This is a genomic window from Clostridium sp. AWRP (assembly GCF_004006395.2).
Taxonomy (GTDB): Bacteria; Bacillota; Clostridia; order Clostridiales; family Clostridiaceae; genus Clostridium_B.
The window spans coordinates 2,306,857-2,364,527 of sequence record NZ_CP029758.2 but is presented as its reverse complement, the minus strand read 5'-3'; the positions used below and the strand labels follow the sequence as shown (position 1 = coordinate 2,364,527).

Below are 57,671 nucleotides of genomic sequence, written 5' to 3'. Positions count from 1 at the left end.
TAATCCTTAATGACAACGTCATTGAGGATTATTTATATTGTATATAATTGATTTTTCTATTTTAGAAGAAAAGTTTTCATTAATTGTGAGCTGTGAATTGTGAATTAAAGAGTATATAGGTAGGTGTTAATTATGGTAGAAAGATTACAAAAATATATGGCTTACTGTGGTATAGCTTCAAGGAGAAAATGTGAAAGCATAATATTGCAGGGAAGAGTTAAAGTAAATGGAGTAACTATTAAAAACTTAGGAACAAAAATTGATGATAAAATAGACAAAATTACTGTAGATGATGTAGAAATTCAAAAAGAAAGCAAAAAAGTATATATACTATTGAATAAACCTACAGGATATGTTTCTACAGTTAAGGATGACCGGGGAAGGAATACTATTTTAGATATTGTGAAAGTAAAAGAACGAATATATCCAATAGGTAGGTTGGATTATAACACTTCTGGTATCATTATACTTACTAACGATGGAGAAGTGTACAATAAAGTAGCCCATCCTAAAATGGAGAAAAATAAAGTCTATGTTGCAGTTATAAAGGGAATCCCTTCAAAGGAAGATATAGAAAAATTTAAAAATGGAGTAAATATAGATGGTTATATAACAGCCAAAGCAGATTTTAATATACTTAATGTAAATAAGAGCAAGAATAATTCCAAAGTTAGAATAAAGATACATGAGGGGAAAAATAGGCAGATAAGAAAGATGTGTGATGCTATTGGACATCCGGTAATATCTTTGACTAGAATTTCTATAGGTAATATAGATGTAGGAAATTTGGAAGAAGGAAAATGGAGATATTTGAATGAGGATGAAATAAAATATATAAAAAATTAAATTTGCGTATTGCTTTATTCTTAATAAAAGTATCAATTATCAAGTAATATACAAAAAATTAAGGGAAAAATTAGATAAACAAATGAATAATCTATTGAAAATTTGGTCAATAGATGTTAAACTGAAGTAAATATTGCAAAAATTATAGTAATGAAAGAAAGGAATGAAGCAAATGGAGAATGTTGACAATCACGACCTAATAAGAACAATTCAAGTTAAATTTCCAAGATTGAGCAAAGGCCAAAAATTAATAGCTGAATATATATTAAAACATTATGATAAAGCTGCTTTTATGACAGCTGCTAAATTAGGTGTGAGTGTAGGTGTAAGTGAATCAACAGTAGTTAGGTTTGCAAATGAACTTGGATTTTCAGGATATCCTAAATTGCAGAAATCTCTTCAAGAACTAATAAAAAATAAATTAACTACAGTACAAAGGATTGAATTATCAAATGATTTTGTAAGTCAGGAAAGTCCCTTAAAAAGTGTTTTAAAATCAGATATGGAAAACATAAGAGCTACACTAGAAAAGATAAATCATAAAACTTTTGACGATGTAATTGAAAGCATATTCAAAGCTAAAAAAATATATATAATAGGTCTTAGAAGTTCCACTGCAATTGCAGATTTTTTAGGATTTTATTTAAATTTGATATTGGATAACGTAAAAGTTGTTGGATATGGAATAAGTGATATTTTTGAACAGATGATAAATTTAACTGGAGATGATTTAGTAATAGGTATAGGATTTCCAAGATATGCAGTAAGAACTATTGAGTCCTTAACATTTGCTAAAAGTAGGAATGCAAAAGTAGTTGCTATTACAGATAGTCTTCTATCACCACTTGCAGCAAGAGCAGATTATACATTAATAGCACAAAGTAATATGGCTTCTTTTGTAGATTCATTAGTGGCACCTTTAAGTGTAATCAATGCTTTAATAGTAGCTGTAGGTATGCAGGAAAAGGATAAAATATCTTCCACTTTTTCAGATTTAGAAGATATTTGGAAAGAGTATCAAGTATATTCTTTTAGAGAACAAAATTAAAGATGAATTTTCTACAAGGGACGAATTTATTTTGAATTTGTCCATTTTAGATTAGGCATTTGAAAGAAAATAAGGTGTGTGGATTAATGTCAAAAGTAATAGTAATTGGTGGTGGCCCTTCTGGTATGATGGCAGCCATAAATGCAGCAAAAAATAACGATGTCATTTTAGTTGAAAAAAACAACAAGTTAGGTAAAAAAATGTTTATATCGGGGAAAGGAAGGTGTAATATAACCAATTCAAAAGATATAAGTGAATTTTTTGATTACATTCCTCGAAATCCAAATTTTTTATACAGCTCTCTTTATTCGTTTACAAACAATGATACTATAAATTTTTTCAATAATTTAAAAGTTAAATTGAAAGTTGAAAGAGGAGATAGGGTTTTTCCTGAATCTGATAAATCTTCAGACTTAATTAGTGCTATGGAAAAAGAATTACTTAGAAAAAGGGTTGTTATAAAATTAAACTCCAAGGTTACAAAATTTATCTGTAGAGAAAATAGTATAGAATCAATTCAGCTTCAAGATAATTCCATAATGAAGGGCGATTATTTTATATTGTGCACAGGAGGAATGTCTTATCCCCAAACTGGTTCTACCGGAGATGGTTACAAAATGGCAAAAGATGTAGGTCATACTATAACACCTATAAATCCTGCTTTAGTTCCAATAGAAATAAGTGATGATTGGATCAAATCTCTTCAGGGACTTTCGTTAAAGAATGTAGAACTAAGTATAATAGATTCTAAAAAAAATACGTTATATAAGGAATTTGGAGAAATGTTGTTTACCCATTTTGGTATTTCTGGACCTATAGTATTAAGTGGAAGTAGGGTTATAGAAAGCAAACATAATTTAAAGGCAGTTATAAATCTAAAACCTGCTCTTAATTTTGAAGAATTAGATAAAAGAATACAAAATGACTTTTTTAAGTATTCAAATAAAAGTTTTAAAAATTCCCTGGATGACCTTCTTCCTAAAAAATTAATAGATGTAATTGTAAGTTTAAGTAATATAGATCCAAATAAAAAAGTTAATTCTATAACAAAACTTGAAAGACATACATTAGTAAATTTGTTTCAAAATTTATCAATGAATATAAAAGAACTTCGTCCTATAGCTGAAGCTATAGTAACTTCTGGAGGTATAACTGTTAAAGAAATAGATCCATCTAATATGAAATCTAAAATAATTTCAAACTTATATTTTGGAGGAGAATTAATAGATGTAGATGCTTATACTGGAGGATTTAATATGCAAATTGCTTTATCTACCGGTTTTTTAGCAGGAAATGATATTGCTAATATTAAAGAAAATAACTAATTTTATATAATATCATAAAATAAAGGATTTTATAGTTTTATATAGAATTATAATAGAATGTGGATATGTAAATTTTTATCCCTATATGTACTATTTTAAGAAAGGCGGAATAACATTTTGAAAATATCTGTAGCAATAGACGGACCTGCAGCTGCCGGTAAAAGCACCATAGCAAATATAGTAGCCAAAAAATTTAATTTTATGTACATAAATACTGGAGCTATGTATAGAGCAGTTACTCTTATGTGTATAAGACAAAATATAAGCTGCACAGATGTAAATAAAGTATGTGAAATCACAAAATCACTTAAAATGCATTTTGAAGGAGAGAAGTTAATTGTAAATGGAGAAGACTTAACTGAAAGTATAAAGCATCCTACAATAAGCAATACTGTATCCAATTATGCTGCAATTTCTGATGTTCGAAAATTACTTGTAAAGTTGCAACAGCAAATGGCAGGAGAATATAATGTAATTATGGATGGAAGAGATATTGGCAGTGTTGTTTTAAAAAATGCACCTTTAAAATTTTTTCTAACTGCTAGTCCAGAGGAAAGAGCTAAAAGAAGATATAACGAACTGAGTCAAAAAAATATATCTGTAAACTATGACGAAATACTAAATGACATAATTAAAAGAGATCATATAGATTCACATAGATCCTCTTCACCTTTTGTAAAGGCTGAAGATGCTGTAGAGATAGATTCATCTTTTCTCTCTCTTTCTGAAGTTGTACAAATAATTTCATCCTATATAAAAAAGTATATTGAAGAACATAGATAATATAATTAAGGTGATAAAATTGAACATTATTTTAGCAGACAAATCAGGATTTTGTTTTGGAGTAAAAAGAGCTGTAGAAGAATCCTTAAAGACTCAAAAAAAATTTAATAAAAAAATATATACTTTAGGTCCTTTGATTCATAATAGTGATGTAGTAAATAAATTAAAGGAAAAAGGTATATATCCTATAGAAATAGATAATATAGATAATCTAAGGGAAGATGATGTGGTTATAATACGTTCTCATGGTGTTCCCGAAAAAATATTTTTTACTTTAAAAAATAAAAAAATAAACATAGTAAATGCAACTTGCCCATATGTTTTAAATATACAAAGAAAAGTACAAGAATATTATAAATTAGGGTATTCTATATTAATAGTAGGAGATAAAAATCATCCTGAAGTAATTGGAATAAATGGATGGTGCGAAAATAAGGCTTTAATATCTAAAGATGGTATCAATTTAGAAAAATTACCATCAAAACTGTGTATAGTTTCTCAAACTACAGAAAAACAATCTAACTGGGAGAAAGTGCTTAGTATAGTGGCTAAAAAGTGCAAAGAATTTATTGCTTTTAATACTATATGCAGTGCTACAGAATTTCGTCAGAAGGCAGCAGCAGATATTTCTAAAGAAGTAGATATGATGGTAGTAATAGGTGGTAAAAATAGTTCTAATACCACTAAACTTTATGAAATATGTAAAGATAACTGCAATAATACTATTTATGTTGAAAATTCAGGAGAAATACCTGATGATATAAGTAATTGTAATAAAATTAAAACTATAGGTGTTACAGCAGGAGCTTCAACACCAGATTGGATAATAAAGGAGGCAATTTTAAAAATGAGTGATGACAAAAATTTAGAATTAAATGAGCAACTATCTTATATGGACAAAAATGATACCCAAATAATATTAGGTGAAAAAATTAAGGGTACAGTAATATCTGTAAATGAAAAAGAGGTTTTTTTAAATATAGGATATAAATCAGAAGGTGTACTTCCAAAACGTGAAATAACAAAAAATGAAAGTGACAACTTAGAAGAATTAATTCATTGTGGAGATGAATTATATGTGAAAGTAATAAGAAGACAAAATGAAGATGGGTATGTGGTATTATCTAAAATAGAATTAGAAAGAGAAAATGCTTATAAAGAATTAAAAGAAGCTAATGGAAATAGTCAGGTATTAAAGGTTATTGTAAAGGAAGCTGTAAATGGAGGTCTTGTTGCCAATTACAAAGGTGCTAGGGTCTTTATACCTGCTTCTCATGTAGAATTATACCATGTAGATGATCTTTCTCAATATGTAGATAAAGAGCTTGATGTAACTATAATTGAATTTAAGGAAGAAAAGAAAGGTACAAGAATAGTAGCTTCAAGAAGAGACCTTTTGAGAATGGAAAGAGAAAAAATGGAAGAACAGACTTGGAATGTGCTTGAAAAAGATACTGTAGTAGATGGTGAAGTCAGAAGATTGACTGATTTTGGCGCATTTGTTGATGTACAAGGAGTTGACGGACTTCTACATGTATCTGAACTTTCCTGGGGAAGAGTTGGAAAACCAAGTGATGTTTTAAAAATCGGGGATAAGATTAAGGTTTATATATTAGACATTGATAAAGAAAAGAAAAAATTATCTTTATCTTTAAAAAAGCTCATGGAAGACCCATGGATCAACGTAGACATAAAATATCCTGTTGGCAATGTAGTTCTTGGTAAAGTAGTTAGATTTGCAAATTTTGGTGCATTTGTTGAATTAGAGCCAGGTGTAGATGCATTAGTTCATATATCACAAATAAGCCATAAGAGAATAGATAAACCAGAAGATGTACTTAAAATAGGTCAGGAAATAAAGGCTAAGATCCTTGAAGTAAATAAAGACAGTGAAAAAATAGCGTTAAGTATAAAAGAAGTAGATGAAATCTAAGTTAAATATTTTTAATTTACTACCCTGAAGTAAGGATTAGAAAATAGAAACTTTGTGTAAATTCTGATTTCTTATACAATATACATAGAAAATGGGAGCAATGTTTAATTAAATAGAGCTATTGCCAACTAGTATTTTATAGCCATGTTTATATTGACTTTTCTCTTATTTTTGATAAAATTTAATTGTTGTATTTTTTCTAAGGGGGTAAGTTGAAGCATGCATGAATTAGGAAGACATATTTTAGCAGAGATTTATGGATGTGATGCTGAAATATTAAATAATAAAGATTTTATAGAAAAAATTATGATTGATTCTGCAATAAAGGCAGGTGCCGAAGTTAGAGAAGTTGCTTTTCATGAATTTAAACCTCAAGGAATAAGTGGAGTAGTAATAATATCTGAATCCCACTTAACTATTCACACATGGCCTGAACTTGGTTATGCCGCTGTAGATGTGTTTACTTGTGGAAGTAGAATAAATCCTTGGGATGCATGTAATTATATGACTGAAAAGTTTCATGCCAGAAATATGACAGCAACTGAAATAAAGAGAGGTATATTTGAGCAAGTTGTAGAAGTAAAAGCTTCAAATATATAAGAGATCATCACCTGAGATGGTCTCTTTATATATTTGACCAAGATTTATTTTAAATTTATACTTATAATAAATAATAATCCTATGGGGAAAAATAGAGTATGTATAAATGCGTAAAACTAACAAACAAGAATCTAAAATATTTTAGGGAGCTAAACAATAAAAGATATTTATTTAATCCTGTAAATGAGGATTTTTTTAAAACCTATGATAGGTATAATTTTGCTAAACAGCTAATTTTAAGAAGAAGGGTAAAACTTATTAAAAAAGATTTACACTATATAGGCTATATTTGGTCTGATGTCTCTTATAATAAGATGTGTACTATAAACGCCATGAATGTATTATGTAATTGCATTGCCCCAGATAATTCGCCTTATAGGTATCTAATAAACACTATAAAAGAGCCCTGTACTATAAAATATATATGTCAAAACAACAATTATAATTTCAATTTATTAAAAAGTATTGGATTTAATAAAGGAGAGGGAACTTTAACACTTTATAAAAATTTACTTGAAAATATACCATTAATTTTTGATGAAAAACTTCAATTCAAAATATTTGAAAAGGGAAAAGATGAACAAAAAAGATGTGAAATACAAAATGAAATATTTAAAACTGATACTAGAGTTCCTTTGACTTTAGAGGATATATATTTTGACGAAGCTCAAGATTACTATTTTGAAAAGGGGGCAATTTTTCTAAAGCAAAATGATGAGTATATAGGTTATGGTCAAATTGTAATGGAAAATGATGTACCTGTTATAGTAAACTTTGGTATATTAAAAGAATTTCGAGGGAAAAAGTATGGCAAAGCACTGTTAATCTATCTTTTAAAAATAATGTACTATAGTGGATTTAATAGAGTAATAATAAAAGTAAAAAGTTCTAATTATATAGCCTTACAATTATATACTAACATGGGATTTCGTATTGAAAGTGAGAGGTATAACTGGACATTGGATAAAAAAAGTTTCCATAAATAATTATGGAAACTTTTTTAAAAATTTATTTTTTAACTTTTTGATACTCTTCTATTGCTACTTTTAAAAGATCCATAGCATCTTTTAAATCATCACAATTTAAACAATAAGATATTCTCACTTCATCTTTTCCAAGACCAGGAGTAGCATAGAACCCTCCTGCAGGTGCTACCATTACAGTTTTGCCGTCTTTATTAAACTCAGTTAATAAGTATTTAGAAAAATCTTCTGCATCTGGGACAGGTAATTTAGCAACTATGTAGAAAGCACCTGTTGGCTTTTGACATACAACTCCAGGTATTTTTTTAAGACCATCCATAAGTATATCTCTTCTTTTTTGGTACTCTTTTCTAGTTTCAATGAAGTAACTTTCTGGAGTATCTTTTAAAGCTGCAGCGCCTATCTGCTCTACTGTAGGTACACAAAGTCTAGACTGACATAATTTCATTATATTATGAATAAGGTTCTTATTCTTTGAAGCTACCAGACCAATTCTTGCACCACAAGCGCTGTAACGCTTTGATATACTGTCTACGATTATTACTCTGTCTTCAATGTCCTTTAAAGTAAGGGCTGAAGTATATTTTAATCCATCATATACAAATTCCCTATAAACTTCATCTGCAATTAAGAATAAATCATGTTTTTTAGCTATATCTCCAAGCATCCTGAGTTCTTCTGCAGTATACACTGTCCCAGTTGGATTCCCTGGATTTGAAATCATAAGAGCACGTGTTTTATCAGTTATTTTACTTTCTATTACTTCTTTAGGTGGCAAATGAAATCCTTCTTCAGCTTTTGTTAAATAAGGAACCATTTTAGCTGAAGCTACTTGTGCAAATCCGTTATAATTTGTATAAAAAGGCTCAGGTGAGAGTATTTCATCACCAGGATCACATAAAGTCATAAAAGTAAGCATTATGGCTTCACTTCCACCGTTAGTTATCAAGAGTTCATCCTTTGTAAATTCTGTACCCCACTTTTTATAATATTCTATAAAACTTTCTTGAAGTGCATCCATTCCTTGTGATTCAGTGTATTTAAGTACATTTTCCTTAAAATTTGAAATTGCTTTAAAAAATATATCAGGAGTAAGTACATCAGGTTGTCCAATATTTAAGTGATAAACTTTTATTCCTCTCTTTTTAGCTTCAGCTGCATAAGGTGCCAATTTACGAATAGGTGAAAATTGCATATTCAAAATTCTGTCTGATAATTTCATATAATTTATCCTCCAACTATTAATTTTAATCAAGCTAAAGATAATTTAAGTTAAAAATTTCTATTTAATTAAGCTTTCTGTAGGAATGTGCATTGACTTAAATCGAAACATACTTTCATAATAAGTACTTTTAAAATAACCTCTGTCTCCAATACAATCAGCCCTTAACTTATTTTTGTTCTCTTGTAATTTTTTAAAATCTTTTACATCATACATATTATCCTCTCCCTTAAAAGAAGTTTAACCCAAAGGGAGAGGTTTTATTCATATATTAATAGTATTTAGCAAGAACTTTTCCTAATCTTTTGATTCCTTCAACGATTTTGTCTTCTGACATACAAGAGTAGTTTAATCTAAAGTGATTTTTATGTCCACCATTTGGGAAGAAAGGACCGCCAGGAACATAGGCAACATTCTCTTTTAACGCTTCTTTTAATATTTCAGCAGAATCTAAGCCTTCTTTTAAATAAACCCAGGTGAAAAGTCCTCCATAAGGATTTGTATGTGTAACTTCTTTTGGAAAATATTTATCCATACTTTCAAGCATAAGCGTTCTGCGTTTTCCATATACTTTTTTGATTTCTTCTACATGTTCATTTAAATCATACTTTTGCATAAAAAGTGCAGTTGCCCTTTGATCTAAAGTACTACACTGCAAGTCTACACCTTGTTTTATAATAATATATTTTTCAAGTATTTCAGGTGCAGCACATATCCAACCAAGTCTTAAACCTGGGCAAAAAGTTTTAGAAAATGTTCCAAGGTATATTACCCAGCCATCTTTATCAAAACTTTTTATAGATGGATGTGTAGTGCCTTCAAAAATGAGTTCTCCGTATGGATTATCTTCAATTACAGGAACCTGATATTCTTTAGCAAGCTCTGCAATACGCTTTCTTCTGTCATCTGACATAGTTATTCCTGTTGGATTTTGAAAATCTGGAATTGTATATATCATTTTAACTCTTTTATTTTTCTTTAATTCTTCTTCTAATTTTTCTATTATGATACCATGTTCATCCATCTCTATCTCAGTAAAATTAGGTCGATAAGCTTTAAATGCACCAATAGCACCTAAATAACTTGGGCTTTCACATATTATAGTATCTCCCTCATTTACAAATATCTTAGCTGAAAACTCAATTCCCTCTTGAGATCCAGACGTTACAATTATGTCATCTCCAGTTACATTTACACCTTCACGAGACATTCTCTGCTTTGCGATTATATCTCTTAAAGGCTTAAAACCTTCTGTTGTACTATATTGTAAAGCAACTTGTCCATCCTTTTCCAAAACCTCTTGAGTAACTTTCTTCATTCCGTCTACAGGGAATAATTCCGGTGCTGGTAATCCTCCGGCAAAAGAAATGACTTCAGGCATCTCTGTTAATTTTAAAAGCTCTCTTATTTCAGATGCTTTTAAACCATTTGCCCTTTCTGAAAAATTTATTTTCATAAAAAAACCCCCTTAAGTAAATATTTTGTCATATAAATATCTATTTATCGCCACCTTATAAATAGATATATTACAATAATATAGTTTTTGAAAGATTTTTTCAATAAAAACTTTATTGTTGTATAATTCTGAATATGAGATTCATTCTATATATTTATTATACACTTAAATTAAAGATCTATGAAAATCAAAACTCCATTTGATGTCAAGAACTCTGTTTATAAAAGATTTAATGACTTAAAGTTTATTTTTAATTACTTATTATGTTATAATACAGTGTAAAGCTAAGACTATCGGAGGTTATAATACATGATAAATAACGTAGAAAAGGCAGCTAAAAATTTCTTTATTGAAACCTGGGGCTGCCAGATGAACGAAGAGGATTCTGAAAAATTATCTGGCATGTTAAAGAAATTAGGATATAAAAGAACAGAAGACAGATCTTCTGCGGACTTAATAATATTCAATACCTGTTGTGTAAGAGAAAATGCAGAATTAAAAGTATATGGAAATCTTGGAATGCTAAAAAAGCTAAAGGTTAAAAATCCAAGTCTCATAATAGCCATATGTGGATGCATGATGCAGCAAAAAGACATGGCAAAAAATATAATCAAAAGATTTCCTTTTGTAGATATAATATTTGGAACTCATAATTCTTATAAATTTCCTGAATACTTAAATAGAGTTCAGCAGGAAAATACATCTGTAATTGAAATACAAGACAAAGAATCCGGAATTGTAGAAGGGCTTCCAATAGATAGAGAAAGTAATGTAAAAGCCTTTGTTACAATAATGTATGGATGTAATAATTTTTGTACCTACTGTATAGTTCCCTATGTAAGAGGAAGAGAGAGAAGCAGAAAACCTGAAGATATTGAAAAGGAAATAAAAGAATTGATTTCAAAAGGTTATAAAGAAATAACCCTCCTTGGACAAAATGTAAATTCCTATGGTAAAACTTTAGAACCTAAAGTAAGTTTCAGTGATCTTTTGAGGAGAATTAATTCTATAGATGGTGTTGAAAGAATTAGATTCATGACATCCCATCCTAAAGATTTAACTGAAGATGTAATAGATGCAGTAGCTGAGTGCAGTAAAGTATGTGAGCAAATACATCTTCCAGTACAATCGGGTTCAACTTCTCTTCTAAAAAAAATGAACAGAAACTACTCAAAGGAAGGGTATCTAAATCTTGTTAAAAAGATAAGAGAAAAAGTCCCCGATGCCGCTATTACTACAGATATAATAGTTGGTTTTCCAGGTGAGACAGAAGAGGATTTTGAAGAAACATTAAATCTTGCAAGAGAAGTACAGTATGATTCTGCATTTACTTTTATATATTCAAAAAGGAAAGGCACTCCTGCTTATGATTTTGAAGAGCAGATTCCAGAAGATATAAAACATGAAAGATTTAATAGACTTGTTGAAGTTATAAATGAATCTTCTGCTAGAAAAAACAAAGCTTATGAAGGAAGAACAGAAGAAATATTAGTAGAGGGTACAAGTAAAAATGATAATACAAAACTTACAGGCAGAACAAGATCAGGTAAGCTGGTAAACTTTAAAGGCAATAAAAAAGATATAGGTAAATTAGTTAAAGTGAAAATAACAAAAGCAACTTCTTTCTCACTTTTAGGTGAGGAAATATAGTAGCAAGGAGGACAGAAAAGTGGCATTAACTCCAATGATGCAGCAGTATATGGAAGTAAAAGAAAGTTATAAAGACTGTATACTGTTTTTTAGATTAGGTGATTTTTATGAAATGTTTTTTGAAGATGCAAAAATAGCATCTAGGGAACTAGAATTAGTGCTTACAGGTAGAGACTGTGGCTTAAAAGAAAGGGCTCCTATGTGTGGAATACCTTACCATGCCGCAAATTCATATATAGGAAGACTTATAAACAAAGGTTATAAGATAGCTATATGTGAGCAGCTAGAAGATCCCGCTCTAGCAAAAGGTATAGTTAAAAGGGGTATAATTAAGGTTGTAACTCCCGGGACTTATACAGACTCTACTTTTTTAGAAGAAAATAAGAATAATTATATAGCGTGTTTGTACATAGATACCAAGACAAATATTTCTGCACTGTGCTTTGCAGATGTGTCCACTGGAGAATTCAACTGTACGGACACTCCTTTTAATTTATCTACAATTTTAGATGAAATATCAAAATACTCTCCAAGTGAACTAGTAATTCAAGATATTATAAGTGTTGATATATTGAATAAAATGAAAGCTATTTTTAATGGCTCATTCACTAAATTGGATGAAAGCTATTTTTCAGACGAAACTAGAAATATGTTAGAGGAGCAGTTTGAAAATTTTACAGGAGAAAATTATAGTAATCAAATTATAAAATGCTGCGGATCCCTACTAAAATATATAAGGGAAACTCAAAAGAATGATCTATCTCATATAAATAAATTTTCCTATTACAATATAGTAGATTATCTCACTATAGATGGAAATTCCAGAAGAAATTTAGAAATTACAGAAAGCTTAAGGGAAAATAATAAAAAGGGATCTCTCCTCTGGGTTATAGATAAAACAAATACATCTATGGGAGGAAGACAGCTTAGAAGATGGCTTGAACAGCCACTTATAAATAAGGTTAAGATAGAAGAAAGACTTGATTCTGTAGAAGAAATTTCAAATAACATATCCTACCATGAAGATTTAAAAGAGGCTTTAAAAAACATATATGATATTGAGAGATTAGTTGGAAAAATATCTTCTAAAAGTGTAAATGCAAAAGAGTTAAATTTTTTAAAAAACTCTATAGAAAAAATACCTGAAGTAAAATCCATACTATCTAATTTTCATACAAAATTATTGAAGGATATGTACGAAAACTTGGATGAACTAAAGGACATATATTCACTTTTAGATAAATCTATATTAGATAATCCTGCAATATCTTTAAAGGAAGGTAACCTTATAAAAAAAGGATATAACAGTGACATAGATGAACTTAAAGAAATAAAGGCTCATGGTAAGGAGTGGATAGCTTCTCTTGAGAATTCAGAAAGGGAAGTTACTAAAATAAAATCTCTTAAAATAGGTTATAATAAAGTATTTGGTTATTATATCGAGGTTACTAAAAGTAATTTAAATCTTGTACCAGAAGGTAGATATATAAGAAAACAAACTCTTACAAATGCGGAAAGATACATAACCCCTGAATTAAAAGAAATGGAAGATAAAATATTAGGTGCAGAAGAAAAACTTATAAATCTAGAATATAGTGTCTTTATAGAAGTAAGAGATAAAATAGAAGACGAAGTAGATAGAATGCAAAAATCCGCTAAAATAATTTCAGAAGTAGATTGCTTAAGCTCCCTTGCAAGAGTTGCTATAGAAAATAATTATTGTAAACCTAAAATAACAAATTCAGATAATATAATTATAGAAGAAGGTAGACATCCTGTAGTAGAAAAGATGATTGACTCTGGAGAATTTATATCAAACGACATAAACATAGATACTTCCCAAAATCAACTTCTTTTAATAACAGGACCTAATATGGCAGGAAAATCTACCTACATGAGACAAATAGCTTTGATTGTTATAATGGCCCAAATTGGCAGCTTTGTGCCAGCAAAAAATGCTTCTATATCTGTTTGCGATAAGATATTTACAAGGATAGGTGCATCAGATGACCTGGCATCTGGGAAGAGTACTTTTATGGTGGAAATGTGGGAGGTTTCCAACATACTTAAAAATGCAACTAACAAAAGTTTGATTTTACTGGATGAAGTAGGGCGTGGAACAAGTACTTATGACGGTCTTAGTATAGCCTGGTCGGTAATAGAATATATATGTAAAAACAGCAAGCTAAAATGTAAAACCTTATTTGCGACCCATTATCATGAACTAACTAAATTAGAAGGTAAGATAAATGGAGTCAAAAATTACTGTGTATCCGTTAAAGAAATGGAGGATAATATAGTTTTTTTGAGAAAAATTATAAGAGGAGGAGCCGACCAATCCTACGGCATAGAAGTTGCAAAGCTTGCAGGACTTCCAGAAGAAGTTTTAAAAAGAGCAGGAGAAATATTAAATAGTCTTGAAAGTAAAAAGCTAAAAGAAAATAAAGGTGCTGATTCTGAAATTGCATTAGATGTAGAGCATTCAATAAATGAGAAAAAAGCTCCTATGCTTGAACCAACCAGACAATTGGGCTTTTCAGATATAGAAAAGACAAATTTAGTAAAAGATATTACAGATATAGATATACTAAACATGACTCCTATGGACGGATTTAATAAACTTTATGATATAATAAGAAGAGCAAAGTCCATAAGATAAAACTTAGTCATAAGGAATGATGTATGATGAAAAGAATAAATTTACTTGATGAAAATACTTCAAATAAAATTGCCGCTGGAGAAGTAGTTGAAGGTCCTTCATCTGTAATAAAAGAACTTCTTGAAAACAGCATAGACTCTGGAGCTAAGAACATAACTGTAGAAATAGAAGAAGGTGGAGAGAAATCCATAAAAATAATAGATGATGGATGGGGGATACACCCTTTGGATATAAAAAAAGCCTTTATGCCTCATGCCACAAGTAAAATAAGCACTGTAGAAGATTTAGATAAAATAAGTACTTTAGGATTTCGTGGAGAAGCTCTATGCAGCATAGCTTCCGTATCAAATACCATACTTAAAAGTAAAGCAGAAGGCTTTGATGTGGGAAATGAAATAATTATAAGTGGTGGAGTGCTAAGGAAAACTCAAGAAGTTGGCTGTAACAAAGGGACTACAATTCTAGTAGAGGATTTGTTTTTCAATGTACCTGCCAGAAAAAAATTCTTAAAATCCCCAAGTAGGGAAGCCGCAGGTATATCTGACATAGTAACAAGACTTTCTCTTTCTAATCCAGATATATCCTTTAAATTTTTTAAAAATGGGAAAAAGACTCTTACAACTTATGGTACAGGAAAAGTGATGGATGTTATACGATGCGTATATGGGAAAAATATATATGAAAACATAATTCCTGTGGAAAAGCACAGCGATATTATATCAATTTGTGGATACATAGGTAACTCCGAAATAAGCAGGGGAAGCAGAAATAACCAAAGTATATTCATAAATAAAAGGTATGTTAGAAATAAATCCATAACTTCCGCTGCAGAGCAGGCTTTTAAATCATTCTTAACCATAAATAAATTTCCTTTTTTTATATTATTCATAGATATATTTCCTGAATTTGTAGATGTAAATGTGCATCCAGCCAAATGGGAAGTTAAATTCAGCGATTCCAGAATGGTATTTAAATTTGTATTTGATGCAATTCATGAAGCTTTAAGGGAAAGTTTAAAGGATTCCTTTACCATTGATTTAAAGGAAGATGATTTAAAACCCAAAAAAACTGAAGCCGAAATTAAGGAAATTCAAATACCAATAGATTTGAAATCTCCAAATGAGGGGATTTATATAGAAAAAAATGAGCCTGGCTTATTTAAAGAAAGTAAGGAAAGCCCAAATAAAAATGAATTTATAAAAGAACCTAAGGCATCTTTTACTGCTAAAGAAAATAAAAATAAACCAGAAGAAACTAGCGTTGCTAAATTTCCACCACTTAGGATAATAGGACAATTTCATAGTACTTATATAATAGCAGAAGATAACAGTAACCTTTATATGATAGATCAGCATGCAGCCCATGAAAAAATTCTCTTTGAAAAATATAAAAAGAGTATACAAAAGGGTATGGTATTATCTCAAGTTTTAATAACTCCTGTAGTAATGGAACTTACAATTAAAGATTATAATTGTTTTATAGAAAACAGAGATTTATTTAAAAAAACTGGTTTTAATATAGAATTATTTGGAAATAATACAATAAGTATAAGAGAAGTACCTATGATACTTGGGAAACCCGATATGAAAAATTTATTTATGGATATATTAGATAATTTAAAAAATATGGGATCAGGCAATACCTGGGAAGTTAAATATCTTTCACTTGCAACCCTTGCCTGCAAAGCTGCCATAAAGGCAAATGCCAGCATTTCAGAAATAGAGATGAATCATTTAATTGAAGAACTGCGATTTATAGATGACCCATTTAACTGTCCACACGGAAGGCCTACTATAATAAAACTTACATTAAATGACCTGGAGAAAAAATTCAAAAGAATACAGTGAGGAGAGAAATGAAAAATTTATTTATACTTTCGGGACCAACTGCAGTTGGGAAAACACATATATCTATAGAACTTGCTAAAAAATTAAAAGGCGAAATAATATCTGCAGATTCCATGCAAATATATAAGTATATGGATATAGGTTCTGCTAAAGTTACAGAAGATGAAATGCAGGGTATTACCCATCACTTAATAGATTTTATTGAGCCAGATAAGAATTTCAACGTATCTGAATACAAAGTCTTAGCTGAAAATGCAATAGATGAAATATGTAAAAAAAGTAAACTTCCTATGGTAGTAGGTGGTACTGGCCTTTATATAAATTCTCTCATTTTAAATTACAATTTTACAGATGCAAAAACAGACAAAAGTTATAGAGAATACCTGGAAAATTTGGCAGAAGAAAAGGGGAAGGGATACGTACATTCCCTTTTGAAAGAGGTAGACATAGATTCTTACAAAAGATTATATCCAAATGACTTAAAAAGAGTCATACGTGCCCTGGAAGTGTATAAACTTACAGGTAAAACTATAAGTGAGAACAATGCAAATACCAATTTATATGACATACCTTATAACATATATTATTTTGTACTCACTATGAACCGTACTAAATTATATGATAGAATAAATAAGAGGGTAGATTTAATGATGGAAAACGGACTCATAGATGAAGTTAAAATGCTAAAGTCTATGGGATATACCTCTGATATGCAATCCATGAAGGGTATAGGCTATAAGGAAATTTTAGATTATTTAAATGGAAATTCTACCTTAGATGAAGCTATCTATTTAGTAAAAAAAGGAAGCCGAAATTATGCCAAAAGGCAGTTAACCTGGTTTAGAAAAGATAAAAGGGTAATTTGGATAAATAAGGATAATTTTAGCTGCGACGAAGACATTATAGAACATATAATACACGTCTTTAATATAATGAAAATTTAAATTCATTATATTGTATGAATATAAATAAAAGTTACGGAGGGTGAGAACTATGAGTAAAACAGCTAATAACTTACAGGACATATTTTTAAATGGGGCAAGGAAAAATAAAATTCCAGTTACTATATACTTAACAAATGGATTTCAAATTAAAGGAAATGTAAAGGGTTTTGACAACTTTACTGTTATAATGGATTGTGATGGTAAACAAATGATGGTATATAAACATGCAATTTCAACTATGACACCTATAAAGACCATTTTATTTAATAACTTTTCGGGAAACGAGATATAAGGGAATGGACATTTGTCTATTCCTTTTTTATATGTTAATATGACATTTAGTACATACATTTAGGAGGTAATATTTTTGCTAAATATAACAAAAAAAGCACTTAAAGATAAATATAAAATAAGCGACAAGGTAATTGATTTATATGAAAGAGCTTTAAATGATGTGAAAGACCAATTTCAATACTACGATGAAATAAGGGAATTCAATCAATTAAAAGTTTTAAATGCACTGCAAGAAGAGGGAATAAGTGAATCTCATTTTACAAATTCATCTGGATATGGATATGGAGATATAGGTAGAGATTCATTGGACAAAGTCTATGCTAGAATATTCAATTCAGAAAGTGCCCTTGTAAGGCCTCATTTTGTAAATGGAACTCATGCTCTTGGCTGTGCACTTTTCGGAAACTTACGTCCAGGAGATACTATGCTTTCAGTATGCGGTGATCCCTATGACACCCTCCATGAAGTAATTGGCATAGAAAACAAGGGATCAGGTTCTCTTAAAGAATATGGAGTAAATTATGAACAGGTAAATTTAACTGATGATAACAAAATAAATTTTGAGGACATAAAAAAGCATCTAAAAAATAATCATACAATAAAATTGGTACATATACAGAGATCTACAGGTTATGGCTGGAGAAAATCTCTTCTTATATCTGAGATCAAAGAAATTATAGATTTTGTTAAAGGTATAAATCCTAATGTAATATGTTTTGTAGATAATTGTTATGGTGAATTCATAGATACCATAGAACCTACAGATGTAGGAGCTGATTTAGTAGCAGGTTCGCTTATAAAAAACATAGGTGGTGGAATAGCACCAACTGGTGGGTATATAGCAGGAAAGAAAGACTGTGTTACAAAAGCGTCTTACAGGCTAACTGTACCTGGAATAGGTGGAGAATGTGGTTCTACTTTTGGAGTTATGAGACTTTTATATGAAGGATTATTTTTTGCACCTCATGTTGCCATAGAAGCACTAAAGGGAGCTATATTCTGTTCTAGAATAATGGAACTTGCAGGATTTGAAGTACTGCCTAAATATACGGATAAAAGAAGCGATATAATACAGTCTATTAAGTTTAACGACAAGGAAAAGCTTATAAATTTCTGCCGAGGAATTCAAAAGGGATCTCCTGTAGATTCTTTTGCTCAGTGTGAACCTTGGGATATGCCTGGATATTCAGATCAGGTCATAATGGCTGCTGGAGCTTTTATACAGGGAGCTTCCATAGAGTTGTCTGCAGATGCACCTATAAGAGAGCCTTATATAGGTTATCTGCAGGGTGGACTTACTTTTGACCATGCTAAAATTGGAATATTAATAGCTTTGTCAAATATATTGTAGAAATGCGTATGATATAAGTATTTAACACATAAAATTCACTATTTTATGTGTTAAATACTTTTTTTAATGTGCATAGTGTGTATTATGACATATAAAATCTATTCATAATGTGTCTTTAAACTTAAAATGAATTAGATTATTATTAAAATATAGTTGGTTAAATATTGATACCATGTAAAAACATGAAATGCAAAAATTTAAAACAGAAAGGATGAATGTAATGAGATCAAAATTTGAACATGTATTCTCACCTATTAGAATACGAGGAATAGATTTTAAAAACCGTATCGTTCTTGCACCACCATCTCCTAATCTTGCCAGTACTAATGGCCTAGTTACACCGGAATTTGTAGACTGGTTCCGTATGTTTGCACGTGGTGGGGTATGCACATTGTATGTGGGCAACTGTTCTATTGATATTACAGAATCTAAAGATGAAGCTTTTCAGCTTGATCTTAAGGATGACAGATGTATTTTCCCGTTAACATTATATGCTGATATGGGCAAACAGTATGGCTGCCACGCTTCTTTGGAGATTAATCACAATGGTGAAAATACGGCTTTTGAAACTGTGGGGCATGCTCCTTACAGCTCATCACCGAATATTTCTTCAAATGAAGCTGCACGTTCTGCAGCATTTGGAAGAGATCCTATCCCTGCAATTGAAATGACACATGAAAAAATTGTACAAACTGTTGAAAAATACGCCAATGCTGCTGCGCGTATGAAAAGATCAGGAATGGATATCTGTCTTGTCCATGGTGGACATGGTAACCTTATTTCACAGTTTACCAGCCCGCTTTACAATCATAGAACAGATGAATATGGCGGTTCAATTGAGAACAGGGCACGTTTTGCTATTGAAGTATGTGATGCTATCCGCAGAAAAGTTGGCGAGGACTTCGTAATTGAATTTCGTATTTCTGCTGATGAAATTGCAGAAAAAGGTATGCATTTTAAAGAAACACTTGAACTTATCGGATTATTAAAGGATCATATTGATATTCTTCACGTTTCTGCTGGACTTCACAGTGACTTCAATATGAAATATTACCGTAACTGGTGCCAAAACTATATGATGGATCGCTGCTTTAATGTTCATTTTGCACGGGATGTAAAGAAGGCTTATCCTGATCTTCTCGTAACTACAGTAGGTTCTATTACAAGTATTGAAGATGCTGAAAAAATCATTGCTAATGGATGGGCTGATTTCGTTGCTATGTGTCGTCCACTTATGGCAGATCCTGATATGCCTAGGAAGTATGCTGAAAACCACCCTGAAGACAGGCGTCCATGTTTACGCTGTGATACTTGTACAAAACATCTTTTTATTCCTAAACCAATCTATTGTGCTGTTAACCCTATTTCAGGAATGACAAGTGAACTTAGAGATGGTATTATCCCAAAATCACCTATTAAGAAGAAAGTTGCTGTAATAGGAGGAGGTCCTGGTGGAATCCAGGCAATGCAGACATTACTTGATCGTGGACACAATGTAACTCTTTATGAAAAATCAGGTTCACTTGGTGGTAATGTACAAGGAGCTGCGCTTCCTCCATTTAAAGTTGATTGCCAGGATTATTTAAAATGGCTTAAGCACACAGCTGCACAGTGTGAAGCTGCAGGTGCAAAAATTTTATTTAATACAACTGCAACACAGGATATGCTTGATGCCCAGAATTATGATGCAATTATAATTGCAGTTGGTTCAGATCCTATCATTCCTTTGAGTATTCCGGGAATCAATAAAAAGCATGTACACTGGGCCATCGATGCTGAATCTGACAAAAATCTTGTTGGAGATAAAATTGTTATTGTAGGTGCTGGTGCTGTTGGTATTGAAGCTGCAATTGAATTCCATGATGAAGGAAAAGATGTAATCGTTATCGAAATGGAAGATCAAAAAAAGAGCTTTTCCAAGCTAATAAAAAGTTCAGGCACAAGTGCTAAGGAATTTCAGACTATACTTAAAGACAAAGGTATTCCTGTAAAATATTTAAATCGCCTTAAAGAAATTTGTGATACTAAAGTTATCTGTGACAACATTGAAACTGGAAAGGCTGCTATGTATGAAGCAGATACGGTACTGCTTGCTATGGGAATGCGTCCAAGAACAGATACTGTAGAAAAACTTCGCCACTGTGCTCCTGAAACCAATATTTATATAGTTGGCGACTGTCAAAAAGTTGGTACAATCGGCACAGCTGTTAACCAATCATTCCAGGCTGCACTTCATATCTAGTGTTAAATTATCTTGTAATTTACTATAGAAAAAGAGGATATAATTATGAAAAAAGAAGAAATTATTAATGCATTTTTAAAAGTGGTTCCTGTTCTTAAAGATATGTTGTTGGATGATATAGCAGTGTCTGTTGCGGACACTACGAAAGTTCTATATTATAGAGCAGGTGATACACTCGATATAAAAGTTAATGTAGGAGATAAATTATCACCTGGTGAGCCTTTATATGAAGCAATTAAAGATGGAAAGACATATAGTTCAACAATTTCTAAAGAATTCTATGGTGTTCCATTTAAGGGAGTTTCATATCCAATAAAAGATTCTGACGGAAATGTCATAGGTGGGGTTGGCATAGGGAAAAGTTTAAGTAATGAGATTAAAGTTGAAGAAGCATCAGAAAATCTATTTGCATCACTTGAAGAAACTAGTGCGAGTATTGAGGAAATTAGTGCTGGTTCAGAAAAACTGCTAAATGTAATAACTAATATATTAGAAATTACAAAGCAAGCAAAAAAGCAAATAGAAGAAAGTAATCAAATCATTGCTATGATAACAAATTTAGCTTCCAAGTCAAATTTATTAGGACTTAATGCATCTATAGAAGCTGCTAGGTCTGGCGAATATGGAAAAGGCTTTTCAGTTGTCGCAAACGAAATAAGAAAATTAGCTCAATTAAGTAACCAATCATCAGAAAAAGTTTCACAATCTTTGTCAGAGACAAATAAATATATTAGAAATATTTTCAAAGTAATAAGTGACGCACAATCTATTTCTGAAGGACAAGCTGCCTCTACTCAAGAGATGACTGCCACATTAGAAGAGATTACAGCAAGTGCTCAAACATTAACAGAAATTTCAAAGACTAAATAAGTTTAAATGTAATTGCAATTTACACAGTATAGTGTGAATTGCATATTTTTTGACTAAAAATAATGTCTAATAAAAGTACTCACAGTGTATAAATAAATGTATCAAATTCAGTCATTATGTAAGCTGAATTTCCACAATACATATGTTATTCTAACATTAGTACAAATTAACACAATTTTTTATTTTGTATTAAAGGGAGGATATGAAAATGAGTAAAAAATTAATTGATGCAATGGCAGACTTAGATGAAGACGTTGTATTATCAGAAGTAAAGGCACAAAAAGAAAATGGAACACCAGTATTAGACATTATAGCAGATTTACAAGAGGGAATGGGGATTGTAGGAAATAGATTTGAAAAAAAGGAATATTTTTTATCTGAACTCATTATGTCAGCTGAAGTGTTTAATGAAGCTTCTGAAATTATTGGAGGATTGGGAGAATCTTCAGGACCAAATAACGGCATATTTGTAATGGGAACTATTTACGATGATATACACGATATAGGAAAAAATATAGTAACTACTGTAATGAAAAGTAACGGCTTTGATGTAAAGGATTTAGGTGTTGATGTACCTACAGCAAAATATATTGAAGCTATAAAACAATATAAGCCTAAAGTAATAGGAATATCATGTCTTTTGACTACTTGTTTTGATAATGTAAAACAATGTATAAAGGAAATAGAAGATGCAGGGCTTAGAAAGGATTTGAAGATCCTAGTTGGAGGTGGTCCTGTAGACGAAAATGCAGGAAAATACATGGGTGCAGACTTAGTTTGTAAAGATGCACAGCAGACAGTTGATTTCTGTAAAAAAGCTATGGGGGTAAATTAATATGAAAACTGCAAAAGAATTATATAATGAACGTTTAAACAGAGTTAAAAAGGCAATTAAGTTGGAGAAGACTGATAGGACACCTGTTGTTCCATTTGGAATTTGTATTTTTCCAAAGTTAACTGGTGTAAAAATGTCTGATTTTGTGGCAGATTTAGACTTGTCAAATAGGGTTATATTAAAAGGAATGAAAATGTTTGGAGATGTTGATGCAGCACCGGCTTCATTTTGTTTCGCATCAACTATGGGAACTACATCTTTTTCGAATATGAAGCTTCCTGGACGTGAACTTCCAGATAATATGCTGTGGCAGGTTGATGAGCGTCAATTGATGACCACGGATGATTATGATACTATAATAAATAAAGGATTTGAAGCTTTTAGAGATGATTATTTTGCTTCAAAAATAAACTTAGATTTAGATGTATTAAATGAAGTAATAACTAAATGTCCACAGTATATGAAAAATATAAATGATGAGGGATATCCTCTTTACGGTGCAGTTCAAATAGTACATCCTATTGATTACTTAAGTGTAGGCCGTACACTATCAAAATTTATGATGGATATAAGAAAGATGCCTGAAAAGGTAGAAGAAGTAATGGACATAATTACTGATGCAAACATTAAAGCAATGAAACAAGCTGTTAAAAATGCTGTTGATCCTTTAGGTATATTCATAGCTATGGGTCGAGGATGTCCTGATTTCTATAATCCTAAACTTTGGGAAAGATTTGTATGGAAAAACCTTAAAAAGATAACTGATGCTATAATAGAAACAGGAGCAGCTGCAAGTTTCCATGCTGATTCCAATTGGGAGCGAGGGCTTGACTATTTTAAAGAATTTCCAAAAGGTACTTGTGTATTTGAAACAGATGGTACTACAGATATTTATAAAATTAAAGAAAAACTAGGAGATCGTATGTGTATTAAAGGAGATGTTCAAGCTTCAAAATTTGTTCTTGGAACTCCTGATGAGGTATATGATTACAGCTCTCGCCTAATAAAAGATATGGGTCCGGGATTCATTCTATCATCTGGTTGTGATATACCTGCAAATGCAAAGATAGAAAATGTGAAGGCAATGATTTCTGCTGCTACTGGCAAATAAAATATATTAAAATTTAACACTATTGACTGAAGCAAAAAAATTTCACTTTGATAAAGTAAGTTTTTAATCAAAGTGAAGTTTTTATTTTTACTATTTAAATATAAACAGAGTTCTTGGCATCAGATGGAATTTTGACTCCACCTGATGCTTAGAACTCGTTATCCAGGGACGTACCTACTCTAATACTTCCACTTGAAAAAGTGGGAGTATTAGAGTAGGTAGTTATCGGATAAATAATTGACCTATACTCTAATTGATGAATACATATAAGTTAGATATAATAAGCATATAGATGATATAATAAACTCCAAATAATAGTAGAGGAAGTGATATTTTTTGTTAAAAAACCTTTTTCAATATTTGAAGAGGAATAATTGGGAAATGGTCTTTTTCGCTACAACAGTAGAAAAATATTGTATGATAAAATATAAGCTTATTAGCAATGGTATTAAAGTAAAGACTAAAATAATAAGACACAATGGAAGGAAAAGTGGAAATGAATACTATGAAATATATATCGAATCGAAAGAAATAGAAAAAGCTAATAAAATTATTCATAATGTTGGATGTTGATTCCAGTATACAATTCATTTTCAAATGTATATCCGCTAATTCAATTGCAACTAAATATTTTGCTGTAATTATATAAATAATAGAGAGGTTGTTTATGAAAAAAATTTTTTTGTTCATAATAATTTTTATGATGTTACTATCTGGATGTGGTAAATCAGATAAAAGTACAAACGCTGTTAAGTCAGACATTTCTCCACAAGCATTCTTAAAATTTTATGATTTAAAAGTTCAAAAAAATCCACATAAATTTAAAGTTGATGTTCCTAAGTCATGGAATGTGAGTCCAGGTGAATATCCTACAGGACTATTTTGGCAGCTAGCAAATGAGTTTTCAAAAGATGTAGGACTCGACTTGATACCGTTAAAAGGAACAACTGTTGATGTATGGAGATATTCTTTAGTTGATGGACTTCCTAATGTTTCAGATCTCAGTAAATATCCTTCTAATCTGGTATTATTGGTTAATAATCAAAATGTAGTTGGTGCCTGGTTAGCTTTTAATCAATTTGAAATTGGCCCTTCTGTGAAGAAACGTTATTTAAAGGATATTACAAGATTAGATTTTGAAGATTGGGTTGAGAAAAAGGGTTTGTTTACTGAACTTGGGAAAAATAAAGACATTGCTTCACTTGATCCAGTGGATGTAGTAAAAGCATATTTTAAAGCTATTAATAATGGTGATAAGACAAGAGCTTACGAGTGTTTAGCTCCAACTGTAATGCTTGATTCTCTTACACATAACCTTGGAATAGATCAAGGAAAGGCTCGGGAAGATCTTCTTTATAATCTAAAATTCACTAAAATGAACTCTATGGTTGAAGGTATGGCAAGCATTAGGCCAACATCCTTTATTCTTAAAGATTCTGAAAATCACTTAGACATAAAAAATGTTGGCAATAGAACAGAAGTGGCAGTTGATACTGCTTGGTTTAATAATGATAATAGTAAAGATGGTACGTTTGTAACGTTGAAAAAATATGCAAATGGATGGAAAATTAAAGGCACGGGTAATCCATAGGTGGTAAAATAGTTCCCTATAAGAGATGGAAATTTAAAAATTATATTTTCATACAATATTTACCTTGTAAAAAGTTAGACACTTATTTATACTTAATTTTAATAATTATTTTATCAATATACATAATTGGGAGTGATTTGATGAGTTTAGAAAGTGTACAACAGTATTTCAAAGATAACAATTTATCCCTTGAAATAATCGAAATGGGTCAAAGTACTGCTACCGTTGAATTAGCAGCTAACGCTCTTGGAGTTGAGCCTGCTTTAATAGCTAAAACTATGGCCTTTAAATTAAAAGATAGAAATATACTTATATTATCAGAAGGCGATGCAAGAATTGACAATAGAAAATTTAAAGATTATTTTCACACAAAAGCCACGATGCTAAGCGCTGATGAAGTACTTGAATCTACTGGGCATCCAGTAGGAGGAGTTTGTCCATTTGGATTAAAAACTCAAATGGACACTTATCTTGATGAATCACTTAAAAAATTTGAATATGTATATCCTGCTGCTGGATCACGTAACTCTGCTGTAAAAATTACCCCAGGAGAACTATCAAAGGTAACTTCTGGCACATGGGTTGATGTATGTAAATAATAATAGCTTTAAATATATGGAAACATATTTAAATGTATCTCTATCCACCAGTTAAGCAGAGAAGCCCAAATCTATGATTTGGACTTCTTTAATAGCAAGAAAAGAGATTTCATAATAAAAGATAGAGTTAAGACACATTGATTTCATCAAGAGTTCGACCTTTAGTTTCAATACCAACTAGAGCAACTACTACTGCAACTACTGCGAACACTATAGTTAGCATAAGAAAGACATAAGTAAAGCCAACTTGTTTACCTTTAGTTTCATATACCAATCCAACTATGTAAGGAGCAGCGATGGCACCAATTCGGCCAATTGCAGCTGCCCAACCGGCTCCACTGCCTCTAACACGTGTAGGATAAACTTCCGGTGTATAAGCGTACACTGCGCCCCAAGCTCCTAGACTGAAAAAGTAAAGTAGGCATCCAAAAACAAGCACAGTAACTGAAGATGTTGCTTGACCAAATAAATATGCTGATAAGGAAGTACCTATTAGGTAGACCACTAGAACTACTTTACGTCCAATCTTTTCTATTAGATAGGCTGCACTGTAATATCCAGGCAGCTGAGCAATGCTCATGATTAATGTAAATTCGAATCCCTTTACTAAGCTGAATCCTTTGCCAACAAGCAAGGTTGGAGTCCATAAAACAAAACCATAATATCCAAAATTAATACCTAACCATAGAACCCACAGAACAATGGTACGCCTAAAATAGGCTTTGGACCATAAATCAGCAAGAGTGATACTACTCATTTTTTTATTTTTGGGCAAATCGGTTACAGCTATTTCATTATTAATTATTCCAGCTTGTTGTTCCATTTTACGTACAATTCCATCTGCTTCTTCCAAACGTCCTTTCTGTTCCAAGTATCGAGGAGATTCTGGAATATTTCTTCTTAGATAGGCTGCATACAGTGCTGGTATTCCTCCTAAGAAAAATCCAATACGCCATCCATATATCGGTATCAAAAGGTAAGCAATTAAAGCTGCAGCAATCCATCCCCAAGCCCAGAAACTTTCTAACAAAACAACCATCCTACCGCGGGATTTAGCAGGTGAAAATTCACTAACCAAAGTAGATGCTGCTGGCAGCTCTCCACCTAGCCCTAATCCAGTTAAAAATCGCAGCAACAATAATATACTAAAGTTAGGAGAAATACCGGATACAGCACTGGCTAATCCATATAGAACAAGGGTAAATGTAACAACTGTTCTTCTACCATATTTGTCAGCGACCATTCCAGCTACAGCGGCACCAATAGCCATTCCCACTGCTGAAGCACTTCCGAGTAAGCCTAAATCGGCAGGAGTAAGCTTCCATGACTTGCCAATTGAAGCCATTACACCAGCCATCATGCCTTGATCCATGGCATCAAACATCCATCCGATGCCTGACAAAAACAGCACTGTCCAAAGCATGGGTGTAACTGGCAATTTTTCAATCCTTCGCGAAATACTACTCATTTAATTCACATCACTTTCTTAAATAGCTATTTATTTTTTAATCTTTTTAAATAACTAACTTTTTATATTTTTTGTATAATACTACAGAATATTTACGCCAATAATAACGTCCTACATAAATATTCACCTCTAATAATATAAATTTTATAACTTCAACATTTATATTATAATGTATATACATATGTAAATTCAATACTTTTCCACATTTTAGTTTGCTAAATATTTTTTACCGTTGGGGGACTTTATTTTTATAGAATTCTCTTAACTTGATGGCTATGTGATATTACCCCATATTGCTGCTAATTTTACAATAATGGTAAATATTATGGAATATGTATGAATATTCAATCTTTATGATATAATTTAATATAAGCACAAAATTTTAAATGGGGTGGGATAAAATGTCTAATAAAATAGCATTCAATACGAACTTTAATAGTATAGACTCATTGAGTATAACAGATTCTAACGGTAAAATCGTATATTTAGTTAGATATAATCCGAGATTTGGTAATGATAAAGGTAATACATATGATAATATTATAGATAAGAATATTTTAGAAGCATATCCTTCTTTATCACAAGAGACTAGTACAGTCTTTCAGTGCATAAAAAAATCTAAACCCATCTATAAGGAGGGTCAAAAACTTTATGATAATAATGGTAACCCTTACTTCACAGAAAACCTCACCATACCTATTATAAGAAGTGGTAAAATAGTTGGTACTGTTGAACTTTCAAAAGACATTACTAGTATAAAAGATATTGAAAACGTTAGTTTATTAAATAACATAAACAAGCATAAATACATGAAAATATCAAAAGAAGAACTTAAATATTCATTTGATGATATTATTACTGTTAATGATAAAATGATTGAAAATATCAAAAAAGGTAAACTAATAGCTGATTCACCATCTTCAGTTTTAGTATATGGTGAAACTGGTACAGGCAAAGAATTATTCGTTCAGTCTATACATAATTTTTCAAAAAATTCAAATAAACCTTTTGTAGTACAAAATTGTGCTGCCATTCCAGAAACTCTCTTCGAATCAACATTTTTTGGCACAACACAAGGCGCATATACAGGTGCTACTAATAAATCTGGTTTGTTTGAGCAAGCAGACGGAGGAACTCTTTTTCTAGATGAAATAAATTCAATGCCGCTTCATTTACAAACAAAACTTTTAAGAGTCTTACAAGATGGTTGTATAAGGAGAATAGGAGATATAAAAGATAAAAAGGTAAATGTTCGTATAATGGCGGCTATGAATGAGGATCCTAAAACCGCATTAAATAAGAGGCACATAAGGAAAGATCTATTTTATAGGTTAGGTGTGATAACAATAAAACTTATACCCCTCAGGGATAGGAAAGAAGATATCCCATTGTTAATAAACTATTTTCTAAATTATTATAATAAAATTTTTAACAAGAAGGTAGCAGGTATAACAAATAACGTGGGAAAGTTATTATACCAATATGATTGGCCTGGTAATATTAGAGAGCTTCAGCATGTAATAGAATCATCAATAAATTTAATATCAGATGGTTATATTGATATTAAACATTTGCCAATATATTTTAGTGATTTAAATAATTATGATGATTTAAATAATTATAAATCAGAAGAAGGAACTTTCAGCGAAACAATGAATTTTTTTGAAAAAGAAAAAATAAAAAGCGCAATGAAAATTAGTAATGGGAATATAACAAAATCTGCAAAACTATTGAAAATTCCTAGACAAACACTTCAATACAAAATCAAAAAGTATAAATTAGCTAATAAATAGATGAAAAGTTAGCATACATGCCCAAAATTCATCATATTGTAAGTTCAAAATTCAAAGCTTTTATGTAAAAGTTCCGCTTAATTTTAGGCAGAACTTTTATATTTATCTTAATCAATATTTTAAAAAAGCCAGTGTTTACAGGAAAATTAAGGGTTATAAAAGAAGTTGGTATAAGTTTTGCTATTTATATAAGTAAAGCTTATACAAAGGGGGCTAAGTTAAAATTACTATTTTACTTTGAAAGATGTGCTTTTATGATTTAATTAAAAAATTAATTGTTTGGGGGATGATGTTAATATGATTATAGGTATTCCAAAAGAAATTAAAGATAATGAATACAGGGTTGCAATAACTCCTGCTGGGGTTAGAGAATTAAAAAGACACAATCATACAGTACTGATTGAATATGGTGCAGGAGTTGGCAGCAGCATAGAAGATAAGAAATATGTGGGAGCAGGAGCAGAACTTGTGGACAAAGATGAGCTTTTTAAAAGAGCAGATATGGTTTATAAGGTAAAGGAGATTTTACCAGAGGAGTTCAAATATTTAAGGGAAGGACTAATTATTTTTACCTATATACATTCCAATGCTCATGTAGAACAAACTAATGCATTTTTGAAAAGCAAAGCTATTGGAATTTCATATGAGGATATTGAAGATGAAAATAAAAAATTTCCACTACTTAGACCAATGAGTGAAATTGCAGGAAAGGGAGGGTTTATGGCAGCTTGCCAGTTCTCGCAGAAGATACACGGTGGAAATGGAATTATGCTTTCAAAAGTGTATGGAATACCCACTCCAGAGATTACTGTAGTAGGAAGTGGTTACGCAGGTATTGGTGCTGCAGAATTAGCTGCAGGTTTTGAAAATAATGTTACATTACTAGATATTAGTTTTGATAAATTGGAGCAGGCTAAAACAAAACTACCGTCAAATGTGCAGTTTTTATATTCCAATGAAAACAACATTATTGAATGTTTGAAAAAAAGCGATGTACTAATAAATTGTGTTTTATGGCCAAAATGGAGAAAAGACCATCTAATTACAAGGAAAATGCTTAAATACATGAAACCGGGATCTTTAATAGTAGATGTATCTTGTGATGATGGAGGAGCCATTGAAACTTGTAGGTCAACTTCTCATGAAAATCCTGTTTATTTTGAGGAAGGTATTATGCATTATTGTGTTGATAATATTCCTTCTGCATTTTCAAAGACAGCTACAGATGCACTAACCAGTTCAACACTGCCATATGCACTTGAAATTGCTAATAAGGGATATAAGCAAGCACTTATTGAAAATAATTTATTAAGAAAGGGGCTTTGTTTCTATTTTGGAGATTTAACACTCGAAGAAACTGGAAAGAAGCAAAACAGGGCATATAAGACACCTGAGGAGGTACTTGGAATTTAATGCCTAAACAAATAAAACTAAAGATAAATGCAAAGTTATTGTATTCTCAATAGATTTTATAATTGATTCCATTTACTTTTGGATTAGATTATTATTCAATAGAAAAACTTCTTCAAAGTTATCTAGTTACAATAACTTTGAAGAAGGAACTATGTATTATTGTTTTAACAATATCTCTTCAAACTTACAATAATCTAAATATGGAGGAGGGGTTTTAATGCCTCAACAAACACAGTTAAAGAGAAATATAAGGTTATTTGAAGGTATTATATTCGTAATTGGTTTTGTAATTGGTTCAGGTATATTCATGAAACCTTCAGTTGTTTTAAAAAACACAGGCTCTCCTGGTGGTGCATTAACAATATGGATTGTTGGTGGATTAATTACAATTTGTTCTGCTTTGTCTATTTCAGAAATAGCAGCTTATATTCCCAAACTTGGGGGCCTATATACTTACCTATCTGAAATATACGGTGAAGTATTTGGTTTTCTATATGGCTGGGTAGAAGCTATTATCTCCAGTCCAGGTGGATCTGCTGCAATGGCTATTGCTGTTGCTACCTTTGCAACATACTTCATTCCAATGAATGGCATACAGCAAAAGGCACTTGCTGTTGGATTAATTGTTTTTATTGTAATTGTTAACGCTATTGCAACCAAATGGGGAGTTTGGCTTCAGACAATTGCCACAGTTGTCAAATTGGTTCCTATTGCAGCTATTATTATTTTTGGCTTGGCCAATGGTACGGCACATGACATAAGTTTTGCCAACGTAGGAGTCACACAAAGTGCAGGTATTGGCGTTGCACTCCTTGGTGTACTATGGGCTTATGATGGCTGGATTAATACCTGTACATTAGGATCTGAAATGGAAAATTCCGAAAAGAATTTGCCAATATCCATTATTACTGGTGTATTGTTTGTTATAGTTGTATATGCATTATTCAACACAGCTATTTTCAATGTACTTCCTGCAGCCCAAATTATGTCTTCAGATAAGGTAGGAGTGGATGTATCAGTTAAACTTTTTGGAAGCGGAGCTACTGCCTTTATTACTGCAGGTATGATGGTTTCAGTATTTGGAGCTTTAAATGCTCAAATGGTATGTGGTACTAGAATCGCCCTCGCTATGGGACAAAAGAGAGAATTACCCATGGGAGAAGTTTTAGGAGCTATTCATCCAAAACTTCGTACTCCAATTAACGCCTTAATTTTTCAAGGTATAATTACTATTATATTTGTTCTAAGCGGGTCATTTAATTCGCTTACAGATTTAACTATATTTGTAATATGGATTTTTTTTACATTAGGTGTTTTTGGTTTGTTTGTTTTAAGGAAAAGGATTACAAGAAACCCTAAGTTATATCATGTTCCACTATATCCAGTAATTCCTGCTATAGGTATAATCGGTGGATGCTATCTCATGTTTGCTACCATTATGGATTCCTTTCTCAGTGCTATGTTTGGAATTGGATTGACTTTGATTGGACTGCCTATATATTACTATTGTAAAAAGAAAAAAACTGATAGAAATACTAAGAATATATGATAATACGTATTTTTGCCATATTTAAGTTCCAACATTTCATTCAATGAGGTGCTGAGAAAGAATGCCATAGGGTAGCAATACTCCCACTTACTTCTTCAACAGCACTATACGTTTTAATAGTTACAGTGGGGGAAGGTAAGTTTGAAGGGTATAAACTTTCTTAAAAAATTTATTTGACAATAGGTTAAATTAGTACTATAATTAAGAAAATTAATTTAAAAACTATGACAGGAATCAAGTAGATATATAATATTCAAAGAGAGTGATGTTTGCTGTAAATTCACAATACTTATATATTGAAAACTCGTCCTCGAGTTATTAGCTGAAATATGAGTAGGCTGTATCGGTTAAACCCGTTATTTTATAAAGAAAAAATTTGGATGGTACCGCGGTATTGTTTCTCGCTCCAAGAGAAACAATACCGCTTTTTTATTTTAACAACTTAATATTATAAAAATAATGATAGGGGCAAGTAGATATAATTATACTTTAAAGAGAGTGCGCATGGTGAAAAAACACATTTATATTATATTGAAACTCACCCTTAAATTGCAATCTGAAGTCAGTAGGACTGTGCCGACATAACGCCGTTAAACTATTTAAGTAATAAATTTGGGTGGTACCGCGATAGACCTTTCGCCCCATGGGAAGGTCTATTTTTTATACTCAATTTTAGAAAATAATTTTTACTGGCCAGTAAAATTATATATAAAAAAATTAATTTTGCACTTATTGGATGGAGGTATTTTAATGGAATCGGTTAGTTACATTTCTGAAAAAATGGATTATGTTCCAGTATCTAAATTACATTACAAGATATTGTGGCTTATAGGCCTTGGAATATTTTTAGATGGTTTTGATGTATATCTGGCAGGTGGAGTTTTAGGCGTATTATTAAAAAGTGGATGGTCAAATATTGGATTAAATGCTACTTTTATCTCTGTAACTTTTTTAGGACTTTTAATAGGTTCGCTTCTTACTGGATTTTTAGGGGATAGTTTTGGACGCAAATTTTCCTATCAGTTGAATCTTTTAATATTTGGAGGAGCCTCTCTTGTAGCTGCATTTTCTCCTAATATGATTTTTTTAATAGCCTGCAGGGGAATAATGGGGATTGGTCTTGGTGCTGAAATTGTTACAGGATATGCATTACTTGGAGAATTTGTACCATCAAAGACGAGAGGAAAGTGGGTATCCATGCTTTCTCTTATAACAAACTGTTCTACTCCAGCAGCTGCATTTTTAGGATATATCATAATACCTAGATTTGGATGGAGATGGATGTTTGTATTTGTAGGAGTATTTTCCCTAATTGTATGGTATCTTAGAAAAAGTATGCCTGAATCTCCAAGATGGTATGAATCAAAGGGAATGGAAAAAGATGCACAGGATGTAGTAGACATATTCTACAGTGCAGCAGAAGAGGAATCAAGAAATCCCATATCTCAGCCCAGTGTAATAAAAAAAGAGAAACATAGGGATGAAGGAAAATTTACTGATTTATTTAGTAAAAATATGATCTCCAGGACTATTGTAGGCTGTGTAGTACTAATTGCAATAAACACCTTAATATACACTTTTGTAAGTTGGGCACCTACGTTTTTCTTGAGAAAGGGGATAAATATTTCCAAATCCCTAGGATATACAACTATAATGATGGTAGGCGCACCGCTTGGAGCTTTAATTGGCAGCTTTATTGTAGATAAACTTGGACGTAAATGGTGTCTTACTGTATTTATGCTTGCAGCTGGTGCACTTGGATATGCCTACGCTTCACAAAATGCTATGGGAATAATATTAATAATGGGATTTTTCTTAACTGTAATAATATATATTTTACTTACACTTGGCCTTGCTATCTACGTCCCAGAATTATTTCCTACAAATATAAGAATGAGAGGTTCTGGATTTTGCAATGCCATTGGAAGACTGGCAACCATATTCAGCCCCTATGGAGTAGCATGGATACTAAAAAATTATGATACTAAAGTTGTCTTTATATCACTTGGATTTATACTTATAATTGTAGCATTTGTTATTGCCACTTTAGGAGTTGAAACAAAACAGAAGTCCTTAGATGAAATATAGTGCTTCTAATATAATTATAAAGTTAAACTAGTTGTTTCTAATATAAAAAACTCCACCGCTGAAACTTTTAATTATCTTAAATGGTGGAGTTTTTATATACAAGATAGGCTACAGCAAATCTGGTTTTATAGGATAGGCACCAAAGCTTCTTGCAGTATCCATAAGTGCCTGTATATTTTCAATTGGAGAATTTATAGGAATTTGACATCCAGTACTAAGTACAAATCCCTTTGGATTGTCATAAGCTTTCTTTATACAAAGTTTGCTTTCACGTACAACATCATCATAAGTTCCATACCGTACAGCATCTACTGGTGATACATTTCCAACCAAACAAACCTTATTTCCAACAGCCTTTTTAGCCTTTTCTAGATCCTCAGTATTATCAATACTCAATGTGGTTATTCCTGTTTGTATTAAACTATTCCATATTTCTTTACTTTTACCACACATATGCATGGAGGTTCCCATACCACTTTTTTGTCTCATTCTATCTACACATTTTTTTACATAGGGCATAGAAAACTTCTCATATAACCTTTTGCTTATTATACTTGAAGAAGAAACAGGGTCACACATACCAAAACCAATTCCCATATTTGATATAATATCTATAATCTTAAAATTAGATTCTGTTACTATGTCTAAAAGTTCATTAACCTTTTTAGGATATTTAAGTACCGCTTTTAAAAAATTTTCAGTTCCTAGTAAATCTGAAGCTGTTGTAAAAGGAGCAGGAATTGAAAAACTTACATTTACTTCTTTACCTAAAGCATCGTTTACCATTTTTACTGCTTTAAGTCTTACCGGAAGTTTTCCGTCCTTATAGGGATCAGCAGGGGAAAGCTTTGATACATCATTGATATCCTTTATGGCAGGCTTATCTACATATGAAATAGCATTTTCAGGATATATAACTTTCGTTCCCATAGCTTCTGCAATTTCTCTAAGAGAAACACCTACACCAACACTATCGTGTCTAAATTTTTTAAAAAGAGCTATTTCAAGCTCAGCAGTTACATCAGCATTATGATAGTGTTCATAAGTAGTTTTCCCAATAAAAGGAGCTAAAGTAACACCCATCATGGGAGTACATGGTATTCTATCAACAGTTTCACCCTTTGATAGAGCTTTCATTCTTTCTTTTGGAGTCATGGAATCCTTTTTAATTTCCATATATAATTAAACACCTTCTTAAATTTATATTAAAATAGTTATATGTTTATCCGATGAATAAATTATAGCATTTCTATAAAAGCAGCAACTCTTGTCTTAATCTGGCCTACATCTGTTTTTGAATAATCTGTTTCTATAGCCATATAAGGTACTTTTTTCTCTTCATTTACAAATTTCTTTATTCCATAAGATTCTACACTGTATGGATGACAGGACTGCAGTATTACATCTACCACCCCATCTATTTTATAGTCATCTATAAGTTCTGAAAGTAAATTTGTCCTATTGTTGTTTGGAGTCATGCAAGCACAGCCTATTTTTAAATATTTTTCAGCAATTGCATCTATAGGATCTTTAGTTTCATCTACAAGCTTAGAGATTTCCTTAACACCTGTACAATCTTCATAGCATACCACTACTCCACCGTTATCTTCTATAGCATGTACAACTTTCTCTGTAGCTTCACCCATTGGACAGCCAGTAATCAATATTCTTTTGGCATTTTGTGATACTTTTCTTTCTCCCTTATCATAAGCATCTTTAATTTTCTCTGTTGTATTATGTAAGTCATTGATTAAAGTTTCATTGTCCCATTTAAAAGATGATCCATTCAAAATTTTAAGTAATTCTATGCCTGTTATTGGAGGAGGGCACATTTTTCCCAATTCATAAAATTCCTTTAAGGTTTTTCTTTCTCTATTACGAAGTTTTATAGAATTTTTTAACTTTTCATCAGTTATAGTTATATTGAATTCTTTTTCAAGCTTTTCCTTTAATTTTATCAATTCATCTTTCCATAATTTATAACTGTCAGCATCATCGGGTATCTGCGGCAGGTGCATTACATGTACATTCTTTAATTTGTCTAAATATTCATACATCTTTTTCTTTCCATCACAAGTTGTTTCTCCTACAATTAAATCTGAGAAATAAAAATAAGGACATTTATCCGTTATAGCAAAACCATAACTCGACTTAATAAGCGGGCATAGATTCCTAGGTAAATGCTTTTCCGCATCTTCTATGGTTTCATCACTTTTTGAACACAGTGAAACGGCCAAAGCTCCTGAAGCATTTATAATTTCCCATGGAGTAAAAGTGCAAAAAGTTCCTACAACCTTTTTACCCTCATCCTTTAGATTTTTTATAGTTATAAATCCTTGTTTTCTAGAATCACTAAAATCATTAAATATTTGGGGTAAATCATTCATTTATCAATACCTTCCTTACTTTTAATATTATATTATTACAAAAATTGACTTTTATTTTAATTTTTAAGAGATTACATATTTTAATATTATCACAGATTATATAGTTAATTATATCTATAAAAAAATCTTATATCATTTAAGTTAATTATTTGTTTTATATATAACTATTGTTAAATTTTCACATACAGGGATATAATTGAATTAACATTGTACTGTTATGTAACGTTACATATCATTTAGTTAACTAGAGGAGAAAAGTTAAAATGTGCTTAGTAAAATTTATAAATAGAGATGTAGAAATTAAAGTAAAAAGGAAAACTACTTTAATGGAATGTATTAGAATGGCTGGATTTAAAATGGAAACGCCATGCAATGGTAAAGGAAGATGTTATAAATGCAAAGTAGAAGCCTTTGGAAATTTGTCTAAAAAAACAGAAGAAGAAAAAAAGCATACTGAAAATGATTATACAAGACTCGCTTGTATGACAGAAATTTTAGGTGATGCTAAAATAAAACTTTTTGATAATGCAAAAGTTTTAAAAACTATTAATGGCGGCAATTGTATAGAAGTTAAGGTAGACAGTGCTATAAAAAAAGTAAAATTACCCTGCATAGATGCAAAAAAAGTTGATCCTTACATGAATACTCTTAAATTTAAATCAGATATTTTTTCTAACTTAAAAAAAATAGGACAACTAGAAAAAAGTAAACCTGATGAGATCTATGGAATAACTTTTAAAAATAAACTTTTAAATTTAGAAACACATAGTACTAATTTACTCGGAGTAGCATTAGATATAGGAACAACTGGATTGTCAGCATATCTTGTAGATTTAGAAAATGGCAGTGTTTTAAATAGAGTATCTGCATTAAATCCACAAACAGAATATGGAGGAGATGTACTATCTAGAATAACTTTTTCTATGAAGAAAAAGGATGGCATAGATATTTTAAGCAAGTGCATAAGAGATGAACTTAACCGCCTAATAAAAAAACTTACTTACAAAAAATATTCTTCTTGCAGCATATACAGGATTATGATAGCTGCAAATACTACTATGTTGCATCTTTTTTTAGGAATATCACCAGGTTCCATAGCAAAAGCACCTTATAGAGCTGTATTTTTAGATGAATTAAATCTAAAAGCAAGAGAGTTAGACATACACATTAACGAAGAAGGAATTTTAACTTTGATTTCTTCTGTATCTTCTTACGTGGGAGCTGATATAACAGCTGGTATTATTGCCACAGATTTTCACAATAGAAATTATCCAGCTGTATTTATAGACATAGGAACCAATGGAGAAATAGCAGCTATATCTAATGGAAAAATGGCAGCTTCTTCTACAGCTGCAGGACCTGCCCTGGAAGGAATGAACATTTCCTGTGGAATGAGAGCAGAAGAGGGAGCTATCGAAAGTTTTCATATAGACGACAACCTTAATTTGTCTTATTCAACTATAAATAATAAAAGTGCTAAGGGAATATGCGGAAGTGGACTTATAGATATAGCAGCTTCTTTAGTAAAGAGAAAGGTAATATTAAGCACCGGAAGATTTAATAAGGAATTACAAAACAAGCTTAAGGACAGAATAAAAGATAAAAAATTTTATATTACTGATAATGTTTATATATCTCAAAAAGATATAAGACAAATACAACTGGCCAAAGCTGCTATTTCATCAGGTATTACTATGTTATTAAATCAAATTAACATAAGCATTGAGTCTATAGAAGAAATAGTAATTGCAGGTGCTTTTGGCTATCATATAAATCCTGAAAGTATAAAAGAAATAGGTCTTATTCCTAAAGGGTTTAATCACAAAATAAATTTTGTAGGTAATTCAGCTATAGAAGGTGCAAAGATAGCCCTTATAAACGAGGACAAGCTAAATGAGATGAACACTATTAAAAATAATATAAAAATAGTAGAGTTATCAACAAGAGACGATTTTCAAGATCACTTTGTAAAAGCTTTGAATTTTTAATTGTATATAGTAAATATTGTGGAGGGATCTTATGGACTATGAAATTGATTTTAAATGTATTATAAATACACAAGAGGAAATACCAGAAAAAGTTGTAAAAAGAACCGGCATTAATTTTCCAGAAGCTCATACTAAAGCAGAATTAATAGCTAAATTAGCTATTGAGATTAAAAAATTTTATAATAGCACTTTTTCCATGGTACCATTTTGCCGTACTGTGGAAGCAGAAGCTTTAGGTGCAAATATTAAAATGGGAGATAGTAAAATAGGTCCAAGAGTTGGAAAATACGCATTTTCCAGCATAGAAAGCTTTAATAATTTAAAAACTATAGATTTAAATAAAGGTAGAATAGCACAAGTTTTAAAATCGGTAGAGGTTTTAAAACAGCAAAATGAAAGAGTGGTTTTAAATGTACAAGGACCCTTTACTATAATGAGTTCACTTATTGATCCAATGCTTTTTTATAGAGCTGTAAGGAAAAATAGAGATATTGTAGAAAAATTTATGTCCGTAATAGTAGATAGTATAGTAAAGATAATAGAGGAAGGTGTAAAAAAGGGGGCACAAATAATATCTTTTGGAGATTCAGCAGGGACATTATCTATACTAGGTCCTAAAATGTACAAGGATTATAGTGGAAGATATAGCTTTTCTGTATTAAAAAAGATTGAAGGGAAACTTGGAAATTCTATAATTCATTTATGTGGAATAACTTCTTCGTCTATGGATAGAATAGGATTTATTAAATCAATTCCCATTGAAGTAAATAAAAATATTACTTATGGACAAGCAATTGATTGGATTATAAAAGAAAGAAAAGACGTAAAAATTATAGGACATAATTGTATTAAAAAAAGTAATTTAAAAATGAAAAATCCTGTTATATGGAATATACAAATATAAATTTAAGAAAGGATGATTTTATTATGAAGGATGATTTATTAAAAGAACTATCTGATTCTGTATTAAATATGCAAGAGGAGGAAACTATAGAAATATCAAAAAAGTGTGTAGGAAATAATATTAATGCTTATGAGGCTATAGATAAAGGATTAGCTGACGGCATGAATAGAGCCGGAAAGCTCTATGAAGAAGAAGAATATTATATACCTGAACTACTTTTATGCTCTGATGCCATGTATTCTGGTTTAGATATATTAAAGCCGCATTTGGAAAAAGAACAAACTGAAAACAAAGCTAAAGTAGTAATTGGTGTAGTAGAAGGAGATACTCACGATATAGGTAAAAACTTAGTTAAAATAATGATGGAAACAGAAGGATTTGAAGTTATAGACTTAGGAAGAGATATACCTCCTGTAGATTTTGTAAATAAAGCCAAAGAAGTAGGAGCCTCAATTATTGCACTGTCAACTCTTATGACCACTACTATGGACGGCATGGCTGAGGTAATAAACCTTTTGAAAAAGGAGGGCATAAGAGACAAAATATCAGTCATGGTAGGTGGAGGACCTATATCTCAAAACTTTGCAGATAAAATAGGGGCAGATGCTTATACCTTAGATGCTTCAAAAGCTGCTAAACGAGCTAAAGCTCTAATTAAAAAACAAACAGCAAAAATTGTATAAGGAGAGATAAAAATTATGGAAGATCAAATGACGCCTATAGAAAGATCTATAGCATTAAATAAAAAGCAAGAAGTAGATAGATTACCCTGCAATCCTAATATAGCTAACGGCGTAGCAAGAATTTATGGCTGTAAGATTTCAGATTTTAATACCAGTGGACAAGCTATAGCTGAGGCACAAATAGCAGCGTATAAAGAATTTCATATGGATGGATTAAGAGTATTCACAGATTTATACGCTTGGGCAGAAGCTATGGGATGTGAGCTTACATTTCCAGAAGATAATACTGCTGATCTCTTAAAACCAGCCATAAAAAATATTGACGATATAGGTAAAATAAAAATAGCAAATCCTTATAAAGATGGTAGATTGCCCGTGTATATTGAGGCAATGAAGTATTTAGTTGATAAAATTGGAAAAGAAGTTGCTTGCTCTGGAGGTATAGTAGGACCATTTTCAAATGCCTTTTTCCTGGTAGGAATAGAAAAGATGACAAGACTATTTTTTAAAAATCCAGAGGCCGTACATAAACTTTGTGAACTTTCCTTACAGACGTGTATAGAATACGCAAAAGTTGTAATGAGTTTAGGACTTTCTATTACTATTTCAGAACCTCTATCCTCTTGTACTGTAATTAGTCCAAAACTTTTTGAAAAATTTTGCATTCCTTACCTAGAAAGATTTATACAGTTCATACAGTCTCAAGGGAAAACATGCGTGCTTCATATATGTGGTAAGACTAAAAAAATATGGCCATATGTTAGGAAACTTTCTGAAATAGGTGTCAGTGGTTTTAGTATGGACAATGTAGAAAGTTTAAGAGAATGTAAAGAAGAACTGGGCGATAAAGTAAAAATAATGGGTAATGTAGATCCTTCAAATATAATGTATGGAGGCACAAAACAGGAAATTATAAATACAGTTGCCAAATGTGTATTAGATGGATATGATAGTTTAAAAGGTTATGTGGTAATGTCCGGTTGTAGTTTACCTGTAGAAACCCCTTCAGAAAATATACAATTAATGATGGATACTGTTAGAAAAATTGGATATCCAATAGATGTTGAAAAGGTAAAATCATTTATTGTATAACACAAATTCAAAATAAAGGTTGGTGTTTTTTTGTTATCTGAAAAAGAAAGGCTTAGATTAGCTCTTAAGGGAAAAAAAGTTGATAGGCCTCCTTGTATATGTCCTGGAGGAATGATGAACATGATAGTGGAAGAAGTAATGGACTTAACCCATTGTAAATGGCCAGAAGCTCATACGAATTCCAAAATAATGGCGGATTTGGCTGCAGGTATGTACAAAAATGGAGGCTTTGAAAATTTTGGAGTGCCATTTTGCATGACTATAGAAGCTGAAAGTATGGGATCAAAAGTATTTTTAGGAACAAAAATAAGCGAGCCTAGAATTTCTTCTTATGCTATTAATTCAGTAACTGAGTGGAAAAAACTAAAGAATTTAGATATTAACAGTGGCAGAGCTCAAGTAGTATTAGATGCAATTAAACTTTTAAAAGATAAGAATGCAGATGTGCCTATTATAGCTAATTTAACAGGCCCTATTAGTACCGCATCATCACTTATGGAACCTGTTAAATATTATAAAGAACTTATAGTAAAACCAAAGGAATCCCATGAAATGATGGATTTTGTAACTGATAATCTTATAAACTTTGGGAAGGCACAGTTAAATGCAGGAGCTGATTTAATCACTATTTCAGATCCAAGCGGAACAGGTGAAATATTAGGTTCTAGGACTTTTAGAAAATATGGACTTTTTTATATAAATAAAATAATTGATGGATTAAGTAAATATTCAAAATACGGTATTATAGTTCATATATGTGGAAGATTAAAAAGTATTTATACTGAATTAAACGAACTTCATAGTGATGCTATAAGTTTTGATGCTGTAACTAGTATAAAGAAAATGTGTGAAAATGTAACAAATAAAGCCATAATGGGAAATGTAAGTACTTTTTCTCTTCAAAATAGTTCTTTAGAAGAAGTAACTAGCTTGTCAAAAAATTGTTTAAAAAGCGGTGTCCATATATTGTCTCCAGCTTGTGGTTTGGGAACTACAACTCCACTGAAAAATATACAAGCTATGGTACAAACAGCTAGGAATTTTAAAAAAGAATAATGTAAATTAAAATTTTTAGGAAATTCAATGAATTTTATACAAAAAGTTTTAAGAAATAAGGTTAAACGCTATTTTAACCTTATTTCTTTATTTTATTATCTAAAATATATTTAATAATTTAAAATATATACTATAATATATTTAATAAATTAAAAAAGAGGTTTTGCTTAATATGGATGCTATAGATGTTAATATATTAAAATTGCTAAAGGAAAATTCGAGAATTTCAGCTTCAGAAATAAGCAGTAAAATTAATTTATCAATACCTGCAGTAAGTGATAGGTTGAAAAAGCTTGATATATCTGGGATTATAGAAAAATACACCATAATAATTAACAATAAAAAAATGAATAAGAATATTACAGTAATAATGTTTATAAGTCTTAAAAATCCAAATTTTACAGACAAGTTTGTAGAATTTGTTCAAAATGAAAATGAAATAATTGAATGTCACTACTTAACCGGTGATTTTGATTATGCATTAAAAATTGTTACTGAAGACACAGAAACTCTTGAAAAGATTTTAAATGAAATAAAACTGATTAAGGGTGTATTAAGAACTAAAACTATAGTTACACTTTCTACCATTAAAAATAATTATTCAATACCACCTGATAAAATTTAAAAATAGTTTTTTAGTTTAATATAATTGCAAATTTCATAGTTATACAATTTTAGATATTTTTAATATTTTTAATATAGTTACTATAAATTGACATATTAAAGCTGTTGATGGTATACTTTTCTTAATGTAGTAAAAGTATATCATCAATTTTCATATCAGGAAATTTTTAAAGGAGGTAAAATAAATTGACTTATGAATTTTCACCCATAAAGTTTGATAATATGGGTTATATTAGAGATTCAGTATTTTCCATTTTGCGAAATGCTATTCTTGATGGAAAATTAGAACCAGGTCAACGTCTCATAGAACGTAATATTGCAGAGCAATTAAAAATAAGCAGAACCCCAGTAAGAGAAGCCATTAGAAAACTTGAAATCGAGAAATTAGTTACTCATATTCCCCGCAAAGGGGTGGTTGTTTCTGGATTTACTAAAGAAGATATAGAAGAAATTCAGTTAATTAGAATATCATTAGAAGCTCTCAGCTGTAGTATTGCAGCTTCAAAAATAAAAGAACGTGAATTAGAGCGTTTAAATTCTATTAACAATAAAATGTTAGAAGAGTACCAAAAAGGAAACGTTTCCAAATCAATTTTATTAAATAGAAAATTTCATGAAGTTATTTATAAAGCTGCAGAAAGTCCACATTTATATTATTTTGTTAGTACACTTCGTGAATACATTAATAAATTTACAAAACTAACCTACACCAAGTCTGGTAGACTTCAGGAAGTGTTTACTGAACATAATGAAATCATCAAAAACTTGCGTCAGCATAATAGTAATAAATCATATAATTCGGCTAAGAGACACATTGAAAAATCCAATGAAGTATTTTTAAAAATGGCATATTTAAAAAAACAGTAATAACATTTATAATATTTATAATATTTTATAAATATTATAAATAGAGCAAATAGTAAGGCCTACAAAGGCACTTGACTTATTATTAATATTTATCTTATTATGAATACAATATATTTTAAGGTAAAATATTGAAATAATTAATTATCTGTGATATTATATAAGTATGACGATGAATTCAAAGCATTTTATAATTACTTGAGGCGTTAAAAATATATAATACAGCATAATTTATCAAGGAATGGTATACCAAATACCATACACTACTTTTCATAGTAACAAATATTATAGTTAATATTTATCCAATAACTATCTGTTCTAATATTCTCATTGCATATTACAAACTTGTAATAATTTTAAATCTTAAACAATATATATAATATATCATTAAAATTTTTTACTTAAATTTGGTATACTGTATACCAAATTTAATAATACAAAAACACTAAAATTCAACTTTGTTTAATTAAATTTTTAAAAACTTTACTAGACGTTTCTCTTCACAATTTTAAATTGTGTAAAGAATATAATTTTACTCTTCCAAAAGGTACTTTGCTTTTCAATGAAATCGATGCCATATATCGTTCTAGGTCTAACACAGTAAATAATTTAACTGATAGGCTCATAAGTCTTCATTCATAGCACTTAGAAAAGCACTTAAAACAGGATTAAAGATTAAAATAGATGATAAAATCTTTAATCAAGCCATTACTGAGGTGAAACATAAAAAGAAATTTGAGGAGGTGATTGCCCCCAAATAGCAGTTTTACAGCTGTGTACATTACCAAGTTCAAATTATTAAAAAAGAAGGTGGAGAATAGTGACAAATAAAAATTTGTTTGCTGAACCAGATTTAAAGCAAATCACAGTTTGGGGAAGAGGAGTATATGAAAACAAAGAAGCTCGTGATGTAGTTGTCTCTCTAACTGAAGCTGCCGCACTAGAAGGTAAATGTGTTCAAGCCTGGGAAAATTATGTTGACCTTCCTGACCGTATCTATGTTCCCGTAAGGGCCTATGGTAAAATTAGCCCTAAACCAATCGAATCCAAATATGTTTATGAAAATGAAACTCCAGATATTGTTGCACTTACAGAAGAAACTCTTGTTAAGGGGATTGACATTTTAGCTGGAATTAGACCCGGGGCTGTTCTTGTAATTAATACTAAGAGGGCGCCTGAGTACTTGTTCAAATTTATCAAAAAAAATACAGAAAACCTTTCAAAAATTATAACAATAGATGCCAATAAGCTGTCAAAATCCATTATTACACTTTCAGGTGCAGAAGGTGCAACAGATGCATCCGGTATAGGTAAAGGTATGGGTGCAGCATTAGCTGCTGCTATTGTCAAAGGTACCGAAATTGTGAAGATGGATGATTTATTAAAAATTGTTGTAAATAAGAGTGCTGCTAAAAAAGCATATGAACAAGCTGTTGTTGTAGATACAAATACTTTATAAAATATTAAAATATTGAGGAGGTGCTGTAAAATGGCTGTACCATATGAAAAGATTCCTTTTGCAGGAACTGTTAAATCACCACAAAAAGAAAATGAAGGAATGATTACTGGCAACTGGCGTACAAGGAGACCAATATTGGATGCTGAGAAGTGTACAGAATGTCAGATTTGCTGGATTAGCTGTCCTGATTCATGTGTAAATCTTATGACTAAAGACAGTCCTATTAATTTTAATCTAAAATATTGCAAAGGTTGTGGAATATGTGCCGAGATGTGTCCTGTTGGAGCAATCAGCCTGGTTCCTGAACTGGATTTTGAAGATTAAGTTCATATCACATAGGAGGTGAATTGAAATAATGAAAACTAATATAAAAAGAATGTCTGGTTGTGTTGCAACAGCTAATGCAGTTAAGTTAGCTAATGTAGATGTTATATGTTCCTATCCAATTCGTCCGTATACCGGAATCATGTCAGAGCTGGCACGAATGGTAGCAGATGGAGAGCTGGATGCTGAATTTGTTCTTGGCGAAGGTGAACACGGACAATTAAGTATTGTCTATGGTGCTTCAGCTGCAGGAGCCCGTGCTTTTACAGGTAGTTCAGGAGTAGGTGTTACTTATGCAATGGAAGTTTATTCTCCAATATCAGGTGAAAGGCTGCCCCTTCAAATGGCCATTGCCGACCGTACATTAGACCCGCCAGGAGATTTTGGATCTGAACAGACAGATGCCCTGTGCTGTCGTGACCAGGGATGGATTCAAGGATGGGCATCTACACCACAGGAAGCATTGGATATGACACTTATGTACTACCGAATAGGTGAAGATCCTAGAGTTCTATTACCTCAATATGCCTGCCAGGATGGATATTTTGTATCCCACATACTTGGTGAAGTTGATGTACCGTCACAGGAACAGGTTGATTCATTTTTACCACCGTATAAGAACCACCATGTTTTAGACACAAGGGATCCTCAAATTATCGGTGCACAGATGGAACCTGAAATGGGTCCTGGTACACAATACCAGCGTCATTTAGCTGTAGAAGGTACTTATAAAGTAATTGAAGAAGTTCATGATGAATTTGCTAAAACATTTGGACGTAAATATAATCCATGGTTGGAAGAATATATGACTGACGATGCCGAGATAGTTATTTTCATGCAGGGTGGACATACTGAAACAGCAAAAAATGTTGCAATGCACCTGCGTAACCTTGGAGAAAAAGTTGGGGTAGTTAGACTTCGTACCTTCCGTCCTTTCCCGACTAAACAAGTTAGAGAATGCTTAAAAAGATTTAAAGTTGTAGGCGTAGTTGACAACTCAGTAAACTTTGGAATTTCATGTGGAGCAGGAGTTTTACTTACTGAAGCCAGGGCTGCTTTATACAATAATGATGAAAAAGTTAATACAATAGGATTTGTTGCAGGTTTAGGTGGATCAATGATTACCCATGATGAATTTTACAAGATGTTTAACATACTGAAAGAGGTAAATAAAACAGGTAAAATTGAAAAACAAAGTTATTGGGCACCATTTGAACTATAAATGAGGGGAGGAAAGTTAAATGTTAGAACAAATTAAATCTATTAAACAAGCACCAGTGGAAGAATATTATGTTCCAGGTCACCGTACCTGTGCAGGCTGCGGCCCTGCTCTGCAGTATAGATTAGTGGCTAAAGCTGCCGGTAAAAATACAATTTTCATCGGACCTACTGGTTGTATGTATGTTGCAAATACAAGTTATGGCTGTGGTCCTTGGGCTGTTCCCTGGGTACATGCACAAATTACCGGTGGCGGTGGAGTTGCATCCGGTATAGCAGCAGCCTATAAGGCAATGATTAGAAAACATAAAACAGATGCAGAATATCCAAATATTATTGTTATGGCCGGTGACGGTGGTACAGCTGATATAGGAATACAATCCCTGTCTGCAGCTTTTTATAGGGGACATAATATAGTGTTTATATGCTACGATAATGAATCCTATGCAAATACGGGAATACAAGCTTCACCAACTACACCATATGGTGCATGGACTACATTCACACCAGCCGGACCTGTAGTTCCAGAAGGTAAAAAACTTATGCCTAAAGATATTACAAAGATTATGGCACACGGACATCCAGAATTAAAATATTTAGCTACTGCTTCATTAGGATATCCTGTTGATTTAATGAATAAAGTACGTAAAGCTTGCAATGCAGAAGGACCTGCTTTCCTTTATATTCATGCCCCATGTCCAAAAGGATGGAGTTTCCCGGCAGAAAAGACAGTAAAAGTTGCCAAGTTAGCAGTAGAAACAGGAATGGTACAGCTGTACGAACTTGTTGACGGCGAATACAAGCTCACTATAAAACCAGCTAAATACAAACCAGTTAGTGAATATATTAAATATCAGGGGAGATTTAGTCATCTGCAGCCAGAACATATCCAAAAGCTTCAACAATTTGCAAATCAACGTTTGAAAGAAGTTGGAGTAGAAAATACTATATCCCAAACAATAGAATAATATTTTTCAAATTGAGGGTATACTATATGTCTTGATTTCACAAGGTCTTCAACAGCACTCAATTGTTGTGTAACCCCGGCCAATATAACGGATCCGGGGTTATTTAACTTTGATGTTAAAATATGTACTACTTTACATTAACTGTAACTAAATATATATTAAAGGGGGAAAAATGTATGTCTGATTTTAACAAAACTGAGTTTATCTCTAAAAATCAAAATGCATATGGGTCAATTTTAGGTAACCGTTGGGTTCAGTTGATTTCTGCTTGTTTAGCCATGGTAATGATTGCCAACCTTCAATATGCATGGACTTTATTTACTACTCCGTTAGTTAAGTCACTGCACTCGTCTTTAGTTGCTGTTCAGTATGCTTTTACTTTGTTTATAATGTTTGAAACCTTTGTTCAACCAGTTGGTGGATTATTGCTTGATAAGTTTGGTACAAAACTGATGTTCGCTCTTGCGGGTATATTAATTGGTAGTGGATGGACTATGCTTGGTCAGGCAACTTCTGTTGCTAGTTTGTATTTCTTCTATGCTATGGCAGGAGTTGGAGCTGCAATTATTTATGGTGGATCTGTTAGTGTTGCAGTTCGTTGGTTCCCGGATAAACGAGGACTTGCCTCAGGTTTAATAGCAGGAGCTTTTGGAATAGGGTCAATGCCTTTTGTTCCTATAATTCAAAAAGTTTTAGATTCTAGTGGTGTTGCACAAGCCTTTGGATTTACAGGTATACTTCAAGGTGTTATCGTTGTAATTATTGCATTCATTTTGCGTTATCCTGTTGGTTCAAAAATGCCTAGCCAAAAAGAGAAAGCCGCTAAAGCAAATCCAGAGAAAATTGGATTTAGTCCTAGTGAAGTATTAAAAACTCCACATTTTTGGCTTATATGGACAATGTTCTTATCTATCAGTGTTGGTGGACTTATCATTACGGCAAATACAAAACCTTTTGGTAAACAATTAGGAATGGCTTCCTCAATTATTGTACTTGCAGTTATGATGAACAGCCTTGCAAATGGTGTAGGAAGAGTTTTTTGGGGATCAGTTTCAGATAAGTTAGGTCGTACAAGAACAATGTGTTTGTCCTTCGGTTTGAATGCAGTCTTCCTATTCTTATTACCTATATTAGGAAGCAAAAATAGTGTATTATATATAGTTCTTTTGATGTGTATAATGTTCACATGGGGTCAACTATTTAGTTTATTCCCATCATTAAATGCTGATATGTTTGGTTCAACTTATGCTGCTACTAACTACGGATTTATATATAGTGGTAAAGGATTTGCTTCTATTTTAGGTGGCGGTTTAGGAGCTGCACTCGCTGCTCACTACAGTTGGTCTGTTGTATTTACAGTTGCAGCGTTGTTTTCACTTTATGCATGCATAATGTCTGTAATTTTACCTAAGATACCAAAGCCTACAAGAAAACAAATTAAAGGTACAACTCCCGTAGCTCCATAATATTGAGTATACAGCTATTAACCATTATATTTAAACTCATTAAATTTCTCTTTAACAGAGAAAATATTTTGCCGAATATTTTCTCTGTTTCTTGTAGTATATCACAATATGGAAGTTATTACAATAGTATTTGGTATACCAAATACTATTTATATATTATAAATAGTATATAGGAGGTAATTGACAATGTTAAAAAAGTTAGATGATAACAATTTTGGGGGCTTCATAGAGGATAGTTTTTATTCTGCAATAGGTTTTTATTGTCCTTCTACACAAAACCAGAATAAGATGTTTGACATAATAGAACGGTTTTCGGAAACCCATGGCAACATAAGCTGCGGTACAATGGATATTACTGGGCAAACCATACCTGATGAATACGGAATTGGTGAAGATGAAACTCCAATAGTCGTCGTGTTCAAACAGGGAAATCCTTTTAAAGCTATAACAGATCTTTCAATTAAAAATATTTCAGATGCAATTACACCACCAGGTAAAAATATAACTTTACAGTAAAAAATATTTCAACCCAAATAAAAATAGGGGATACAAACATATGTACAAAACACATTTGTATTCCCTAAAAAAAATTAATCTTTATTATTTTTCTTCATCAATATTGCGCGATTAATTATTGAATAGCCGTACTTTTTTCGTATACTATCAATGGTATTTTCTATTCTGTCAATTTTATCCACATCTCTTATACATCTTTCTTTACGTTCAATTTCTTTCATATTAAAAATTGATATCTGCTGTGCACTAGTATCTTCACTAAATCCACTAAGACTTATCCCTAATAATCGTATTGGCAATTGTGGGTTCCAGTTCTTTTCAAGAAGCTTAACTCCAGTAGAATAAATTTCTTTAACTAGATAAGTTGCAGGTACTGTTGTTTGCCGAGTAATAGTTTGAAAATTAGAATACTTGATGCTAATTTGTACTGTATGGCCTTTTTTTCCGTATTTACGTGCAGTCATTCCAACTTCATCGGAAAGTTTCATCAAAATAATTTTAGCACGTTCCATATCTGAAATATCTTCACCTAGAGTGGTGGATTTGCTAATTGATTTTATATCTTTTTTTAAATGTGGCCTTACGGAAGAGGTGTCTATACCATTTGCAAGTTGGTGAATCTCAGTGCCTATTTTGCCAAGCTTTTTTATAAGGTATCGTCTATTAAAAAGTGCAAGATCGCCAATAGTCTTAATTCCCATTCTTTGAAGCTTTTGTGCAGTTTGCCTACCAACTCCATACATAGATTCAATAGGGAGTGGCCATAGTTTTATTTTAATATCCTGTCTCCAAAGTTCTGTAATGCCTGAAGGTTTCATCATTTCAGAAGCCATTTTTGATAAAAACTTATTTTGAGATATACCTATAGAGCATTTCAAATCTAGCTCATGGTTAATGTGTTTCATAATTCTTTTAGCTGACTCAAATGGCTTCCCAAAGATTCCTTCGCAGCCTGTCATATCAAGCCAGGCTTCATCAATACTATTCTGCTCAATAGAAGGAGTATACTGTGAAAGTATACTCATGACTTCTCTGGATTTTTGCTTATAAAATTGATGATCTGGAGGAATAACAGCCATATTTGGGCAGAACTTTAAAGCTTGATGTAGAAGCATAGTTGTTTTAACTCCAAATTTTCGTGCTTCATAATTTGCAGTTAAAATAATACCTGCCCGATTTTTAGGATCTCCGGCTACTGCAGCAGGTTTATTTATAATTTCAGGATGACGTGTTGCCTCACAACTTATGAAAAAAGCATTCATATCTACAAGAAAAATAACTTTTTGCATATTTACACCTGTACTTTATCTCTTTATATATTTACGTAAATATCTAGTACCTTCTATATATTCCTACCAATTTACCGATTATTTTACAGTCATCCACTATAATAGGAGACATACTTTCATTTTCAGGCTGCAATCTTATATGATCCTTTTCTTTAAAAAACCTCTTCAAAGTAGCTTCATTGTCAATTAAAGCTGCTACTATATCTCCATTTTCTGCAAAATTAGTCTGCTCTATTATAGACATATCTCCATCCAATATACCAGCATCTACCATACTTTCTCCCTTTACTTTGAGTATAAATAACTGATTTTTATTTTTTACATACTCTATTGGAAGGGGAAATACATCTTCTATATTTTCTACTGCCAAAATAGGCATTCCTGCTGTTATAGTCCCTACAATAGGTATATCTATTAGTTCTTTTTTAGTGCTTTTAGAAATTGATTTTTCAACAATTTCTATAGTTCTAGATTTTGAGGCATCCCTTTTTATAAATCCTTTTTTCTCTAATTTTTCTAGATGACTATGAACAGTAGAAGTAGATTTTAAGCCTACACCTGCACATATTTCTCTAACAGAAGGGGGATATCCTTTCTCCCTAATTTGAGCCTTAATAAATTCATATATTTGAAACTGTCTATCTCGATTGTGTTCTGTCATTAAAAACACCCCTCTAATTTACTTATGTGAATTATATCATATAAGTTGACAAATATCAAACTTATGTTCTATACTGATTTTATTAATATACATATTAATATAAAATTTAAAGGAGTACTATGTATGAATAGAGAATACTGCATATTTGATAAAAAAAAGCCCTGCAATAATTGCGGTGAATGTGAAGTCTGCGATTTAGATTCAAACAAAAAGTGTGACAACTGCGGCAAATGCCTTGAAATGGAAGGGTATGATATGAAGGCCATAAAAATTGACCAAATTATAGATGATAAAGATGAAATAAAGGAATATCAGGAGGAAGATTTAGAAAACATCACAGGAAATAATGATGACTCTCATTCTCAATTAGATGATGATGAAAATTTACAAGTAGATCTAAAAGATGACGAAATCAATGTACAATTTATCGATGACATAGATGGATTAAAAGAAATTTTAGAAGATAGCGAAAAATGCAAAAACATAACTTACGAAGATTATCCTGGACTTATAAAAATTAAAAAGAAAAAGAAGTAGGGGGGATACGTCTGTTCTTTAAGAAAATAGGGAACAGACGTATATTTTTTCATTCTTCTTCATCACTTAAAGGATTTGAATTCACTGCTTCTCTCAGTTGTTCATCATCTACATGAGTATAAATCTGAGTAGTAGATACATTTTCGTGCCCCAATATTTTTTGGAGGCTTCTAATATCTACATTTCCGTATTTATACATAAGAGTTGCAGCCGTGTGTCTCAATTTATGTGGCGTATATTTGTTACTATCAAGTCCTGCATTTTTTAAATATTTCTTGAGCATCATTTCCACAGATCTTTTATTTATCCTGGTGTGATTTTTACTTAGAAAAAGGGCATCTTTATCTTTTATTTTATAATAATCCTTATTTCTAATTTCAAGATAATTATTTAAAGCCGTCAAGCAGGCTTTGTTTAAATATATGGTTCTTTCCTTATTTCCTTTTCCAACTACGGTTAATGTATCTTCCTTAATCTTTGATATATTTATGCTGCAGAGTTCTGAAAGTCTCATTCCACAGTTTAAGAAAAAGGTTATGATACAATAATCTCTTTCTTTGAATTTTCCATCTATAGAGTTTAAAAGGATTTTGCTTTCCTTTAAGCTTAAATAAATAGGGTTCCTCTTATCTATTTTAGGAGATTCCAGTTCTAAAGCTGGATTTGCATCTATTAGTTTAGCTTTGCTAAAAAGGTATTTAAAAAATGATTTTAAGCAGGCTACTTTTCTAGCTCTGGCATAATTTCCATTATTCCTATAATTTTCGGTAAAGGATATAAATGCATATAAATCAGTTAAAGTTATTTTGCGTATAAAATCCGTATTTATATCACTTATATCTATATTTTCAAATTCACAATTTTCTTTAACAATTCCTCTATATATTTTTAAAAATCTAAAAAACATGGTCAAATCAACTTGATATCCGTCCTGTGTGTTTTTTGACTTGCCTCGGATAGTTCCAAGGTAATTTAAAAAGTCATTCAGGCAGTGTGGAAGTTCAGAATTATAAATATTACTTAAATTATACTGCATACAGCCATTCCCCTCTCTAAAATTAAGCATAACTTCGCTAAATGGTTATTTAGCGAAGTTAATATTCTATAAAACTAAGTCAAAATCCTCCTTATATACCCTTATATTGTATGAATAATTTGTTAATTATATTTTATTCTTATATATTATGATGATTAATGTCATAGCTTTTCTCTTAAATTGCGAGCTATTTCATGCCGCATGCTTTCTATGTATTAATTTGTAAAAATATCTCTTACACATTAAATTTTTATTTCAATTGATAATATTCTCAATTTATATTTTTAGATTTAAAAATGAAATATTTTAAATTAGAATATTTCATTTTTAATTTAAGGCTTTATATATCTTATTATGTAAAAAAGCAATTTTTATCAAATTAAAATATTTCCACAATATGGGTATAACTTTGTGGATTCATTTTTCTACTTTATTCTTCCTTATCTCTTGTTGTAAATCTTTGTGCATAATATTTGAAGAATTATGATTTATTTTCAGATATTGTATCCCCTCTTATTTATAAAATTAGAAAATAAAAATACTCTCAACTTGTATTTTATAGTCGAAAACTTTTTTAAAAATATTTTTTTCAGTACAATCTACATGTTAATAAATTTCAAAATAACTTTTTATCTGATGGCTACTTACTGTAATACTCCCAAGTAAGATTTATTAATAAGGTTATATTTTAATTTACATAATATTTATTATACAAACTAATGAAATAATATTTTATAAAAATTGAATAAATTCAAGCAGTTATGGCAAAATATACAAATGTAACTATTTAATCATAAAAGATTGGAGGAATCGCTGCTTATAAATTTCTATTTACTACTTCCCTATCGAAAGCAGCAACTTATATATGAAACTAGGTATTCCTAAAGGATTATTGTATTGTAAATATCACACTTTTATAGAAACGTTCTTTAAAGAACTTGGAGCTGAAATAATAACGTCCCAAGATACAGATAAATATATACTTAACCTTGGAACAAAATATTGTGTAGACGAAGCATGTCTCCCAATAAAAATATTTCACGGTCATGTAGCTTCAATAAAGGATAAATGTGATATAATGCTTATTCCTAGAATAATGCAAATACAAAAAAGAGAATTTATATGTCCAAAATTTTGCGGTCTTCCAGAAATGATAATAAATGACATTCCTAATATGCCTCCATTATTAAACTACCCTGTATATGCTTTCTCTAAGGCAAAATGCAGAAACTGGTTGTTAAAATCTGGTTTGATATTTACTAAAAACATTTTAAAAATAAACACTGCCTATAAAAAAGCATTAAGTACCCAAGAAGATTATAAGTTATCACTAGATACCAGTGGTTTTCCTATAAAAACGGCATTAGTAAGTCACCCTTACAACTTATATGACACCTTTACCAATATGAATATAGTAAAAAAATTAAGTAAACTTGGTATCGGAATAGTTACAGAGGAAAGTATAAATGAAAATATAATAAACAGTGAGGTAGACCATCTATTTAAAAAACCATTTTGGCATTTTGCTAGAAATTCTTATGGTTTTTCCACTTATGCAGCAGAAAATAAAAAAGTAGATGGTATAATATACATCTCTTCTTTTGCCTGTGGAATAGATTCCGTAGTAATTGAACTTATTAAAAATAGGTTAAAAGATTTTCCCATGCTCATATTAAAAATAGATGAACAAACTGGAGAAGCAGGCTTTAATACTAGATTAGAAGCCTTTTCAGATATGCTTAAAAGGAGGTGTGCAAATTTATGAAAGTAACCTTCCCCCACCTTGGCAATACCTGTTTTGCAGCAAAGGCTGTATTTGATGGACTTGGAGTTGATTATATCATTCCACCACTTAGCAACAGGGAAGCCTTAGAAATTGGATCATTTTATTCTCCAGAGGAAATGTGCCTTCCTTTTAAAATAATGATAGGAAATTATATACAAAGTATAAAACAAGGTGCAGATACAATATTAATAGTTGGAAGCTGCGGTCCCTGCAGATTTGGAGAATATTGCGAACTCCAAATGAATCTATTGAAAAAATTAGGTTATAACTTAAATTTTATAGTTCTAGATTATCCAAAAGATATAGGATTAAAAGAACTTATGAGAAGACTGCTTTCTATTGGATCAGTTAGTAAGAAAAGTGCCATAGAAAAGTTAAAAGTAGTACATCAGGGACTTAAGATAATAAACCTAATGGACAGTATAGATAAAAAGGTAAAGTTATTATCAGGCTACGAAATAAAAAAAGGACAATGCAAAAATATATTAGAAGATTGCAAATTAAAAGCTTTTAAAACTACTTCACCAGAAGAAATGATATTTACTATAAAAAAACATATGGAACAGTTAAGTAAAGTAACAATCTCTAAAAATAAAAAGCCTTTGAAAATTGCTATAATCGGTGAAATATATACTATAATAGAACCTTTCTCAAATCTTTTTATAGAAGAAAAGCTTATGAATTATGGGGTATCTACAGCTAGATATCTTTCTCCAAGCTGGTGGATTAAAGACATGGTTCTATCGCCATTAAAGTTGAATTCACTTAGTTTAAGAAGGAATTCTAAAAAATATTTGCCTTATTATATAGGTGGTCATGCAAGGGAATGTATAGGAGAAGCTGTTTTAGCAGATAAAAGTGGTTTTGATGGTGCTATACAGATTTTCCCTATGGGGTGTATGCCTGAAATTGTATCAAAATCCATACTTCCAACTATATCAAAGGATAGAAATTTTCCTATCCTTACATTAATAGTAGATGAAATGACCGGCGAAGCTGGATATATAACAAGAATAGAAGCATTTTTAGATTTACTTGAAAGGAGAAAAAAAAATGTATTATATGGGAGTTGACGTAGGCTCAGTTAGCACAGATATTGTAATAGTTGATGAAAATATGAACCTACTTGAATCACTTTATTTGAGGACAAAAGGAAGGCCTATAAGTGCAATTCAAGAAGGATTTAAATTATTGAAAAATAAATATAGAGACACGGACATAAGTGCAGTTGGAACCACTGGAAGTGGAAGACAAATTGCTGCTTCTATTATAGGTGCTGATATAATTAAAAACGAAATAACTTCTCATGCTGTTGCTGCCTTAAACCTAGATAAAGATGTTAAAACCATAATAGAAATAGGTGGTCAGGATTCTAAAATAATACTTTTGCAAAATGGCATTGTGCTAGATTTTGCAATGAATACAGTATGTGCAGCAGGAACAGGTTCCTTTCTAGATCGTCAAGCCGAAAGATTAGATATCCCTATTGAACAATTTGGCGAATATGCTTTAAAATCTACTTCTCCTGTAAGAATAGCAGGGAGATGTGCCGTATTTGCTGAATCAGATATGATACACAAACAACAATTAGGTTATAGTAACTCTGATATAATAAAAGGCCTTTGCAATGCTCTTGTAAGAAATTATTTAACTAATGTGGCCAAAGGCAAAGATATAAAATCCAAAATATTTTTTCAAGGAGGAGTTGCTGCAAATATAGGAATGAAGACTGCTTTTGAAGAAATACTAAATAAAAAAGTAGTAATACCTGAAAATTTTAAAGTAATGGGTGCCATTGGTGCAGCTATTTTAGCAAAGGAAACTTTGGCAAAAGGTAATAAAATCACTAACTTTAATGGATTTAATTTGGCAAATGCTAGTTTTACATCTAAAAGTTTTGAATGCAAAGGATGCCCTAATAGATGTGAAGTTGTAAAAATATCAGGTACTAAGAAAATTATGGGTTTCTTTGGTGGAAGATGTGAAAAATGGAATAAAACTATTTCTGCATAAATGCAGGAGTAGTTTTATTCCATAAAATAAGGCATTTGAAAGAAAATAACAAGTCAAAGATGCGACGAATATTTTTTATCAGACAAGGAGGCAGGTTCCGCAGATAGTGAATCCTATCTAAGGGTTCTACCGACGCAGTATGATAAAAAATAGGCTAGCATACTGACTAGTTATTTCTTTGAAAATGCCTAAGTATATGAAAATCAATTCCACATATCTTTAGTCATAAATTCTATATGTTTTTTCCTATTTTCTGTTTCTTTTACATCTATAGTTATTTCATCTCCATGTACATCAAGT

51 protein-coding genes and 1 other annotated feature (1 of these 52 running past the window's edge) are annotated in these 57,671 nt (G+C 31.3%); of the genes, 41 read left to right on the top strand and 10 right to left on the bottom strand.

Annotation, left to right across the window (positions count from 1 at the left end; all coding sequences use genetic code 11):
• Window positions 1–132 precede the first annotated feature (132 nt).
• From DMR38_RS10950 to DMR38_RS10920, 7 genes are all read left to right on the top strand, one after another.
• The gene (locus tag DMR38_RS10950; protein WP_127721355.1) at window positions 133–846 is read left to right on the top strand and encodes a pseudouridine synthase; all 714 of its coding nucleotides are present in this window, start codon (window positions 133–135) and stop codon (window positions 844–846) included.
• Window positions 847–1,018: 172 nt separating this feature from the next.
• Entirely contained in the window at window positions 1,019–1,894 is an 876-nt protein-coding gene (locus DMR38_RS10945; protein ID WP_127724031.1) for a MurR/RpiR family transcriptional regulator, read from the top strand.
• Window positions 1,895–1,980: 86 nt separating this feature from the next.
• On the top strand, window positions 1,981–3,219 hold the full coding sequence (locus DMR38_RS10940; RefSeq protein WP_127721354.1) for an NAD(P)/FAD-dependent oxidoreductase: 1,239 nt from the start codon (window positions 1,981–1,983) through the stop codon (window positions 3,217–3,219).
• Window positions 3,220–3,336: 117 nt separating this feature from the next.
• Window positions 3,337–4,002 carry a (d)CMP kinase gene (gene cmk / locus DMR38_RS10935; RefSeq protein WP_127721353.1) on the top strand — a complete coding sequence of 222 codons (666 nt, stop codon included), beginning with the start codon at window positions 3,337–3,339 and terminating at the stop codon, window positions 4,000–4,002.
• 19 nt (window positions 4,003–4,021) lie between these two features.
• The gene (locus DMR38_RS10930; RefSeq protein WP_127724029.1) at window positions 4,022–5,935 is read left to right on the top strand and encodes a bifunctional 4-hydroxy-3-methylbut-2-enyl diphosphate reductase/30S ribosomal protein S1; all 1,914 of its coding nucleotides are present in this window, start codon (window positions 4,022–4,024) and stop codon (window positions 5,933–5,935) included.
• Between the two features lie 219 nt (window positions 5,936–6,154).
• Window positions 6,155–6,535: an adenosylmethionine decarboxylase gene (gene speD, locus DMR38_RS10925; protein ID WP_127721352.1), complete on the top strand. Its 381-nt coding sequence runs from the start codon at window positions 6,155–6,157 to the stop codon at window positions 6,533–6,535.
• 98 nt (window positions 6,536–6,633) lie between these two features.
• Window positions 6,634–7,521, top strand: coding sequence for a GNAT family N-acetyltransferase (locus DMR38_RS10920; RefSeq protein WP_127721351.1), 888 nt, complete (start codon window positions 6,634–6,636; stop codon window positions 7,519–7,521).
• Between the two features lie 22 nt (window positions 7,522–7,543).
• Here DMR38_RS10920 and DMR38_RS10915 read toward each other — a convergent pair whose 3' ends face one another.
• Genes DMR38_RS10915 through DMR38_RS10910 form a run of 3 tightly spaced genes read right to left on the bottom strand, consistent with a single transcriptional unit; the run spans window position 7,544 to window position 10,196 of the window.
• Window positions 7,544–8,740 (bottom strand): pyridoxal phosphate-dependent aminotransferase, encoded by a 1,197-nt coding sequence (locus DMR38_RS10915; protein WP_127721350.1) that lies wholly within the window; start codon window positions 8,738–8,740, stop codon window positions 7,544–7,546.
• 60 nt (window positions 8,741–8,800) lie between these two features.
• On the bottom strand, window positions 8,801–8,956 hold the full coding sequence (locus DMR38_RS21840) for a hypothetical protein (protein WP_175412988.1): 156 nt from the start codon (window positions 8,954–8,956) through the stop codon (window positions 8,801–8,803).
• 55 nt (window positions 8,957–9,011) lie between these two features.
• Window positions 9,012–10,196: a PLP-dependent aminotransferase family protein gene (locus DMR38_RS10910; protein WP_127721349.1), complete on the bottom strand. Its 1,185-nt coding sequence runs from the start codon at window positions 10,194–10,196 to the stop codon at window positions 9,012–9,014.
• A 309-nt stretch (window positions 10,197–10,505) separates the two neighbouring features.
• On the opposite strand from DMR38_RS10910, the gene miaB reads away from it, so the two are divergent.
• From miaB to DMR38_RS10840, 13 genes are all read left to right on the top strand, one after another.
• On the top strand, window positions 10,506–11,846 hold the full coding sequence (gene miaB, locus DMR38_RS10905) for a tRNA (N6-isopentenyl adenosine(37)-C2)-methylthiotransferase MiaB (protein WP_127721348.1): 1,341 nt from the start codon (window positions 10,506–10,508) through the stop codon (window positions 11,844–11,846).
• Window positions 11,847–11,865: 19 nt separating this feature from the next.
• Window positions 11,866–14,505: a DNA mismatch repair protein MutS gene (gene mutS / locus DMR38_RS10900; RefSeq protein ID WP_127721347.1), complete on the top strand. Its 2,640-nt coding sequence runs from the start codon at window positions 11,866–11,868 to the stop codon at window positions 14,503–14,505.
• A 26-nt stretch (window positions 14,506–14,531) separates the two neighbouring features.
• Window positions 14,532–16,352 (top strand): DNA mismatch repair endonuclease MutL, encoded by a 1,821-nt coding sequence (gene mutL, locus DMR38_RS10895; RefSeq protein ID WP_127724027.1) that lies wholly within the window; start codon window positions 14,532–14,534, stop codon window positions 16,350–16,352.
• An 8-nt stretch (window positions 16,353–16,360) separates the two neighbouring features.
• Window positions 16,361–17,296, top strand: a complete 936-nt coding sequence (gene miaA, locus DMR38_RS10890; protein WP_127721346.1) for a tRNA (adenosine(37)-N6)-dimethylallyltransferase MiaA — start codon at window positions 16,361–16,363, stop codon at window positions 17,294–17,296.
• 49 nt (window positions 17,297–17,345) lie between these two features.
• Window positions 17,346–17,588 (top strand): RNA chaperone Hfq, encoded by a 243-nt coding sequence (hfq, locus tag DMR38_RS10885; RefSeq protein ID WP_127721345.1) that lies wholly within the window; start codon window positions 17,346–17,348, stop codon window positions 17,586–17,588.
• Between the two features lie 75 nt (window positions 17,589–17,663).
• Window positions 17,664–18,941, top strand: a complete 1,278-nt coding sequence (locus DMR38_RS10880) for a methionine gamma-lyase family protein (protein ID WP_127721344.1) — start codon at window positions 17,664–17,666, stop codon at window positions 18,939–18,941.
• A gap of 220 nt (window positions 18,942–19,161) precedes the next feature.
• Window positions 19,162–21,183, top strand: coding sequence for an NAD(P)/FAD-dependent oxidoreductase (locus tag DMR38_RS10875; RefSeq protein WP_127721343.1), 2,022 nt, complete (start codon window positions 19,162–19,164; stop codon window positions 21,181–21,183).
• A 45-nt stretch (window positions 21,184–21,228) separates the two neighbouring features.
• Window positions 21,229–22,053: a methyl-accepting chemotaxis protein gene (locus DMR38_RS10870; protein ID WP_127721342.1), complete on the top strand. Its 825-nt coding sequence runs from the start codon at window positions 21,229–21,231 to the stop codon at window positions 22,051–22,053.
• A 208-nt stretch (window positions 22,054–22,261) separates the two neighbouring features.
• On the top strand, window positions 22,262–22,888 hold the full coding sequence (locus DMR38_RS10865; protein WP_127721341.1) for a cobalamin-dependent protein: 627 nt from the start codon (window positions 22,262–22,264) through the stop codon (window positions 22,886–22,888).
• 1 nt (window position 22,889) lies between these two features.
• Window positions 22,890–23,999, top strand: coding sequence for a uroporphyrinogen decarboxylase family protein (locus DMR38_RS10860; protein ID WP_127721340.1), 1,110 nt, complete (start codon window positions 22,890–22,892; stop codon window positions 23,997–23,999).
• Window positions 24,000–24,416: 417 nt separating this feature from the next.
• On the top strand, window positions 24,417–24,572 hold the full coding sequence (locus tag DMR38_RS10850) for a hypothetical protein (protein WP_243124283.1): 156 nt from the start codon (window positions 24,417–24,419) through the stop codon (window positions 24,570–24,572).
• Window positions 24,573–24,666: 94 nt separating this feature from the next.
• Window positions 24,667–25,590: a DUF4829 domain-containing protein gene (locus DMR38_RS10845; RefSeq protein ID WP_127721338.1), complete on the top strand. Its 924-nt coding sequence runs from the start codon at window positions 24,667–24,669 to the stop codon at window positions 25,588–25,590.
• A 140-nt stretch (window positions 25,591–25,730) separates the two neighbouring features.
• Entirely contained in the window at window positions 25,731–26,189 is a 459-nt protein-coding gene (locus DMR38_RS10840) for a YbaK/EbsC family protein (protein WP_127721337.1), read from the top strand.
• 127 nt (window positions 26,190–26,316) lie between these two features.
• Here the strand turns inward: DMR38_RS10840 and DMR38_RS10835 are convergent, their stop codons facing one another.
• On the bottom strand, window positions 26,317–27,657 hold the full coding sequence (locus DMR38_RS10835) for an MFS transporter (protein WP_127721336.1): 1,341 nt from the start codon (window positions 27,655–27,657) through the stop codon (window positions 26,317–26,319).
• A 401-nt stretch (window positions 27,658–28,058) separates the two neighbouring features.
• On the opposite strand from DMR38_RS10835, the gene DMR38_RS10830 reads away from it, so the two are divergent.
• The 4 genes from DMR38_RS10830 to DMR38_RS10815 all read left to right on the top strand — a co-directional run bounded on the left by DMR38_RS10830 (window position 28,059) and on the right by DMR38_RS10815 (window position 34,500).
• Window positions 28,059–29,450, top strand: coding sequence for a sigma 54-interacting transcriptional regulator (locus tag DMR38_RS10830; RefSeq protein WP_175412987.1), 1,392 nt, complete (start codon window positions 28,059–28,061; stop codon window positions 29,448–29,450).
• A 297-nt stretch (window positions 29,451–29,747) separates the two neighbouring features.
• Window positions 29,748–30,863: an alanine dehydrogenase gene (locus DMR38_RS10825; protein ID WP_127721334.1), complete on the top strand. Its 1,116-nt coding sequence runs from the start codon at window positions 29,748–29,750 to the stop codon at window positions 30,861–30,863.
• Window positions 30,864–31,080: 217 nt separating this feature from the next.
• Window positions 31,081–32,412 (top strand): amino acid permease, encoded by a 1,332-nt coding sequence (locus DMR38_RS10820; RefSeq protein WP_127721333.1) that lies wholly within the window; start codon window positions 31,081–31,083, stop codon window positions 32,410–32,412.
• 215 nt (window positions 32,413–32,627) lie between these two features.
• Window positions 32,628–32,824 (top strand) — a binding site (T-box leader).
• Between the two features lie 338 nt (window positions 32,825–33,162).
• A complete protein-coding gene (locus DMR38_RS10815; protein WP_127721332.1) occupies window positions 33,163–34,500 on the top strand; it encodes an MFS transporter in 1,338 nt (445 codons plus the stop codon).
• A 108-nt stretch (window positions 34,501–34,608) separates the two neighbouring features.
• Here the strand turns inward: DMR38_RS10815 and DMR38_RS10810 are convergent, their stop codons facing one another.
• Both DMR38_RS10810 and DMR38_RS10805 read right to left on the bottom strand, forming a co-directional pair.
• Window positions 34,609–35,676, bottom strand: a complete 1,068-nt coding sequence (locus tag DMR38_RS10810) for a uroporphyrinogen decarboxylase family protein (RefSeq protein WP_127721331.1) — start codon at window positions 35,674–35,676, stop codon at window positions 34,609–34,611.
• Window positions 35,677–35,738: 62 nt separating this feature from the next.
• The gene (locus DMR38_RS10805; protein ID WP_127721330.1) at window positions 35,739–36,887 is read right to left on the bottom strand and encodes a double-cubane-cluster-containing anaerobic reductase; all 1,149 of its coding nucleotides are present in this window, start codon (window positions 36,885–36,887) and stop codon (window positions 35,739–35,741) included.
• Between the two features lie 263 nt (window positions 36,888–37,150).
• Here DMR38_RS10805 and DMR38_RS10800 point away from each other — a divergent pair, with 263 nt between their 5' ends.
• The 13 genes from DMR38_RS10800 to DMR38_RS10745 all read left to right on the top strand — a co-directional run bounded on the left by DMR38_RS10800 (window position 37,151) and on the right by DMR38_RS10745 (window position 50,049).
• Window positions 37,151–38,875 (top strand): ASKHA domain-containing protein, encoded by a 1,725-nt coding sequence (locus DMR38_RS10800; protein WP_127721329.1) that lies wholly within the window; start codon window positions 37,151–37,153, stop codon window positions 38,873–38,875.
• Window positions 38,876–38,906: 31 nt separating this feature from the next.
• A complete protein-coding gene (locus DMR38_RS10795; protein WP_127721328.1) occupies window positions 38,907–39,779 on the top strand; it encodes a uroporphyrinogen decarboxylase family protein in 873 nt (290 codons plus the stop codon).
• Window positions 39,780–39,802: 23 nt separating this feature from the next.
• Window positions 39,803–40,462, top strand: a complete 660-nt coding sequence (locus tag DMR38_RS10790; RefSeq protein WP_127721327.1) for a corrinoid protein — start codon at window positions 39,803–39,805, stop codon at window positions 40,460–40,462.
• Window positions 40,463–40,477: 15 nt separating this feature from the next.
• Window positions 40,478–41,554, top strand: a complete 1,077-nt coding sequence (locus DMR38_RS10785; protein ID WP_127721326.1) for a uroporphyrinogen decarboxylase family protein — start codon at window positions 40,478–40,480, stop codon at window positions 41,552–41,554.
• A gap of 30 nt (window positions 41,555–41,584) precedes the next feature.
• Window positions 41,585–42,610: a methylcobamide:CoM methyltransferase MtbA gene (locus DMR38_RS10780; RefSeq protein ID WP_127721325.1), complete on the top strand. Its 1,026-nt coding sequence runs from the start codon at window positions 41,585–41,587 to the stop codon at window positions 42,608–42,610.
• 172 nt (window positions 42,611–42,782) lie between these two features.
• Complete coding sequence (locus DMR38_RS10775; RefSeq protein ID WP_127721324.1) at window positions 42,783–43,235, top strand: Lrp/AsnC family transcriptional regulator; 453 nt, start codon at window positions 42,783–42,785, stop codon at window positions 43,233–43,235.
• A gap of 185 nt (window positions 43,236–43,420) precedes the next feature.
• Window positions 43,421–44,101, top strand: coding sequence for a GntR family transcriptional regulator (locus DMR38_RS10770; protein WP_127721323.1), 681 nt, complete (start codon window positions 43,421–43,423; stop codon window positions 44,099–44,101).
• Between the two features lie 817 nt (window positions 44,102–44,918).
• Entirely contained in the window at window positions 44,919–45,557 is a 639-nt protein-coding gene (locus DMR38_RS10765) for an oxalate oxidoreductase subunit delta (RefSeq protein ID WP_207670757.1), read from the top strand.
• Window positions 45,558–45,587: 30 nt separating this feature from the next.
• On the top strand, window positions 45,588–45,881 hold the full coding sequence (locus tag DMR38_RS22135; RefSeq protein ID WP_207670756.1) for a 4Fe-4S binding protein: 294 nt from the start codon (window positions 45,588–45,590) through the stop codon (window positions 45,879–45,881).
• Between the two features lie 31 nt (window positions 45,882–45,912).
• Window positions 45,913–47,103 (top strand): oxalate oxidoreductase subunit alpha, encoded by a 1,191-nt coding sequence (locus DMR38_RS10760; protein WP_127721322.1) that lies wholly within the window; start codon window positions 45,913–45,915, stop codon window positions 47,101–47,103.
• A 19-nt stretch (window positions 47,104–47,122) separates the two neighbouring features.
• Entirely contained in the window at window positions 47,123–48,067 is a 945-nt protein-coding gene (locus DMR38_RS10755; RefSeq protein WP_127721321.1) for an oxalate oxidoreductase subunit beta, read from the top strand.
• A 176-nt stretch (window positions 48,068–48,243) separates the two neighbouring features.
• On the top strand, window positions 48,244–49,533 hold the full coding sequence (gene oxlT, locus DMR38_RS10750) for an oxalate/formate MFS antiporter (protein ID WP_127721320.1): 1,290 nt from the start codon (window positions 48,244–48,246) through the stop codon (window positions 49,531–49,533).
• 186 nt (window positions 49,534–49,719) lie between these two features.
• On the top strand, window positions 49,720–50,049 hold the full coding sequence (locus tag DMR38_RS10745; RefSeq protein WP_127721319.1) for a hypothetical protein: 330 nt from the start codon (window positions 49,720–49,722) through the stop codon (window positions 50,047–50,049).
• 74 nt (window positions 50,050–50,123) lie between these two features.
• Here DMR38_RS10745 and dinB read toward each other — a convergent pair whose 3' ends face one another.
• Window positions 50,124–51,338 carry a DNA polymerase IV gene (gene dinB / locus DMR38_RS10740; RefSeq protein ID WP_127721318.1) on the bottom strand — a complete coding sequence of 405 codons (1,215 nt, stop codon included), beginning with the start codon at window positions 51,336–51,338 and terminating at the stop codon, window positions 50,124–50,126.
• A gap of 43 nt (window positions 51,339–51,381) precedes the next feature.
• Entirely contained in the window at window positions 51,382–51,999 is a 618-nt protein-coding gene (lexA, locus tag DMR38_RS10735; protein WP_127721317.1) for a transcriptional repressor LexA, read from the bottom strand.
• Window positions 52,000–52,122: 123 nt separating this feature from the next.
• Between lexA and DMR38_RS10730 the strand changes: the two genes are divergently transcribed.
• Window positions 52,123–52,536, top strand: a complete 414-nt coding sequence (locus DMR38_RS10730; RefSeq protein ID WP_127721316.1) for a hypothetical protein — start codon at window positions 52,123–52,125, stop codon at window positions 52,534–52,536.
• A gap of 49 nt (window positions 52,537–52,585) precedes the next feature.
• On the opposite strand, the gene DMR38_RS10725 is transcribed toward DMR38_RS10730, so the two are convergent.
• Entirely contained in the window at window positions 52,586–53,572 is a 987-nt protein-coding gene (locus DMR38_RS10725; RefSeq protein WP_127721315.1) for a tyrosine recombinase XerC, read from the bottom strand.
• A gap of 865 nt (window positions 53,573–54,437) precedes the next feature.
• Between DMR38_RS10725 and DMR38_RS10720 the strand changes: the two genes are divergently transcribed.
• From DMR38_RS10720 to DMR38_RS10710, 3 genes are read left to right on the top strand one after another with little or no spacing between them, the layout of a single operon-like run.
• Window positions 54,438–55,337, top strand: coding sequence for an acyl-CoA dehydratase activase-related protein (locus tag DMR38_RS10720; RefSeq protein WP_127721314.1), 900 nt, complete (start codon window positions 54,438–54,440; stop codon window positions 55,335–55,337).
• Complete coding sequence (locus tag DMR38_RS10715) at window positions 55,334–56,431, top strand: 2-hydroxyglutaryl-CoA dehydratase (RefSeq protein ID WP_127721313.1); 1,098 nt, start codon at window positions 55,334–55,336, stop codon at window positions 56,429–56,431. The genes DMR38_RS10720 and DMR38_RS10715 overlap by 4 nt, the downstream gene beginning before the upstream one ends.
• Window positions 56,412–57,371, top strand: coding sequence for an acyl-CoA dehydratase activase (locus DMR38_RS10710; protein ID WP_127721312.1), 960 nt, complete (start codon window positions 56,412–56,414; stop codon window positions 57,369–57,371). Before DMR38_RS10715 ends, DMR38_RS10710 begins: the two co-directional genes overlap by 20 nt.
• 203 nt (window positions 57,372–57,574) lie before the next feature.
• Here the strand turns inward: DMR38_RS10710 and DMR38_RS10705 are convergent, their stop codons facing one another.
• A protein-coding gene (locus DMR38_RS10705; RefSeq protein ID WP_175412986.1) for a DUF3006 domain-containing protein crosses the window boundary here: on the bottom strand, window positions 57,575–57,671 show its 3' portion. It continues 116 nt past the right edge of the window; only the last 97 of its 213 coding nucleotides appear in the window; the start codon falls outside the window, past its right edge — the gene reads right to left on this strand; it ends in the stop codon at window positions 57,575–57,577.

Excerpts from the sequence above, each read along its gene's own strand:
- DMR38_RS10950 (WP_127721355.1), top strand. The coding sequence starts at position 133 with ATGGTAGAAAGATTACAAAAATATATGGCTTACTGTGGTATAGCTTCA.
- DMR38_RS10945 (WP_127724031.1), top strand. The coding sequence starts at position 1,019 with ATGGAGAATGTTGACAATCACGACCTAATAAGAACAATTCAAGTTAAA.
- DMR38_RS10940 (WP_127721354.1), top strand. The coding sequence starts at position 1,981 with ATGTCAAAAGTAATAGTAATTGGTGGTGGCCCTTCTGGTATGATGGCA.
- speD (WP_127721352.1), top strand. The coding sequence starts at position 6,155 with ATGCATGAATTAGGAAGACATATTTTAGCAGAGATTTATGGATGTGAT.
- DMR38_RS10920 (WP_127721351.1), top strand. The coding sequence starts at position 6,634 with ATGTATAAATGCGTAAAACTAACAAACAAGAATCTAAAATATTTTAGG.
- DMR38_RS10915 (WP_127721350.1), bottom strand. The coding sequence starts at position 8,740 with ATGAAATTATCAGACAGAATTTTGAATATGCAATTTTCACCTATTCGT.
- DMR38_RS21840 (WP_175412988.1), bottom strand. The coding sequence starts at position 8,956 with ATGTATGATGTAAAAGATTTTAAAAAATTACAAGAGAACAAAAATAAG.
- DMR38_RS10910 (WP_127721349.1), bottom strand. The coding sequence starts at position 10,196 with ATGAAAATAAATTTTTCAGAAAGGGCAAATGGTTTAAAAGCATCTGAA.
- miaB (WP_127721348.1), top strand. The coding sequence starts at position 10,506 with ATGATAAATAACGTAGAAAAGGCAGCTAAAAATTTCTTTATTGAAACC.
- mutL (WP_127724027.1), top strand. The coding sequence starts at position 14,532 with ATGAAAAGAATAAATTTACTTGATGAAAATACTTCAAATAAAATTGCC.
- miaA (WP_127721346.1), top strand. The coding sequence starts at position 16,361 with ATGAAAAATTTATTTATACTTTCGGGACCAACTGCAGTTGGGAAAACA.
- hfq (WP_127721345.1), top strand. The coding sequence starts at position 17,346 with ATGAGTAAAACAGCTAATAACTTACAGGACATATTTTTAAATGGGGCA.
- DMR38_RS10875 (WP_127721343.1), top strand. The coding sequence starts at position 19,162 with ATGAGATCAAAATTTGAACATGTATTCTCACCTATTAGAATACGAGGA.
- DMR38_RS10870 (WP_127721342.1), top strand. The coding sequence starts at position 21,229 with ATGAAAAAAGAAGAAATTATTAATGCATTTTTAAAAGTGGTTCCTGTT.
- DMR38_RS10865 (WP_127721341.1), top strand. The coding sequence starts at position 22,262 with ATGAGTAAAAAATTAATTGATGCAATGGCAGACTTAGATGAAGACGTT.
- DMR38_RS10860 (WP_127721340.1), top strand. The coding sequence starts at position 22,890 with ATGAAAACTGCAAAAGAATTATATAATGAACGTTTAAACAGAGTTAAA.
- DMR38_RS10850 (WP_243124283.1), top strand. The coding sequence starts at position 24,417 with ATGATAAAATATAAGCTTATTAGCAATGGTATTAAAGTAAAGACTAAA.
- DMR38_RS10845 (WP_127721338.1), top strand. The coding sequence starts at position 24,667 with ATGAAAAAAATTTTTTTGTTCATAATAATTTTTATGATGTTACTATCT.
- DMR38_RS10840 (WP_127721337.1), top strand. The coding sequence starts at position 25,731 with ATGAGTTTAGAAAGTGTACAACAGTATTTCAAAGATAACAATTTATCC.
- DMR38_RS10835 (WP_127721336.1), bottom strand. The coding sequence starts at position 27,657 with ATGAGTAGTATTTCGCGAAGGATTGAAAAATTGCCAGTTACACCCATG.
- DMR38_RS10830 (WP_175412987.1), top strand. The coding sequence starts at position 28,059 with ATGTCTAATAAAATAGCATTCAATACGAACTTTAATAGTATAGACTCA.
- DMR38_RS10825 (WP_127721334.1), top strand. The coding sequence starts at position 29,748 with ATGATTATAGGTATTCCAAAAGAAATTAAAGATAATGAATACAGGGTT.
- DMR38_RS10820 (WP_127721333.1), top strand. The coding sequence starts at position 31,081 with ATGCCTCAACAAACACAGTTAAAGAGAAATATAAGGTTATTTGAAGGT.
- DMR38_RS10815 (WP_127721332.1), top strand. The coding sequence starts at position 33,163 with ATGGAATCGGTTAGTTACATTTCTGAAAAAATGGATTATGTTCCAGTA.
- DMR38_RS10810 (WP_127721331.1), bottom strand. The coding sequence starts at position 35,676 with ATGGAAATTAAAAAGGATTCCATGACTCCAAAAGAAAGAATGAAAGCT.
- DMR38_RS10805 (WP_127721330.1), bottom strand. The coding sequence starts at position 36,887 with ATGAATGATTTACCCCAAATATTTAATGATTTTAGTGATTCTAGAAAA.
- DMR38_RS10800 (WP_127721329.1), top strand. The coding sequence starts at position 37,151 with ATGTGCTTAGTAAAATTTATAAATAGAGATGTAGAAATTAAAGTAAAA.
- DMR38_RS10795 (WP_127721328.1), top strand. The coding sequence starts at position 38,907 with ATGGACTATGAAATTGATTTTAAATGTATTATAAATACACAAGAGGAA.
- DMR38_RS10790 (WP_127721327.1), top strand. The coding sequence starts at position 39,803 with ATGAAGGATGATTTATTAAAAGAACTATCTGATTCTGTATTAAATATG.
- DMR38_RS10785 (WP_127721326.1), top strand. The coding sequence starts at position 40,478 with ATGGAAGATCAAATGACGCCTATAGAAAGATCTATAGCATTAAATAAA.
- DMR38_RS10775 (WP_127721324.1), top strand. The coding sequence starts at position 42,783 with ATGGATGCTATAGATGTTAATATATTAAAATTGCTAAAGGAAAATTCG.
- DMR38_RS22135 (WP_207670756.1), top strand. The coding sequence starts at position 45,588 with ATGGCTGTACCATATGAAAAGATTCCTTTTGCAGGAACTGTTAAATCA.
- DMR38_RS10760 (WP_127721322.1), top strand. The coding sequence starts at position 45,913 with ATGAAAACTAATATAAAAAGAATGTCTGGTTGTGTTGCAACAGCTAAT.
- DMR38_RS10755 (WP_127721321.1), top strand. The coding sequence starts at position 47,123 with ATGTTAGAACAAATTAAATCTATTAAACAAGCACCAGTGGAAGAATAT.
- oxlT (WP_127721320.1), top strand. The coding sequence starts at position 48,244 with ATGTCTGATTTTAACAAAACTGAGTTTATCTCTAAAAATCAAAATGCA.
- DMR38_RS10745 (WP_127721319.1), top strand. The coding sequence starts at position 49,720 with ATGTTAAAAAAGTTAGATGATAACAATTTTGGGGGCTTCATAGAGGAT.
- dinB (WP_127721318.1), bottom strand. The coding sequence starts at position 51,338 with ATGCAAAAAGTTATTTTTCTTGTAGATATGAATGCTTTTTTCATAAGT.
- lexA (WP_127721317.1), bottom strand. The coding sequence starts at position 51,999 with ATGACAGAACACAATCGAGATAGACAGTTTCAAATATATGAATTTATT.
- DMR38_RS10730 (WP_127721316.1), top strand. The coding sequence starts at position 52,123 with ATGAATAGAGAATACTGCATATTTGATAAAAAAAAGCCCTGCAATAAT.
- DMR38_RS10725 (WP_127721315.1), bottom strand. The coding sequence starts at position 53,572 with ATGCAGTATAATTTAAGTAATATTTATAATTCTGAACTTCCACACTGC.
- DMR38_RS10720 (WP_127721314.1), top strand. The coding sequence starts at position 54,438 with ATGAAACTAGGTATTCCTAAAGGATTATTGTATTGTAAATATCACACT.
- DMR38_RS10715 (WP_127721313.1), top strand. The coding sequence starts at position 55,334 with ATGAAAGTAACCTTCCCCCACCTTGGCAATACCTGTTTTGCAGCAAAG.
- DMR38_RS10710 (WP_127721312.1), top strand. The coding sequence starts at position 56,412 with ATGTATTATATGGGAGTTGACGTAGGCTCAGTTAGCACAGATATTGTA.